The 56,093-nt window shown below is 62.4% G+C and carries 57 protein-coding genes and 1 pseudogene (1 of these 58 running past the window's edge); 25 read left to right on the top strand and 33 right to left on the bottom strand.

Annotated features, from left to right (window positions below; genetic code table 11):
* Positions 1-191 precede the first annotated feature (191 nt).
* The 5 genes and pseudogenes from B2V90_RS17095 to B2V90_RS17115 form a co-directional block, all read right to left on the bottom strand.
* Positions 192-458: pseudogene (locus B2V90_RS17095) on the bottom strand (integrase core domain-containing protein); the annotation flags it as partial.
* A gap of 24 nt (positions 459-482) precedes the next feature.
* Positions 483-1,727, bottom strand: a complete 1,245-nt coding sequence (locus B2V90_RS17100; protein WP_286867976.1) for an MFS transporter — start codon at positions 1,725-1,727, stop codon at positions 483-485.
* Positions 1,728-1,889: 162 nt separating this feature from the next.
* Positions 1,890-3,062 (bottom strand): acetyl-CoA C-acetyltransferase, encoded by a 1,173-nt coding sequence (locus B2V90_RS17105; RefSeq protein ID WP_286867974.1) that lies wholly within the window; start codon positions 3,060-3,062, stop codon positions 1,890-1,892.
* A gap of 180 nt (positions 3,063-3,242) precedes the next feature.
* The gene (locus tag B2V90_RS17110) at positions 3,243-4,433 is read right to left on the bottom strand and encodes a CaiB/BaiF CoA transferase family protein (RefSeq protein WP_286867972.1); all 1,191 of its coding nucleotides are present in this window, start codon (positions 4,431-4,433) and stop codon (positions 3,243-3,245) included.
* A gap of 156 nt (positions 4,434-4,589) precedes the next feature.
* Positions 4,590-5,357, bottom strand: coding sequence for an enoyl-CoA hydratase/isomerase family protein (locus B2V90_RS17115; protein ID WP_286867971.1), 768 nt, complete (start codon positions 5,355-5,357; stop codon positions 4,590-4,592).
* Positions 5,358-5,571: 214 nt separating this feature from the next.
* On the opposite strand from B2V90_RS17115, the gene B2V90_RS17120 reads away from it, so the two are divergent.
* From B2V90_RS17120 to B2V90_RS17130, 3 genes are read left to right on the top strand one after another with little or no spacing between them, the layout of a single operon-like run.
* Entirely contained in the window at positions 5,572-6,651 is a 1,080-nt protein-coding gene (locus B2V90_RS17120) for an acyl-CoA dehydrogenase family protein (RefSeq protein ID WP_286867970.1), read from the top strand.
* A complete protein-coding gene (locus B2V90_RS17125) occupies positions 6,644-7,792 on the top strand; it encodes an acyl-CoA dehydrogenase family protein (protein WP_286867968.1) in 1,149 nt (382 codons plus the stop codon). Before B2V90_RS17120 ends, B2V90_RS17125 begins: the two co-directional genes overlap by 8 nt.
* A 27-nt stretch (positions 7,793-7,819) precedes the next feature.
* The gene (locus B2V90_RS17130) at positions 7,820-8,623 is read left to right on the top strand and encodes a crotonase/enoyl-CoA hydratase family protein (protein ID WP_286867966.1); all 804 of its coding nucleotides are present in this window, start codon (positions 7,820-7,822) and stop codon (positions 8,621-8,623) included.
* Between the two features lie 9 nt (positions 8,624-8,632).
* Here the strand turns inward: B2V90_RS17130 and B2V90_RS17135 are convergent, their stop codons facing one another.
* A complete protein-coding gene (locus B2V90_RS17135; RefSeq protein ID WP_286867964.1) occupies positions 8,633-9,367 on the bottom strand; it encodes a FadR/GntR family transcriptional regulator in 735 nt (244 codons plus the stop codon).
* An 86-nt stretch (positions 9,368-9,453) separates the two neighbouring features.
* Between B2V90_RS17135 and B2V90_RS17140 the strand changes: the two genes are divergently transcribed.
* From B2V90_RS17140 to B2V90_RS17240, 21 genes are all read left to right on the top strand, one after another.
* Positions 9,454-10,098 carry a TetR family transcriptional regulator gene (locus B2V90_RS17140; RefSeq protein ID WP_293922451.1) on the top strand — a complete coding sequence of 215 codons (645 nt, stop codon included), beginning with the start codon at positions 9,454-9,456 and terminating at the stop codon, positions 10,096-10,098.
* An 83-nt stretch (positions 10,099-10,181) separates the two neighbouring features.
* A complete protein-coding gene (locus B2V90_RS17145; RefSeq protein WP_293922452.1) occupies positions 10,182-11,531 on the top strand; it encodes an MFS transporter in 1,350 nt (449 codons plus the stop codon).
* A 52-nt stretch (positions 11,532-11,583) separates the two neighbouring features.
* Positions 11,584-11,904, top strand: a complete 321-nt coding sequence (locus B2V90_RS17150) for a 2Fe-2S iron-sulfur cluster-binding protein (RefSeq protein ID WP_286867960.1) — start codon at positions 11,584-11,586, stop codon at positions 11,902-11,904.
* Positions 11,905-11,930: 26 nt separating this feature from the next.
* Positions 11,931-13,232, top strand: a complete 1,302-nt coding sequence (locus B2V90_RS17155; protein WP_293922454.1) for an aromatic ring-hydroxylating oxygenase subunit alpha — start codon at positions 11,931-11,933, stop codon at positions 13,230-13,232.
* Entirely contained in the window at positions 13,202-13,735 is a 534-nt protein-coding gene (locus B2V90_RS17160) for an aromatic-ring-hydroxylating dioxygenase subunit beta (protein WP_286867957.1), read from the top strand. The genes B2V90_RS17155 and B2V90_RS17160 overlap by 31 nt, the downstream gene beginning before the upstream one ends.
* A 35-nt stretch (positions 13,736-13,770) precedes the next feature.
* Entirely contained in the window at positions 13,771-14,685 is a 915-nt protein-coding gene (locus tag B2V90_RS17165) for a VOC family protein (protein WP_286867955.1), read from the top strand.
* A complete protein-coding gene (locus B2V90_RS17170) occupies positions 14,682-15,428 on the top strand; it encodes an SDR family NAD(P)-dependent oxidoreductase (RefSeq protein WP_286867953.1) in 747 nt (248 codons plus the stop codon). The genes B2V90_RS17165 and B2V90_RS17170 overlap by 4 nt, the downstream gene beginning before the upstream one ends.
* A gap of 9 nt (positions 15,429-15,437) precedes the next feature.
* Complete coding sequence (locus B2V90_RS17175; protein ID WP_293922456.1) at positions 15,438-16,292, top strand: alpha/beta fold hydrolase; 855 nt, start codon at positions 15,438-15,440, stop codon at positions 16,290-16,292.
* Positions 16,293-16,353: 61 nt separating this feature from the next.
* Positions 16,354-17,139, top strand: coding sequence for a 2-keto-4-pentenoate hydratase (locus B2V90_RS17180; protein ID WP_286867949.1), 786 nt, complete (start codon positions 16,354-16,356; stop codon positions 17,137-17,139).
* 5 nt (positions 17,140-17,144) lie between these two features.
* Positions 17,145-18,083 carry an acetaldehyde dehydrogenase (acetylating) gene (locus tag B2V90_RS17185; protein WP_414711619.1) on the top strand — a complete coding sequence of 313 codons (939 nt, stop codon included), beginning with the start codon at positions 17,145-17,147 and terminating at the stop codon, positions 18,081-18,083.
* Positions 18,080-18,232, top strand: coding sequence for a hypothetical protein (locus B2V90_RS17190; protein WP_286867947.1), 153 nt, complete (start codon positions 18,080-18,082; stop codon positions 18,230-18,232). Before B2V90_RS17185 ends, B2V90_RS17190 begins: the two co-directional genes overlap by 4 nt.
* Positions 18,229-19,254: a 4-hydroxy-2-oxovalerate aldolase gene (dmpG, locus tag B2V90_RS17195; protein WP_286867945.1), complete on the top strand. Its 1,026-nt coding sequence runs from the start codon at positions 18,229-18,231 to the stop codon at positions 19,252-19,254. The genes B2V90_RS17190 and dmpG overlap by 4 nt, the downstream gene beginning before the upstream one ends.
* A gap of 1 nt (position 19,255) precedes the next feature.
* Positions 19,256-20,239, top strand: a complete 984-nt coding sequence (locus B2V90_RS17200; protein ID WP_286867944.1) for an amidohydrolase family protein — start codon at positions 19,256-19,258, stop codon at positions 20,237-20,239.
* Between the two features lie 184 nt (positions 20,240-20,423).
* Positions 20,424-22,763 carry a TonB-dependent receptor gene (locus B2V90_RS17205; RefSeq protein ID WP_286867942.1) on the top strand — a complete coding sequence of 780 codons (2,340 nt, stop codon included), beginning with the start codon at positions 20,424-20,426 and terminating at the stop codon, positions 22,761-22,763.
* Positions 22,764-22,781: 18 nt separating this feature from the next.
* Positions 22,782-23,924 (top strand): NAD(P)-dependent alcohol dehydrogenase, encoded by a 1,143-nt coding sequence (locus B2V90_RS17210; RefSeq protein WP_286867940.1) that lies wholly within the window; start codon positions 22,782-22,784, stop codon positions 23,922-23,924.
* Complete coding sequence (locus tag B2V90_RS17215; RefSeq protein ID WP_286867938.1) at positions 23,921-25,336, top strand: aldehyde dehydrogenase family protein; 1,416 nt, start codon at positions 23,921-23,923, stop codon at positions 25,334-25,336. Before B2V90_RS17210 ends, B2V90_RS17215 begins: the two co-directional genes overlap by 4 nt.
* A 20-nt stretch (positions 25,337-25,356) precedes the next feature.
* Positions 25,357-26,661, top strand: coding sequence for a cytochrome P450 (locus tag B2V90_RS17220; RefSeq protein ID WP_286867936.1), 1,305 nt, complete (start codon positions 25,357-25,359; stop codon positions 26,659-26,661).
* 36 nt (positions 26,662-26,697) lie between these two features.
* Positions 26,698-27,969 (top strand): NAD(P)/FAD-dependent oxidoreductase, encoded by a 1,272-nt coding sequence (locus B2V90_RS17225; RefSeq protein WP_286867934.1) that lies wholly within the window; start codon positions 26,698-26,700, stop codon positions 27,967-27,969.
* Between the two features lie 60 nt (positions 27,970-28,029).
* Positions 28,030-28,743 carry an alpha/beta fold hydrolase gene (locus B2V90_RS17230; RefSeq protein WP_030541365.1) on the top strand — a complete coding sequence of 238 codons (714 nt, stop codon included), beginning with the start codon at positions 28,030-28,032 and terminating at the stop codon, positions 28,741-28,743.
* Positions 28,744-29,334: 591 nt separating this feature from the next.
* The gene (locus tag B2V90_RS17235) at positions 29,335-29,916 is read left to right on the top strand and encodes an RNA polymerase sigma factor (protein WP_030541366.1); all 582 of its coding nucleotides are present in this window, start codon (positions 29,335-29,337) and stop codon (positions 29,914-29,916) included.
* Between the two features lie 239 nt (positions 29,917-30,155).
* Positions 30,156-30,620 (top strand): helix-turn-helix domain-containing protein, encoded by a 465-nt coding sequence (locus B2V90_RS17240; protein WP_286867931.1) that lies wholly within the window; start codon positions 30,156-30,158, stop codon positions 30,618-30,620.
* A gap of 27 nt (positions 30,621-30,647) precedes the next feature.
* On the opposite strand, the gene B2V90_RS17245 is transcribed toward B2V90_RS17240, so the two are convergent.
* The 6 genes from B2V90_RS17245 to B2V90_RS17270 form a co-directional block, all read right to left on the bottom strand.
* Entirely contained in the window at positions 30,648-31,016 is a 369-nt protein-coding gene (locus B2V90_RS17245; RefSeq protein ID WP_237751525.1) for a hypothetical protein, read from the bottom strand.
* 87 nt (positions 31,017-31,103) lie between these two features.
* Positions 31,104-32,018 (bottom strand): HEPN domain-containing protein, encoded by a 915-nt coding sequence (locus tag B2V90_RS17250; RefSeq protein ID WP_286867929.1) that lies wholly within the window; start codon positions 32,016-32,018, stop codon positions 31,104-31,106.
* Positions 32,019-32,036: 18 nt separating this feature from the next.
* Positions 32,037-32,489: a type II toxin-antitoxin system VapC family toxin gene (locus tag B2V90_RS17255; RefSeq protein ID WP_030539345.1), complete on the bottom strand. Its 453-nt coding sequence runs from the start codon at positions 32,487-32,489 to the stop codon at positions 32,037-32,039.
* Positions 32,486-32,782, bottom strand: a complete 297-nt coding sequence (locus tag B2V90_RS17260) for a type II toxin-antitoxin system Phd/YefM family antitoxin (RefSeq protein WP_030539346.1) — start codon at positions 32,780-32,782, stop codon at positions 32,486-32,488. Before B2V90_RS17260 ends, B2V90_RS17255 begins: the two co-directional genes overlap by 4 nt.
* A gap of 95 nt (positions 32,783-32,877) precedes the next feature.
* The gene (locus B2V90_RS17265; RefSeq protein WP_293922474.1) at positions 32,878-33,423 is read right to left on the bottom strand and encodes an RES family NAD+ phosphorylase; all 546 of its coding nucleotides are present in this window, start codon (positions 33,421-33,423) and stop codon (positions 32,878-32,880) included.
* 21 nt (positions 33,424-33,444) lie between these two features.
* The gene (locus tag B2V90_RS17270) at positions 33,445-34,080 is read right to left on the bottom strand and encodes a hypothetical protein (RefSeq protein WP_030539348.1); all 636 of its coding nucleotides are present in this window, start codon (positions 34,078-34,080) and stop codon (positions 33,445-33,447) included.
* 116 nt (positions 34,081-34,196) lie between these two features.
* Between B2V90_RS17270 and B2V90_RS17275 the strand changes: the two genes are divergently transcribed.
* The gene (locus B2V90_RS17275) at positions 34,197-34,673 is read left to right on the top strand and encodes a hypothetical protein (RefSeq protein ID WP_286867925.1); all 477 of its coding nucleotides are present in this window, start codon (positions 34,197-34,199) and stop codon (positions 34,671-34,673) included.
* Here B2V90_RS17275 and B2V90_RS17280 read toward each other — a convergent pair.
* The 21 genes from B2V90_RS17280 to B2V90_RS17380 all read right to left on the bottom strand — a co-directional run.
* Complete coding sequence (locus tag B2V90_RS17280; RefSeq protein ID WP_286867923.1) at positions 34,670-38,437, bottom strand: conjugal transfer protein TraG N-terminal domain-containing protein; 3,768 nt, start codon at positions 38,435-38,437, stop codon at positions 34,670-34,672. The two genes, B2V90_RS17275 and B2V90_RS17280, sit on opposite strands and share 4 nt — an antisense overlap.
* Before the next feature lie 12 nt (positions 38,438-38,449).
* Positions 38,450-39,871, bottom strand: a complete 1,422-nt coding sequence (locus B2V90_RS17285) for a conjugal transfer protein TraH (RefSeq protein ID WP_286867991.1) — start codon at positions 39,869-39,871, stop codon at positions 38,450-38,452.
* 54 nt (positions 39,872-39,925) lie between these two features.
* Positions 39,926-40,501, bottom strand: coding sequence for a hypothetical protein (locus tag B2V90_RS17290; protein ID WP_286867989.1), 576 nt, complete (start codon positions 40,499-40,501; stop codon positions 39,926-39,928).
* Positions 40,501-41,337, bottom strand: coding sequence for a conjugal transfer protein TraF (locus B2V90_RS17295; RefSeq protein WP_286867987.1), 837 nt, complete (start codon positions 41,335-41,337; stop codon positions 40,501-40,503). The genes B2V90_RS17290 and B2V90_RS17295 overlap by 1 nt, the downstream gene beginning before the upstream one ends.
* 53 nt (positions 41,338-41,390) lie before the next feature.
* Positions 41,391-41,996: a S26 family signal peptidase gene (locus B2V90_RS17300; RefSeq protein ID WP_286867921.1), complete on the bottom strand. Its 606-nt coding sequence runs from the start codon at positions 41,994-41,996 to the stop codon at positions 41,391-41,393.
* Positions 41,968-42,825 carry a type-F conjugative transfer system pilin assembly protein TrbC gene (locus tag B2V90_RS17305; RefSeq protein WP_286867919.1) on the bottom strand — a complete coding sequence of 286 codons (858 nt, stop codon included), beginning with the start codon at positions 42,823-42,825 and terminating at the stop codon, positions 41,968-41,970. The genes B2V90_RS17300 and B2V90_RS17305 overlap by 29 nt, the downstream gene beginning before the upstream one ends.
* Complete coding sequence (gene traN / locus B2V90_RS17310) at positions 42,797-43,921, bottom strand: conjugal transfer protein TraN (RefSeq protein ID WP_286867917.1); 1,125 nt, start codon at positions 43,919-43,921, stop codon at positions 42,797-42,799. Before traN ends, B2V90_RS17305 begins: the two co-directional genes overlap by 29 nt.
* On the bottom strand, positions 43,918-45,774 hold the full coding sequence (locus B2V90_RS17315; protein WP_286867985.1) for a hypothetical protein: 1,857 nt from the start codon (positions 45,772-45,774) through the stop codon (positions 43,918-43,920). The genes traN and B2V90_RS17315 overlap by 4 nt, the downstream gene beginning before the upstream one ends.
* Positions 45,775-46,025: 251 nt before the next feature.
* Positions 46,026-46,991, bottom strand: a complete 966-nt coding sequence (locus B2V90_RS17320; protein WP_293922481.1) for a TraU family protein — start codon at positions 46,989-46,991, stop codon at positions 46,026-46,028.
* A 47-nt stretch (positions 46,992-47,038) separates the two neighbouring features.
* Positions 47,039-47,728: a conjugal transfer protein TraW gene (locus tag B2V90_RS17325; protein WP_286867915.1), complete on the bottom strand. Its 690-nt coding sequence runs from the start codon at positions 47,726-47,728 to the stop codon at positions 47,039-47,041.
* Positions 47,718-47,951 carry a hypothetical protein gene (locus B2V90_RS17330; protein WP_286867913.1) on the bottom strand — a complete coding sequence of 78 codons (234 nt, stop codon included), beginning with the start codon at positions 47,949-47,951 and terminating at the stop codon, positions 47,718-47,720. Before B2V90_RS17330 ends, B2V90_RS17325 begins: the two co-directional genes overlap by 11 nt.
* Positions 47,948-48,274: a hypothetical protein gene (locus B2V90_RS17335; protein ID WP_286867911.1), complete on the bottom strand. Its 327-nt coding sequence runs from the start codon at positions 48,272-48,274 to the stop codon at positions 47,948-47,950. Before B2V90_RS17335 ends, B2V90_RS17330 begins: the two co-directional genes overlap by 4 nt.
* Before the next feature lie 5 nt (positions 48,275-48,279).
* On the bottom strand, positions 48,280-50,778 hold the full coding sequence (locus B2V90_RS17340; RefSeq protein WP_286867909.1) for a TraC family protein: 2,499 nt from the start codon (positions 50,776-50,778) through the stop codon (positions 48,280-48,282).
* The gene (locus B2V90_RS17345; RefSeq protein ID WP_286867907.1) at positions 50,775-51,407 is read right to left on the bottom strand and encodes a TraV family lipoprotein; all 633 of its coding nucleotides are present in this window, start codon (positions 51,405-51,407) and stop codon (positions 50,775-50,777) included. Before B2V90_RS17345 ends, B2V90_RS17340 begins: the two co-directional genes overlap by 4 nt.
* Positions 51,408-51,442: 35 nt before the next feature.
* Complete coding sequence (locus B2V90_RS17350; RefSeq protein WP_286867906.1) at positions 51,443-52,747, bottom strand: TraB/VirB10 family protein; 1,305 nt, start codon at positions 52,745-52,747, stop codon at positions 51,443-51,445.
* Positions 52,744-53,532 (bottom strand): type-F conjugative transfer system secretin TraK, encoded by a 789-nt coding sequence (locus tag B2V90_RS17355; RefSeq protein ID WP_286867905.1) that lies wholly within the window; start codon positions 53,530-53,532, stop codon positions 52,744-52,746. The genes B2V90_RS17350 and B2V90_RS17355 overlap by 4 nt, the downstream gene beginning before the upstream one ends.
* Positions 53,522-54,121 carry a TraE/TraK family type IV conjugative transfer system protein gene (locus B2V90_RS17360; RefSeq protein WP_198162974.1) on the bottom strand — a complete coding sequence of 200 codons (600 nt, stop codon included), beginning with the start codon at positions 54,119-54,121 and terminating at the stop codon, positions 53,522-53,524. Before B2V90_RS17360 ends, B2V90_RS17355 begins: the two co-directional genes overlap by 11 nt.
* Before the next feature lie 41 nt (positions 54,122-54,162).
* Positions 54,163-54,429, bottom strand: a complete 267-nt coding sequence (locus B2V90_RS17365; RefSeq protein ID WP_066862426.1) for a type IV conjugative transfer system protein TraL — start codon at positions 54,427-54,429, stop codon at positions 54,163-54,165.
* Positions 54,430-54,536: 107 nt separating this feature from the next.
* Complete coding sequence (locus B2V90_RS17370; protein WP_286867900.1) at positions 54,537-54,854, bottom strand: hypothetical protein; 318 nt, start codon at positions 54,852-54,854, stop codon at positions 54,537-54,539.
* 187 nt (positions 54,855-55,041) lie between these two features.
* Complete coding sequence (locus B2V90_RS17375) at positions 55,042-55,806, bottom strand: DsbC family protein (RefSeq protein ID WP_286867898.1); 765 nt, start codon at positions 55,804-55,806, stop codon at positions 55,042-55,044.
* Positions 55,790-56,093, bottom strand: the 3' portion of a protein-coding gene (locus B2V90_RS17380; RefSeq protein WP_286867896.1) for a hypothetical protein. Its footprint extends 14 nt past the window's final position; only the last 304 of its 318 coding nucleotides appear in the window; its start codon lies beyond the right edge, outside the window — the gene reads right to left on this strand; it ends in the stop codon at positions 55,790-55,792. The genes B2V90_RS17375 and B2V90_RS17380 overlap by 17 nt, the downstream gene beginning before the upstream one ends.

Below are 56,093 nucleotides of genomic sequence, written 5' to 3' on the forward strand. Positions count from 1 at the left end.
CCAACATAACTGTCGTCACACACCTGGAACCACGCCGCCGCCGTGGGGTGACAACATCGCTTACGGTATAATAGCGCCTATCCTCGGTAGAGGAACGGACTGGATCAGGCTGCCACGACTGGAAGACTAATGGCGAGGTTTCGCTGACGGTGTGAACCGCGCCGGGTCTGCCGGAGGCTGTTTGGTTTAAGTTACGCAGCCATGGAGACGTCGTCCAGCATGGCGTAATATTGTGCTTCGGGTTCAGCAGGCGGGATGTTGCCGATGGGTTCGAGAAGGCGGCGATTGTTGAACCAGTCCACCCATTCGAGCGTCGCGTATTTAACGGCTTCAAAGGATCGCCACAGTCCTCGCCGGTGGATCACCTCGGCCTTGTAAAGGCCGTTGATAGTCTCGGCCAAGGCGTTGTTGTAGCTGTCGCCAACACTCCCGACCGATGGCTCGATCCCAGCCGTCGCGGTCAAAGAGCTTCGTGGATATGGTCAGGGAATGGAATGACAACATTCCGCGGGTCCGGGCTGCAGGCCGAGGCGCGCATCTGGTGGCAGGGGCTGTACGCGCGTGAGGCAGAGCGAAATCCCGAACGCCAGCAATACAAGCCCAGCCGCGAACGAGACGACGCCCGGCCAGCCCGCATAGGTCCAGGCATAGCCTCCGGCAGAACCGAGCAGGCTCGCACCGATATAGAGGCTCGTCAGATAAAGGGCGGCAGCCTGGGCGCGATGGGTGCGAGCGCGCCGTGCGACCCATATCGACGCGATGGAATGGCCCCCGAAGAAGCCTGCGGTTATGACAGCGATGCCAAGGACGAATGCAGCCAGGGGCTCCGTCACGAGCAGCGCAAGGCCAAGAATGAACCCGCAAATCGGGATCCACAAGGTTCTGCGCGGTCCAAAGCGCCCGGACGCGGTTCCGGCCCACGCTGAGCTGAAAGATCCCACGATGTAGAGGAGGAAGATCGCGCCTACGGTTGCCTGGTCAAGCGAATAGGGCGGGGCAAGGAGGTGAAAGCCTGCATAATTGTAGATCGTTATAAATGCGCCCATCAGCAAAAATGCCTCGAGGAAAAGCCATGGCAAGGCGAGGTCTGAAAAGATCGAATGAAGGCTTTTGATAAATGATCGAGGCGAATGGCTCCGCTTGCGAAAATGCCGCGCGACGGGCGCCAGCCGCCAGAAGGCGATAGCGAGCAGAAGCGCTATCAGGCCGGTCGCGGCGACCGCCGTTCGCCACCCGGCAAACTGCGTGATCACGCTGATGAAGAGACGGCCGCTCATGCCGCCTATGGCGGAACCCGCAATATACAGGCCAAGAGCGCGTCCGATCGCTCCGTCCTCCACTTCTTCACTGATATAGGCCATGGCCGACGCAGGGATGCCGGCGAGCGCCAGACCGCAGAAAAATCGGGCAGCCAGGAAGCCACCCCAGCCCGGAGCCAGCGGGGCGACGATCGTGAAGAGGCTTGAGCAGAGCAGCGCCATGACCATGACGGGCCGTCGGCCGATACGGTCGGATATCAAGCCTGCCGCGATCAACGTAAGCGCCATTGTCCCGGTCGCGACAGAGATAGCGAGGCTCGCCTTTTCCGCGCTGAGGCCGAAATCGAGGCAAAAGACCGGGAGCAGCGGTTGCATCCCATAGAGCAGCGCAAATGTCGAAAAGCCTGCAACGAGCATCGCTATACTGAGTTGCCGAAATGCGCTGGACCCTGACTTGATCTTCTCCATATCCACCAGAAACATCCTAGTCAGCTGTCGCTAGCGACAAGAGGGCGGTCCAAGGCTGCTGCTACGCATCGTGCCCCGACCACCGCGCCGGCGCATCTGCCTCTCTTGCCGGGGTAGCCGACGGTAACCAAGCGCCGGCCCGCCGAGGCGGCGCCGTTCTGCTCAGCGCTCGATACACATCGATACGCCCATGCCTCCCCCCACGCACAGGGTGACGAGGCCTTTTTTTGCTCCCCGCTTGCCCATCTCGTAGATAAGGGTGGTAAGGACACGGGCTCCCGATGCGCCGACCGGATGGCCGATCGCAATGGCGCCGCCGTTCACGTTCACCTTCGCCGGATCCCACCCAAGCTCATGACCTACGGCGATCGCTTGGGCCGCGAAAGCCTCGTTCGCTTCGATCAGGTCAAGGTCTCCGACTGACCAGCCCGCCCCTTGCAGCGCCTTCCGACTGGCTGGGACTGGCCCGATGCCCATGATCGACGGATCGACGCCGCAGGTTGCGAAACTCGCGATACGGGCAAGGACCGGGGCGTCGCGCCGAGCTGCCTCGGCTGAGCTCATCACGATCAGCGCGGCGGCGCCGTCATTGATACCGCTGGCGTTACCCGCCGTCACCGTCCCGTCCTTCCGGAAAGCGGGGTGCAAGTCGCGCATGGCTTCGATCGTCGCGCCCTCCCGGATATATTCATCCTGGTCGACGATATGCTCGCCCTTGGCGTTCTTGACGGTAACGGGCACGATCTCATCGCTGAACCGACCCGAAGCGCGGGCAGCTTCTGCCTTGTTCTGGCTAGCGACGGCGAAGGCGTCCTGTGCCTCGCGGCTGATCTGATATTTCTCAGCGAGGTTTTCGGCAGTCATACCCATGTGATAATTGTGGAATGCGTCAGTGAGGCCGTCGAAGATCATGGTGTCGATAAGGGAGACCGCTCCCATCTTCACGCCGCCACGCAGATATTGAGCATGAGGCGCCATAGACATGCTTTCCTGGCCGCCCGCTACAAGGATGTTCGCGTCACCTGTCTGGATGGCCTGGGCCGCAAGAGCGACGGCGCGGAGGCCCGAGCCGCAAAGCTGGTTGAGGCCGATGGCGGTCGTTTCAACGGGGATGCCGGCGCTTATTGCAGCCTGTCGAGCGGGGTTCTGTCCCTGTCCCGCCGTCAGGATCTGCCCCAATATGACTTCGTCAATTTCCTGCGGCGCGACCCCCGACTGAATGAGGGCCGCCTTGATCGCCTGCCGCCCCAACTCATGCGCACTCGTCGTCCGGAACGCGCCCATGAAACTTCCCACAGGGGTGCGCTTCGCAGCAGTGATCACGATATCGCGCATTGCAAATTCCTCTTTAGAGTTAACGCCCCGTGCCAGTCGCGCATGTTGCGACGTGCGTTGGCCTCCCCGCTCAGCGAGCGCCTTCGATCATGTCCGGCCGACCCATTGGCCCGCGCGCAGCTACGCGATGTTCCGCGTTATTCGCCCGCATGCGTGCCAAAGCGCGATGCTGGCCGATGCTCATGCAACAGGGACCGGCTGACTGTCGTGTTGACTTTCTGCAAACGCGCCCGATTTGATCTGGGTGTCGATCCAGTCCGCGTCGAAACCGGCGTCGGCGAGAATCTCGCGGGTGTGCTCGCCTATGTGCGGAGCAATCCCGGAGGGGCATTCCGGAGCGCCGGGAACCGTTGCAATGGGCATCCGGCCAAAGCCCTTCGTCTCCACCCAATGGTAAAATTCGCTTTCGGTCGCGTGCGGATCCTCAAGCCAGTCCCCGTAGGTCTTCACCCCCTCAACCATGACGTCGGCGTCGCGCAGCCTGGCAACGACATCTGTCGTAGCGAATCTCTTGAAGGCCTCCCGAAGTTTCTCGTTGATTTCCTTCGTATATTTCAGCCGATCATTTGGCGTTGGCCAGCGCGGATCCTGCGCCAGCGCTTCACAATCGACCGCCTTGCACACCGCAGCGAAGTGATTCGGCCGCATCCCGTTGATCACGACGTAATCGTCTGCCGTCTCGTACATGCCTGCCGGCACATAGAGAGGCGTCGTGCGACCACCGGTGTCGACAAATTCCATGATCTTCGCGGCCTGAAAGGCAGCCGCGGCCTGCGCTAGGCTGATGTCGAGATAAGCCCCGCCACCAAATCGTAGCCGCTTTATCAATGCAGTGCTGATAGCCTGATAGGCGTAGAGGCCGGTCAGGCCATCGATGACGATCATACCGTTACGATGCGGGCGACCATCGTCGGTATGGTTCATCTTCATCATGCCGGAATAGGCCTGAATGAGGGCATCGGTCGCAGGGGCGGCCGTGTTCGGACCCTTTTGGCCATAACCCGAAACCGACGCATAGATGATGTCGGGGTTGATGCGGCGCACCTCTTCATACCCAAGGCCGAGCCTTCCGATGACGCCGGGGCGGTAGCTTTCGATAAAGATGTCGGCCTGGGCGGCGAGCTTAAGTGCCGCTTCGCGGCCGCCTTTTGATTTGAGATCCAGTGCGATCGAGCGTTTCCCGGAGTTGAAAGCCAGATAATGGATCGTTTCCTCACCGACCTTGCGTCCCAGCACGCGGCCCCAATCGCCTTCGAGGGGTTCGATCTTCATGACATCCGCGCCATGCAGAGCCAGCAGGAACGTCGCATGCGGACCCGCAATGCCCTGACTTGCGTCGAATACCTTTATTCCCGAAAGTGCCTTTTCCAACGTCTTACTCCCACAGCCATTTTTGGCCGATTGTTGCTCAAGATCTGCTTTGTATGAAAGCAATTGCCGATGCGACTAGCCTCGGATTAACCGTCGGCAAGACGAGGGTTAGGCCGCGTAAACATGCTGTTGATCGCCTCTTGTAGCGCATCTGGCTCACGCCGCCTCAAACTGCGCCGACCGACGTTCGGTAAAGGCCGAAACCCCTTCCGCGAAATCCCGGGTCTGGGTCATGAGCGGGACCATCGCTGCCTCCAGCGTCAGGGCCTGCTCGAGTGTCTGGCCTGCCGCTGCGGCAAATTGCCTCTTGGCCATCGCGAGCGCCAGTCCTGGACCGCTGGCAAGGGCGCGCGCATGGCACAAGGCTGCGGCGATAGCCTCTCCAGGCTCAACTGCCTCAAGCGCCAGACCTTGTCTCGCCGCTTCGCTGCCCGATACCGGCGTAGCGGAGTAGATGATCGACTTCGCACGCATCAGCCCGACATGTCGCGCAAGCAGGAAAGATGCAGCGCCATCGGGCGCAAGACCGAGATTGCGGAAGCCGAAGATGAAGCGCGCATCATGGGCTGCAATCACAAAGTCACAGGAGAGCGCCATCGACCAGCCAACTCCCACGCATGCTCCTTCAACGGCAGCAATGACCGGCTTTTCTATTCCAGCCAGAGCGTGGATCATCCTATGCGCGCGGGTCACCGCGGCCATCGAGCCCGGCACGCCTCCCGCGCCGATCGCGTCGATGTCCGCGCCCGAGCAGAATGACTTTCCGCGTCCTGCAAGAACGACCGCGCGAACATCCCTGTCGTCATGGACGTGGTGGAAGGCGTTTTCCAGGTCGATCCGCATCTGAGGGGTGAGGGCATTATGCTTTTCCGGCCGGTCGATGAAGACCGTTGCAACGCCGCCTGCTGTATCGACAGTGATCATGAGGCGATCAGCCGCCCCTTCCGGTCGCCGCGGGCAGCAGCGACCGCGCGCTTGGCGCCATGTCCTGCCAAAAAGGATCGTTCTGAAGCACAAGCCACGACCGTCTCTCTTATTTTTTCGATGAGGGCTGAGCCCTTCCCATCCTTCCATACGATAATCTTGGTTGTGCAATACTAATTTGTCAACTATGAAAGGTAGGACCACGGAGAGATGAATGCACGACATTTGTGAGCAGATGGCTGAAACGCTTGACCGCATCCTGAGCGACCGGACCGCAAGTAAGGATTTCGTACCCGGCCAGATCGATTTGAAGGCGGCAGGCCTCCTCGCGGAGGCCGGCTTTGAAGAGGCGTTGTTGTCCTCTAAGGCTGGCGGCTATGATCTGCCGCCCAGGGATTTCCTCCCCACATTGCGCGTCATTGGAAAATTTCCCGCGCTGACGCCAACGGTCGATCGTATGTTCGGCCGGTGGCTCGCAGGCGAGGCTGGGCTGGCTTGCGATAGGGCGACGTTTGCTTCGGGCGAAGGCCTGAACCGGTTCAATCTAGACACTGGCGGCTGGCACCTTGCTGGCCACGCCAGGCGAATTCCTTGGGCGAGACAGGGCGACTCCATAGTGATCGTGCGCGACACGGAAGAGGGGAGCAAACTTGCGATCCTGACTCCGGCCGCCGCTAGAGTGATCCAGGGTTCAAATCTGGGCGGTGAACCACGCGATACGGTGACACTGGATGACGTCGTTGCCGCCGAGATGGTCGGAACATTGCCCGCTACGCTCAACGAGCGCGGAGTGCGCGCCAATGCCGCGGCGATCCGATGCCAGCAGCTTGCGGGCACAGCCGCGCATGTTCTTGCGCTAACCATTTCCTATGTGAACGAGCGGCAGCAATTTGGACGTCCGCTGGCGCGATTCCAGGCGATCCAACACCAGATCGCAACGATGGCAGGCGAGGTGGTTGCCGCAGGAGCTGCTGCTGACATCGCTGCTGAGGCTTTCGGGGTCGATCCCGATATCGAAATGATCGCCGTGGCCAAGATTCGGTGCGGCGAAGCGGCCGGAAAGGTCGCAGGCGCTGCCCACCAGCTTCATGGGGCCATCGGATATACCGAGGAACACAGATTGCATCGACATACAAAGCTGCTGTTTGCCTGGCGCGACGAATATGGAAGCGAGGCGAGCTGGGCGCGCATCCTGGGGGAGCAGGTGATCGCTCGTTCCGCCAATGGCCTCTGGTCTACGCTCGTTCCTGCCCAGACACCCGTTCTGATCAGGAAGGAGGCGGTCGATGCTTGATGTTCTCGATTTCGCGCCGCCGCCGCGCCTCGACGCGCAGGACCTCCGACTGGAAGTGCGCGACTTTCTGGCGCAGGAGATCGCCGACCGCTTGCCGCGTGAGCGGGCGGAGTCCTGGAACGGCAGCGATCCCGAGTTCAGTCGCAAGCTCGGTGCCCGGGGGTGGATCGGGATGACCTGGCCCAAGCGCTATGGCGGCCACGAGCGCAGCGCCCTCGATCGCTACGTCATCATGGAAGAACTTCTGGCGGCCGGAGCGCCGGTCGGCGCGCACTGGATCGCCGATCGTCAGAGCGGTCCGCTGCTGCTCAAGGCAGGCAGCGAGCAGCAGCGTCAGGACATCCTTCCTAGGATCGCGTCAGGCGAATGCTATTTTTGCATCGGCATGAGCGAGCCTGATTCCGGGTCCGATCTAGCTGCTGTGCGCACCCGCGCGGTACAGGAGAATGGCGGATTTCGCGTCAATGGCACGAAATTGTGGACCACGAACGCGCATCGCGCGCACTATATGATCCTCTTCTGCCGCACCGATGGCGGAAGTGAGGCGCGGCATGATGGCACGAGTCAGTTTCTGCTCGACCTGGCAACACCGGGCGTAACGGTACGCCCAATCATCGATATGACCGGCGCGCATCATTTCAACGAGGTCGTTCTCGAAGACGTCTTCCTGTCGGACGATAAGCTCATCGGCAAGCGCGGCGACGGCTGGGAGCAGGTGATGGGCGAGCTTGCTTTCGAGCGTAGCGGACCTGAGCGCTTTCTCTCGTCCTTCGAGCTGCTCGATCGGCTCGTTCGCATCGTCGCGCGCCATCCCTCCGATCGGGCATCGGTCGCGATCGGTCGGATCATTTCTCATATCACGACGCTGCGCAGGCTCTCCCAGTCGGTGGCGGGCATGCTCGAACGCGGGGAAAATCCTTCGCTGCAGGCTTCCATCGTCAAGGATCTTGGCGCAACCATCGAGCAGGAAATACCCGAAATCGCGCGCCTCCTTGTCGATGTCGAGCCCGAGCAGGACGCAGCGGAAGAATTTGCGGCCGTCATGGCGGTGACATTGCTGTCGGCGCCTGCTTTCTCGCTGCGCGGCGGCACGCGCGAAATCCTGCGCGGTATAATCGCCAGGGGTCTCGGCCTGCGCTGAGGCAACGCAAATCGTTAAGGACATCCCATGACCGAACCGCTCATTCTTGCCGAGACGCAGGATCATGTCACCACGATCACGCTCAATGCGCCGGATCTGCGCAATCCCATTTCCGACCTCGCAACCGTAAACGCTCTCATCGACGCGCTCATGGCGGCCGACGTCGACCAGGAGGTGAGGGCTGTCATTCTGACCGGAGCCGGCTCGGCCTTTTCGAGCGGAGGCAATATCAAGACGATGCGGCCCGGCAAGGGCTTGCGCGGCCATAGCCCGCAGGAAACCATAGCCAATTACCGCGCTGGTATTCAGCGAATTCCCCTCGCTTTCGCCTCGCTTGAGGTGCCGGTCATCGCTGCGGTAAACGGTCCGGCGATCGGTGCCGGTCTCGACCTTGCTTGCATGTGCGATGTCCGCCTTGCAGCCGCGAGTGCGCGATTCGCCGAAAGCTTCGTGAAGCTTGGGATTGTCCCGGGCGATGGGGGGGCATGGCTCTTGCGGCGGATCGTGGGCGAATCGAAGGCCATGGAAATGTCGCTGACCGGCGATATGATCGACGCGGCCGAGGCTCTGCGGATCGGCCTCGTCTCGCGCGTGGTGGACGATGGTGAACTCATGGCAGAGGCGCGTGCGCTGGCCGGTCGGATCGCGGCCAATCCGCCCGGCGCCGTCCGGATGACCAAAAAGCTGATCAGGATTGCCCGAACCGATGACATCGCCGCGCTGCTCGACGCATCGGCAGCGATGCAGGCGGCCGCCCACGAGACCAGCGATCATGCCGAGGCGGTCAGCGCCTTCCTCGACAAGCGTCGACCCCTCTTCACCGGACGGTAGAAGTGGGCGTTACGCGACTTCGCTGCGGGGGTGCGTTGCTACAAACCGCTCGAGCGCCCCGATGTGGCGGCGCAGTTTCGCCTCAGCCTCATCCTCGTCGTGCTGCCGGATAGCCTCGACGATGGCTCTGCGACCGACCTCGAATTCGGGTTCGAGAACCACGTCGGTTTGTTCGAGCAGCGCGCGTACGGTCGAGGTCAGGGACGAGATGATGACGACGAGGACGTCGTTGTGCGCCGCCTTGCCGAGAAGCTCATAGAAGGCGCCGATATGGGCAATGGCCTCGTCGATTCGGCCTCGCTCGTAAGCGCTGCGCGTGTCGGAGATGTTGGTCTCCAGATCGACAAGATCGCTCAGCGTCGCCCGGCCGCAGGCCGTGCGGACGGCCAATGTCAGGAGGGCGCTACGGACTTCGGTCAGTTGCTCGAGCGGCACCTTGGAAAGGAAGAGAAGATCGTGCATCGAACGGGAAAGGCCATCGGCGCTTGCATGGCGAACATAGGCGCCGCCGCCGACGCCCTTTTCGAGCGACAGGATGCCCGACATTTCGAGAGAGCGCAGGGCCTCGCGAATGGCTGACCGGCTGACGCCCAGTTGGCTGGCCAATTCCCTTTCGGCGGGTAAACGATCCCCGGGGCTGATTCGTCCGGCGGCCAATTCCTCGCGAATCCTGTCGCAGACTTGCTCAAAGACCCGCGGTGCCTTCCGCTTGGCAGTGGCTGTTTGCTGTGCTGTGGTCGTCAAACTCTATTTACCCGCAATGTTTGGTTGAACTGTCATACGCGCTATCTGGCTGTTTGGCTCGCAAACATGAAGAGGAACATGCGACCATGGCAAACCTTTCCCCCGGACCCCTCAACCTTCCCCCCAAACGCCCCGACGTCCGGGATGCGCTGCTTCAGGCGGCGAGCGAACTGATCATCGAGCGCGATACGCTCGAGGTCGCGTTGACCGACGTCGCGCAGCGCGCATCCGTGAATTCCGCCCTGATACAATATTATTTCGGAAACAAGGACGGGTTTTTGCTCGCCCTTCTGGAGCGCGATATCGGCGATGCGGTACGTCGGATGCGCATCCTGCTGGCGAGCGACGGGAGCGCGCTCGACAAGCTGACGACGCATCTATCCGGTCTTGCGCGTGCCTATCATCGTGTCCCGTATCTCAACCGCCTCCTGCGGTTGATCTCCAATGCCGCGGAAGAAGAGGTCTTCGGAGAACTGGTCCGTAGACTGGTCGACCCGATGTGCAGCTTCTACCGCGAAGTCATAGCGCAGGGTGTCGCCGCCGGCGAATTTCGCCAGGTGGATCCGGTCTTTCTCTATTTCACGGTCGTGGGCGCCTGCGACCAGCTTTTCTCGAACCGCCGACTTTTCAACCAGCTCGCGGCTGGGGGCCGCACCACTGACGCCGCCCTGCGCGAGTTTACCGACTATCTCGTCAAGCTGGTGTTCGATGGAATTAAAATGCGGGCCTGACGCACCGCCTCTCCGTTGTGGCTAGACCTATTGCATTATCATAGATAAGAAAGGTCGGACCACAAGAATCCCGGGGAGAGGGCATGGATAGAGTTGATCGTTCGCCCGAGACGGGTGCGGCTCCTTCGCGGCAGCCACGAGCCTGGTATATCGTGGGGCTGCTCACGGCTCTTGCGGTCCTGTCGTTTCTGGACCGTTATATCCTGGCTCTCCTGGCCGCGCCGTTGGCCAAGGATCTGCGGCTTTCCGATTCGCAAGTTGCACTCGTCATCGGGCTGGCTTTCGCCGTGGTTTATGCGGTTGGCGGCATTCCTATCGCGCAACTGATCGACCGGTATCGCCGCAAGCCGATCCTCGTGGTCGGAGTGCTTCTCTGGAGCGGCCTCACAATTGCTGCGGCTTTTGCCCAGAGCTTCACGACGCTTCTCATTTGCCGTGCCGGTGTGGCTCTGGGGGAGGCCGTCCTGGCTCCAGCGGCCATTTCCCTCATCGCCGACCTTTTTCCACATGGACAGCGGGCAACGCCGACATCGGTTTTCGCCTCCGTCACCAGCATCATGAGCAAGGGAGCGTTCCTGCTCGGTGCTGGCGCCCTGGCAATCGCTTCGATGCTGGATCCCTATGTGCGCCTTGCCAACTGGCGGATGGCGTTGATCATAGTCGGGGTTCCGGGACTTTTCCTGGCGATTTTGGTGGCTTTCACGATGCGCGAGCCTGCGCGGATAGCAGCGCCGAATGAAACCAGGGACGCCGGCGACTTCGCTCCTTTCGTTCGCTATCTTTCGGACAATTGGCGGCTTTATCTGCCCTTCTATGTCGGCGTTATGGCGTTTGGCGTATTCGCCATTGCGGCCGTATCATGGGTTCCGAGCTTGCTCGTTCGCGGCTTCGCGCTGGAGCCCGCCACCGCAGGTCTTTGGATCGGCGTGATCGGAAGTATCTCCGGATTTCTCGGAACGTTTTTCTGGCCATGGCTGGCTGGCCGCTTCGTGCGCGCGGGAAAGCATGGCGCAATTTTCATCGCGATGGCGCTGGCCGGGGCGGTCCTCATTTTTGGGGCGGGACTTGGCTATGCCAATGCATCGCTCGCGGTCGTTCTTGCGGGTCTAGCTGTGGCCCAGTTCGCTACTTCGGCCGGCGCCGCTATGCCACCACTCGCGATTCAAGCTTTCGGACCGCCCCGGATGCGAGCCAAGCTGACCTCGCTCAATCAGATCGCGATACACCTTATCGGATCGTCCCTGGGCCCACTTGCCGTCGCATGGCTTGCCCTGGGTTGGCCCGGCGCGCCGCGAGCGCTCGGCTACGGCTTGGCCGCGCTCGGTGTTGTGACCGGCATGGTTGGTTCTCTGAGCCTGGTTTGGGCTTCGCGCGCCGCGCGCACGCTTTCGCAGCCTGGCGTCGCCATGACGCCCGCTCCACAATCCATTTGACATTGTTATTTGATGGAATAATAATGGTAGGACCACGAAACAGAGACAAATTATGCCGAGAGTTCACTTCATTTCCGCCGACGGCGAGACCCAGGATATTGACGGCGATGATGGCATTTCAGTGATGGAGACTGCCGTTCAGGCCGGGATCGATGGGATCGACGCGGACTGCGGAGGGGCATGCTCCTGCGCGACATGCCATATTTACATCGATGACGCCTGGATGAGCCGTGTTCCACCGGCTGAAGCGGTCGAGGAAGAAATGCTCGACTTCGTACGGGACCGCCAGCCCGAATCGCGCCTGTCGTGCCAGGTCGTGCTGGGACCCGATCTGGATGGCCTGACCGTCCGAATTCCCGCTACCCAGCGATGATCAACTCCAGAAGGGATCAATTCATTATGGCTGATGCTGATCCGAAGATTTCGGGCGCCGCCAAGACCGACGCTATAGTGGTGGAAGACGAGGCGGCGGCGCTGTTTCGTGTCAATCGCCGAGCCTTTACCGACCCGGATATCCTGGCGCGTGAACGCGAGCACATCTTCTCGACGTGTTGGCTCTACGTCGGGCACGCCTCCGAGTTGAAGAAGCCCAACGACTTCCTGACGCGCGATGTCGGGGGGCGGTCGCTGATCTTCAATCGCGATCGCAAGGGTACGTTCCGGGCTTTCTTCAACGTCTGCCCCCATCGTGGTGCCGCCGTCGTGCGGGACAAGGCGGGAAGCGCGATTTCGTTTCGATGCTTCTACCATGGCTGGGCGTTCAACAATAACGGGCAGTTTGGTTCGCGGTTCGAAGCTGATACCTATCCGCCCGACTTCAACTCCGATGGCTGCGCGAACCTCCGCGCAGTGCCCAGGCTCGAGTCTTACGGGGACTTCTGGTTCGTCAACTATTCCTCCTCTGGCGAAAGCCTGGGGGAATATCTGGGCGGAGCCAAGGAGGTACTGGATCTTATCGCGGACCATTCCGAGGTCGGGATGGAGATCGTCGGTGGCACCCAGGAATATAGCATCCGCGCCAACTGGAAGCTGCTCGTCGAGAATAGTTTCGACGGCTATCACGCGTCCGAGACGCACTCGACCTATGTCGACTATCTCGCGGACGCGACCGGATACGGCGCTCAGATGCTGATGACCAATCGTCCTTCGCTCTCGCGGGGCGTCGAGCTCGGCAATGGGCACGCCATGATCGAATATATCGCGGCCTGGGGGCGGCCGGTGGCCCAGTGGATCCCGACATGGGGCGACAAGGGCAAGGCCGTAGTCGACGCCAAGCGCAAGCGCCTCGAAGAACTGCACGGACCGGAGCGGGCGCGCAGGATCGCTCGTGCCAATCGGAATATCGTGATTTTTCCCAACCTCGTCATCAACGACATCATGTCGCTGACCGTGCGGACATTCTATCCCGAAGAACCCGGTCGCATGAACGTGCAGGGCTGGGCCCTCGCACCGGTTGACGAGGAACCAGATTTTCGGCGGACGCGTCTGGAAAACTTCCTCGAATTTCTGGGGCCGGGCGGCTTTGCTACGCCGGACGATGTCGAGGCGCTGGAATCCGCCCAACGCAGCTATCGGACCATCGACGCGCCTTTCAACGATATTTCCCGCGGCATGCGCCGAGCGGAAAAATATCATGACGATGAGGAGCAGATGCGTGTGTTCTGGCGTGAATGGCGCCGCAGGGTGGAAGGTGTGGCATGAGTGCGACAGCAATGACAGCAACCGTTTGGGGTCACCGCGAGGTCGAGGATTTTCTCATCGCTGAAGCCGCGCTTCTCGATTCTTGGGAACTGGATGCGTGGTTTGAACTCTTTGCAGAGGGCGCCACATATGAGGTGCCGCAGGCGGCCGCGCCGGAAGATGCTTCGCCCGAAACCAGTCTGTTCTACATCGCGGACGACTATTTCCGACTTGGTCAGCGCGTTCGGCGACTCAAGAATCCGGAAGCCCATTCGGAGTTTCCTCGATCCGTCTGTGTTCGCGTCGTCAGCAATGTGCGGATCGTGAAGACCGAAGGCAATCGGGCGCATGTCGAGGCTGTTTTCGTGACTTATCGCTCGAAGAACGAGATCACCGACATTTTCCCCGGCCATCACCGCTACATATTGGAAACGCGCGACGATGGGCTGCGCATCGTCTCGAAGCGGTCGACGCTGGCCCTCAACAACCTGCGTCCACAAGGCCGGGTCAGCATCATCCTTTGAATAGCGGCCTCCGCGGCCGCACGGGAGACCCTATCATGGCACTCGCCGACATTCGCTATTCAAGACTGGGCTATGTCGCCCTCAACGTGTCCGACCTGGAGCGCTCCAGCGCCTTCTATCGCACCATAGTGGGGCTCGAGCAGGTGCCTTCGCCGGCAGATTGTGCGCTGTTCCGCTGCAGCGAGCGGCACCATGATCTCGCGCTTTATGAGGGCGAGCCCGGCGTCAAGCGCATCGGCTGGCAGATGGAGAACGACGCGGCGCGCGAAGCGGTCCGGGAAGAATTGAGCGGGCTTGGCATCCCGGTGTCCGATGTCGCTCCGCAGGAACTCGAAGGGCTGGGTATCGAGGGTGCGATCCGCGCCGTCGAGCCCACCACCGGCACGGTGTTCGAGTTCTACACCTCGATGCCGCAGGCCGACAGCCCTTACGAGCCAAACCACACCAAGATCGCTCGGCTGGGGCATCTGGTTCTGACCAGCCCTGATCGGCCGGCGACCGAGCAGTTTCTACTCGATCACCTGAATTTCCGCGTGTCCGATCGCATCGAAGGCGTCGTCACTTTCATGCGCTGCTTTCCAAATCCGCTGCACCATAGTTTCGGTGTTGGAAAGGCGCATGGTGAGAAGCCTGGGTTCCAGCATATCAACTTCATGGTGACCGACATCGACGATATTGGCCGCGCAGTGAACAGGCTGAACGCTCAGGAAGTGCCCATCGTATTTGGGCCTGGACGTCACCCGACCTCGGATTCGATCTTCATCTATTTTCTCGATCCAGATGGCCTGACCGTCGAATACAGCTTTGGAATGGAGGAATTTCCGGAAGTCGGCGATCGCGCGCCACGCGAGTTCCCCTTGAAGCATGAATCCGTCGATACCTGGGGGGGGCGTGCGAAGCGCGAGTTCGGCAAGATAGGCTCGATCGAGACGGCCGGGGGCGACACATGACGTCGCTCGGCGGAAACGTCGCGATCGTAACCGGAGCGGCCAGCGCCATTGGTCTTGCGACCGCAAAGGGCTTGCTGGACGAAGGGGCGAGCCTTGTCCTCGGCGATCTTGATGGCGAGGCGCTCGAGGAAGCCGCCTCGAAGCTTGACGGCGATGTCGCCCTGCTCGCCGGCGACCTGAGCGAAGAGGAGGGGGCGGCGGCGCTTGCCGCGCTCGCGATTTCGCGCTTCGGCCGCCTGGATATCCTTGTCAACAATGCGGGAGGGGGCGTGATCCGGCCCTTCCTCAAGCATACGGCCAAGACGCTCAAGGCGACGATCGATCGCAATCTTTGGACCTGTCTGTGGATGACGAGGGCCGCGCTCCCGCACATGGTGGAGCAAAAATATGGCCGGATCATCAATGTCGGTGCGGATTCGGTGCGTAACGGGCTGCTCGCCCACGCCGCCTATAATGCGGCCAAGGGCGGCGTGCATGCGCTCACGACCGGCATCGCCCGTGAGTTCGCCGAGCTCGACATCACCGCGAACACTGTTGCCCCCGCAATGATCCGCACTCCGATGGTCGATCGCGAGACGGCGGCCGGCAACCCGTTCATCCAGGAATTTATCGACGTCATTCCCAAGGGGCGGGCAGGGGAGCCCGAGGAAGTCGCCTCTCTTATTGTTCATCTGGCAGGTCGCGGCGCTGGCTTCATCACCGGGCAGGTGATCAGCGTCAACGGCGGCAGCACCATGCTCTGAAAGGTTCTCATGATGACCACGAACGAACGACCGCCGCTGCTTTCCGTTGACGTCCTGGGCGGCAAGGTCGCCTATCATGATGTGGGCGAGGGCGGCGTCACCATTCTGCTCCATGGCGGAGGGCCAGGGGCGAGCGGTTTCAGCAATTTCAGCCGCAATATCGGCCCGCTCTCCGCTGGACGCCGGGTGATCACGATCGATCTGCCGGGCTATGGCGGCTCGGACAATCGCGACATCGAAGGCAGTATGTTCGATGTGCTCTCGGCAGTCCTTGTCGGCTTTATGGATGCACTTGATATCCAGAAAGCCAGCCTTGTCGGCAACTCGCTGGGCGGGGGCACATCGCTTCGCACGGCTCTGGACCATCCCGACCGTGTCGAGAAGCTCGTGCTGATGGGCGCCGGCGGCAGCCTTCCCATTCATTCGGTGTTTCCGACACCGGGCCTGATGAAGATGTTCACCTACTATCTGGGTGACGGGCCGTCGGAAAAGAAGCTGCAAGCGATCATCAATGAGCTGGTCTACGATCCGAAGCTGATCTTGCCTGAGCTTTTCCAGCAAAGGCTCGAGGCCAGCATGCGTCCGGACGTGATCGCCAATCCGCCGCTGCGCCAGCGCAAGGGGGCCTCGGCAATCCGCGATGACCTCTGGCGCGAACCGCTGCATAAGGTGAAGCATCCCGTGCTGCTGATCTGGGGGCGCGAAGACAAGGTCATCCCGCTCGACAGCGCCTTTCTCTACCAGAAGACGCTTCCGAACGCGGAGCTGCATGTCTTTCCCCGTTGCGGCCATTGGGCCCAGTGGGAAAAGGCCGATCAGTTCAATGCCCTGGTAGCCCAGTTTCTCGATCGCCCCGCATCCTAAGGTATCGGCTTGCTGTCGTGCGCGCGGCAGCTCGTTCGATCCATTGCCAAGGTAGAGCAGAATGACACAGGAAAAATTTGAAGAACTGGCAACGCGCCTGCGCTCTGCCTATACCGACGGCGGCGTCGATCCCCTGCGCGATGGTCTCACGCCGACCGACGCGCAGGGCGCCTACACCGTCCAACGGCTCAACACCGACTTCTGGGTCGCCGGCGGCCGCCGGATCGTCGGGCGCAAGGTTGGCCTTACCGCCAAGGCCGTGCAAGCACAGCTAGGCGTCGATCAGCCTGATTTCGGTGTCCTGTTCGATGATATGAATATCGCCAATGGCGGCGAGCTGCTCGCCTCGCGCGTCCTGCAACCCAAGGCCGAAGCCGAAGTGGCGCTGATCCTGGGCGCCGATCTTGCCGGTGACGATATCACGCGGGCGGAAGTTGAGGCGGCCGTCTCCGGCGCTATGGCTGCGATCGAAATCGTCGACAGCCGCATTTCCGACTGGAAGATCACCTTTGCCGACACCGTGGCGGACAATGGCTCGTCGGCCTTCTATGTGCTGGGCGACGATGTGCATCCGCTCGACGGCCTTGATCTTTGGACCTGCGGCATGGCGCTCGAGGTCAATGGCGCGGTGGCATCGCTTGGAGCGGGCGCGGCATGCCTCGGGCACCCGCTCAACGCTGCAACCTGGCTGGCGCAGACACTAGCCGCTCAGGGCAGTCCGCTGCGCAAAGGCGACGTCGTTCTGACCGGCGCCCTTGGCCCAATGGTCGCGCTTTCGCCGGGCGACGTCGTGCAGGCGACGATCGGCGGCCTGGGAAGCTGCGGCTTCAGCTATCGGAAGGATTGATCGTTATGAAAACCAAGGTGGCCATTATTGGCTCGGGCAATATCGGCACGGACCTGATGATCAAGGTGATGCGGCTATCGGATGTGCTCGAGATGGGCGCGTTCGTCGGTATCGATCCGGAGTCGGACGGCCTCAAGCGGGCCGAGCGGTTGGGCGTGCCGATCACTGCGGGCGGGATTGACGGGCTGGTGGCGCTGCCGGGCTTTCAGGATATCGAGATCGTATTTGATGCAACCTCGGCAGGCGCCCACAAGAAGCACAACGAGATACTTCAAAGCCACGGCAAACGGGTGATTGACCTCACTCCGGCGGCGATCGGTCCGTACACGATCCCGGCGGTGAACGGTGACGCCAACCTTGATGCGCTGAACGTCAACATGGTGACCTGCGGTGGCCAGGCGACGATCCCGATCGTAGCGGCAGTGAACCGGGTGACGCCCGTACATTATGGCGAGATCATCGCCTCGATCGCGTCGAAGTCGGCGGGGCCGGGGACGCGCGCCAACATTGACGAGTTCACCGAAACGACCAGCCAGGCGATCAAGGATGTTGGCGGGGCATCCCGCGGCAAGGCGATCATTGTCCTAAACCCGGCCGAGCCGCCGCTGATCATGCGCGACACCGTCTATTGTCTCACTGATGATGCGGACCAGGCCGCGATCACCGCGTCCGTCGAGCAAATGGTGGAGGACGTGCGCAAATATGTGCCGGGTTACCGCCTGAAGCAGGCGGTGCAGTTCGAACGCATCGGCCACAACAAGCCGCTGCGCATCCCTGAGATGGACGCCGAGTTCACCGGCCTCAAGGTCAGCGTCTATCTCGAGGTGGAAGGGGCGGCGCATTATCTGCCCGCCTACGCCGGTAACCTCGACATCATGACCTCGGCCGCGCTCAAGACCGCCGAGAAGATCGCGCTTCGCTCTCGCGAACAGGTCGGAGCATGACGATCACCCGTTTTGGCGCGCCCGGCCAGGATCGGCCGGTTCTGATCGACGATGCGGGTCAGGTCCGGGATCTCTCGGCGCATATCAAGACCATTGATGTCGCGCTCGCCACGCCGCAATCCGCCATTCGTGAAGGAGTGATCGCATGAGCTTCGATCCCAAGACCACCAAGCTCTACATCCAGGACGTTACGCTGCGCGACGGCATGCACGCGGTCCGTCACCAGTACGGCCTCGACCATGTGAAGGCGATCGCTAAGGCCCTCGATAGGGCCAAGGTCGACGCAATCGAGGTGGCGCATGGTGACGGCCTGTCTGGGTCGTCGTTCAACTATGGCTTTGGCGCACACACCGACTGGGACTGGATCGGTGCGGTCGCCGAGGTGCTTGAACATAGCGTGCTGACGACGCTGCTGCTGCCGGGCATCGGGACGATCCACGACCTGAAGCACGCCTATGAGATGGGCGTCCGCTCGGTGCGCGTGGCAACGCACTGCACCGAGGCCGACGTCGCCAAGCAGCATATCGAATATGCACGCGGTCTTGGCATGGATGTGTCGGGCTTCCTGATGATGAGCCACATGTCCGAACCCGAGGCGCTGGCTCAACAGGCGAAGCTGATGGAAAGCTACGGCGCGCATTGCGTCTATGTGACAGATAGCGGCGGCGCGATGACGATGGACGATGTCGCCAAGCGCTTCCAGGCCTATGATCGGGTGCTCAAGCCAGAAACCGAGCGCGGCATTCACGCTCATCATAATCTCTCGTTGGGTGTCGCCAATTCGATCGTGGCGGTTCAGAACGGCGCAGTGCGGGTCGATGCAAGCTTGGCGGGCATGGGCGCGGGCGCTGGTAACGCGCCGTTGGAGGTTTTCATCGCTGCGGCCGATGTCGAGCGATGGAATCACGGAACCGACCTTTTCAGCCTCATGGATGCGGCTGAGGATCTCGTGCGCCCGCTGCAGGATCGACCCGTCCGGGTCGATCGTGAAACGCTGAGCTTGGGCTATGCAGGTGTTTACTCGTCCTTCTTGCGTCATGCGGAGAAAGCGGCTTCCGAGCATGGCCTCGACACCAGGGCCATCCTGATCGAACTTGGCCGGCGGAAAATGGTCGGTGGTCAGGAAGACATGATCGTCGACGTCGCGCTCGATATGGTCAAAAGCCGCTGATATGTTCAGGTCGGGCCCTGTAGACGTCCACACGCATGTCAGTCCTGCGGGCTTTCCAGGCGAACCAGAGGGCCAAGGAGCGTGGCCATGCATGTGTCACCGACCAGACGGGCGCATGATCCTCGAGTTTGGGGGTAAGCCCTTCCGCCGCCTCGAAGCGAATTCGTGGGATGCGGCGCAACGCCTCGCTGACATGGATCGGGACGGGATCGCAGTCCAGATCGTTTCCCCGATGCCTGAGCTTTTCTCCTATGGCTTCGACGCTTCGAAGAGCGCGGCGCTTTGTGAACATGTCAACGGGAGCGTGGCGGAACTCGTTTCGCAGGCGCCGGACCGCTTCGCTGGCATCGGTATCGTGACGATGCAGGATCCCGAGCTGGCTGTGAGGCAGGTCTTGGAGCTTCGTTCGCGCTACGGGCTTATCGGCATCGAGATCGGAAGCAATATCGGGGGCCTTTACGCGGGAAATCCCGTTTATCATCCGGTCTATGAGGTGGCAGCCGCCCAGGACCTGCTCGTCTTTGTCCATGCCTTCCATCCGCTGTCGGCCGGCGCGGGGGGACTGGCGGCGAAATGGACGCCATTTGCGGGCTTCATGAATGACATTGGCGTTTCCGCCCTGTCATTCATCGAGCAGGATGTGACCGGAAAATATCCAGGCCTCAAACTCCTTTTCAGCCATGGTGGAGGAACGCTGGCCAGCCTGTTGGGCCGGCTCGAAAAGGGCTTTGCAGCGACCCAGGGCTATGGCGGGATGACGCGCTCGCCCCGCGCGATCGTGAAGGATTTCCTGTATGACAGTAACGTCTATGATCCGACCCTCCTGTCTTACCTGGCCACGCATTTCGCGCCTGGACGACTCATGCTCGGAACCGACTATCCCTATGATATCAGGCAGGACGAACCCCTCTCCTTCCTGAAAGAAACAGGGCCCGCCGCAGCAGGTATCGACGCGGCCGGCGCGGCGCTTCTGAAGATTTTTTAGGCACAGCTCAGGGCAGGGAGTTCGCACAATCTGGCGTGGTCCTACCAAATGTGTTTTGATAAATATCAATGGTCGTATAAAGCTTGGCGCAGAGTGATTCGCGCGCCAGTCTGGCGGCGAAGAGGCAACAGAACCTCAAGACCAATGGGAGGGATAAATGGGTAAATCTGCAGTTCGAAATATCATGCTCCTGGGCACCGCGATCGGTGCCCAAGTCGTTTTGCCGCATAGCGCTCGAGCGCAAACTGTGAGTGAACAGCCCCCCGCAACCCCTGATACGAGTGCATCGGACGGCCAGCCCGAGGCTGCGGACATCGTCGTGACAGCCAACAAGCGTTCTCAGACCCTGAGGGACGTTCCAATGTCGATCACCGCTGTGGGAGGCTCGGAACTTGCCAGCAAGGGCATCAACAACGTGGCGGATCTGGTAAAGATCACGCCCGGGTTGAGCTATGTCGAAAGTGGCAACTCGGTGCCCGTATTCTCGCTGCGTGGCGTGGGTTTCTTCGATACCGCGCTTGGCGCGCGCCCCACCGTCAGCGTCTATGTCGATGAAGCGCCGCTGCCGTTCTCGATCATGACCGCGGGCGCGGCTTTCGACCTCGAGCGCGTAGAGGTCCTCAAAGGGCCGCAGGGAACGCTTTTTGGACAGAATGCGACCGGCGGCGCGATCAACTATATTGCGGCTAAGCCCAAGAGCGAACCGGAAGCCGGCGTGACGGCGAGCTATGCGCGCTTTGGCACTTTCGATGCAACGGGCTATGCGACTGGCGCTCTCACCTCGACACTCAACGCCCGGATCGCCGTGCGAACGGTCCAGGGCGGCGCCTGGCAGCGCAGCTACACGCGTGATGACAAGCTGGGAGACCAGAATTTCACGCAAGGACGCTTTCTGCTTGACTGGCAGGCAAGCGAGAAAGTGCGCTTCGCGCTCAATCTCAACGGCTTTGTCGACAAGGGTGAGACGCAGGCCGGTCAGTTGATCGGTATCGCGGCGACCAGACCGCAGTCGCTTGGCGTGGTGCCTCTCCTCACCAGCTATCCCGTTTCGCCATCGAATGATCGGGCGGCAGACTGGAATGCCGACCAGGGCTTACGGCGCGACAACCGGTTCTATCAGGCCTCGCTCCGCAGCGAGATTGAGATGTCGGATGATTTCACGCTGACCTCTCTCACCTCCTATTCGGACATGCGCATCAGGCAGGTTGTCGACCTTGATGGCACCGCGCTCAGCAACGCGCTTGGCCGCATCAAGGGCAATGTTTCGTCCTTCTTCCAGGAGGTGCGGATCACCGGCAAGACTGGCCCCTTGGAAAGTATCTTTGGCGTCAACTATGCCCACGATCGCTCGAACGAGGATGATATCTTCGAATATCCGTATTCGACTGCGTCACAAGCGCTGCTGCCGACAGCTCTGTTCACCGCGACGAGACCAACGGGTACGCAAGTCTTCGACACGATGGCGGTGTTTGGTAATGCGGACCTGGCCGTCACTGACCAGATCACCTTGCATGGCGGTGTCCGTTACACCTTGGCCGATCTCGACTACAAGGTCTGCACGCGTGCGGCCAATCAGGCCGCGGCCGATGGTCAGACGGCCCTTTACAACCGGCTTCGCGCCGCGCGCGGATTGGCGCCGATTCCGGCGATTGCGGTCGGTCAATGCACCTCGCTCGATGCAACGATCACTCCCGCCCAGAAGGTGGGGTCGTTCGATCAGGACAATATATCCTGGCGCGCGGGCGTTGACTTCAAGCCCAGTGCACGCACGTTGATCTACGCCAATGTCAGCCGCGGCTACAAGACGGGCAGCGTCCCGGTCACCGCCGCAACGAGTCTCGCGCAGCTCGGACCTGTCAGTCAGGAAACGGTGCTGGCCTATGAAGCGGGATTCAAGGCCTCGCTGTTCGACCGGTTGGCCGAGGTGAACGGCGCGGTCTTCTACTATAAATATAGCGACAAGCAGGTGAAGGGCCGTATTCTCACCAATCCCAATATTCTCGGGCCCATCGAGGCGCTCGTCAATATTCCAAGGTCGAAGATCACCGGCGCCGAGGCTCAACTGACCCTGCGACCGGCCCGCGGACTTATGCTGACTGCAGCGGGAACCTATATCGACTCCAAGGTCACGAGCGACTTCCCCAACTATACGATCCTTGGGACGCTTCAGAATTTCCGGGACGATGCGTTCCCCTATACGCCAAAATGGCAAGTGGTGCTGGACGGAGAATACCGTATCCCCGCAAGCTCCTCGGTCGATGTCGTTCTTGGCGCCAACTACAATTATCGCACCAAGACGCGCGCCGGGTTCGGTGACGAAGACGCGCTCAAGATCGACTCCTATGGATTGCTAGACCTGCGCGCCGGCATCGAAGCCCCCGACGGCAAATGGCGGGTGCAGGCTTTCGGGCGCAATGTCACCAACACTTACTACTGGACCAATGTCGCCAAATATTTCGACGTGGTGCGCCGTCTCGCCGGGCAGCCGGCGACCTACGGTGTTCAGGTTGGGTATAAATTTTAACAAGACGGAAAGACGGGAATGCTGCAGCAGGATCATGATCATCTCGTAACCCGGGCCGCCGTCGTACGCGAACGCGGCGGCCCCTTCCGGGTCGAGGATCTTCGCATCAGCCTGCCGGTTGGCGACGAGGTGCTCGTGCGCATCCTTGGCGTGGGGATCTGCCACAGCGATGTTGCGGCTTGCGAGCAGCAGCTTCCCGTACCGATGCCGATCGTGCTTGGGCATGAAGGATCGGGTATCGTCGAAGCGGTAGGACCCGAAGTCACCCATGTGAAGGCCGGCGACCGGGTCGTGTTGAGCTTCATGTCCTGTGGCCATTGCCCGTCGTGCGATGACGATCAGCCCGCCTACTGCAATTCCTTTGGCACTCTAAACCGATCAGGCGTCAGACCCGACGGGAGCATGCCTTTCAGCTCCGGTGAAGGCGAGGTCTATGGCTTCTTCTTTGGCCAGTCGAGTTTCGGGACTCATGCTTTGGCGCATGCCCGCAATGTCGTCCCAATTCACCGGGACGATGTCCCGCTTGCCCTGCTTGGACCACTGGGTTGCGGGATACAAACCGGAGCGGGCGCCGTCATGCATGTGTTTAATGCGGGCGAGGGCGCCAGCCTGCTGGTTTCGGGTGGGGGATCAGTCGGCTTGGCAGGAGTTCTCGCTGCTGTCGCGCGCGGAGTTGCGATCATCATCCTGAGCGAACCCAATGCGGCGCGGCGCGCGCTCGCCCTTGAGCTTGGGGCGACGCATGTCATCGATCCTGTCAGCGAGGATCTGACGGCGCGGGTGCAGGCGATCTGCCCCGGCGGCGTTCAGTTCGCGCTGGACACGACGGCCCGGGGCGATGTCATCGAGCAAAGCTTTGCTGCCCTTGCCCGCCGAGGAACTTTGGGACTGGTAGGCGTCCCAAAGGATCCGGCAACGACCCTTGGCGTCAATATCCTGTCGCTGCTCGGCCGAGGCATCACCGTTCGGGGGATATGCGAAGGTGACAGTGATCCCCAGACATTCATCCCGGAGATGATCGATCTCTACAAGGATGGCCTTTTCCCCTTCGATCGCCTGATCACGACCTATGATTTCGAAGATATCGAGCAGGCTATCGCGGATCAGAAGAGCGGGAAAAGCATCAAGCCCGTCCTGCTCAACAAAGGTCAAAGCGCGTGAACGACTATGCAATGCTCATTGACGGGGCGTTGCGCGCCGCGTCGGACGGCGGCGTGATCAGCGTCGTCAATCCTGCCAGCGAAGCCGAGCTTGCCAAGGCGCCTGACGCTACCGAGCAGGATCTGGGCGATGCAATCGGTACGGCACGCGAAGCGTTTCCCGCCTGGCGGGATACACCTTTGGCGAAGCGGCAAGCGCTCGTCGTAACGATGGCCGATAAAATTGCCGAACATGTCGATACCCTGGCGGCGATCTTCACCGCCGAACAGGGGAGGCCCATTGCCCTGGCGCGCGGGGAGATCCTGAACGCGACAGCGTTCATGCGGGCGATCGCGGCGCTGTCACCCCCTGTCACCATTTTGACGGATGACGCGGAACGACGCGTTGAGGTCCATCATGTGCCGTTGGGCGTCGTCGCAGCGCTCGCGCCCTGGAACTTTCCCGTGATTCTGGCGCTCTGGAAAGTCGCGCCGGCGCTCGTCGCTGGTAATTGCGTGGTCCTCAAACCTTCTCCGTTCACGCCGCTCGTGATGCTCAAGATCGGTGAGCTGGTGCGCGACATTCTCCCGCACGGTGTATTCAACGTGATCAGCGGCGGAGACCGCCTGGGCCCTTGGCTCACCGCTCACCCAGGGATCGACAAGATCAGCTTCACCGGTTCGACCGCGACCGGTCGCAAGGTCATGGAAAGCGCTTCCAAAACGCTCAAGCGGGTTACCCTGGAGCTTGGTGGAAACGACCCCGCCATCGTGCTGGCGGACGTCGATGTGGACGAGGTCGTCCCCAAACTTTTCTGGGGCGCCTTCCGCAATAGCGGTCAGATTTGCATTGCGGCCAAGCGGATCTACGTCGAGGATCCTATCTACGATCGCTTTCGCGACGCCATGGCTGATTTTGCCGCCTCGGTGCGCCTCGGTGATGGCAGCGTAGCCGATACAGAGCTTGGCCCTGTCCAGAATGCCGCGCAGTTCGCAAGCGTCAAGGCGCTCATCGCGGATAGCCGAGACCAGGGATATACGGTGATCGCTCCCGAATTCACGGCGCGAACGGGCTATTTCATTCCTCCCACGCTCGTCGATAATCCTCCTGATGATAGCCGGATCGTGCGGGAGGAGCCGTTCGGGCCGGTCGTTCCCCTCCTGCGATTCCAGTCGGTCGAGGAGGCTGTGGCCCGCGCGAATAACAGTGAATATGGGCTGGCGGCTTCGGTCTGGACCAGCGATCTCGATCGAGCATCGGAAATCGCAGCGCAGCTTGAATGCGGGACGGTCTGGATCAACGAGATCCAGTATCTGCGCCCGGAACAGCCTTTCGGGGGGCATAAGCAGTCCGGCCTGGGGGTCGAAGGCGGTCTCGACGGCCTTCTGGAATACACAAATGCCAAGACGATCGTGACGCGGCGTACAGCCTGAAGAGACGCGGAGAAAGAAACATGGAAACGCAGAGTGTATTGAACAGGGCGGCTCCGCGCATCCCTTCCGAAATCGCGGAGAATGTCGCGAGTTCGAAGGCCTATAGCGAGTGGACGCAAATCCATGAGGATCTTGCCTGGCTTCGGCGTGAGATGCCGCTCGGTCAGGCCCACCCCGAAGGGTTTGATCCTTTCTGGGTGGTCACCCGGCATGCCGATATCCAGGAAATCGGCCGGCAGCCGCAGCTCTTCCTCAACACCCGGCATCGCAAGGTGCTCATCAACAAGAAGACCGAGCAAGCGCTGAGGGCTCCTGCGGCTCCCGGTGCGCCTGCTCCGGTCAATTCGCTTGTGTCGATGGATGCGCCGGAACACGGGATTTTCCGGCGCCTTACGTTCGGTGATTTCGCGCCAAAAGGGATCAAGGGTCTCGACGAGCAGATCAGGCGGATCGCCCGCGAGTCCGTCGGGGAAATGCTCAGCCACGGATCGCAGTGCAATTTTCTTGACGATGTGGCGCTGCGCTATCCGCTTCGGGTCATCCTCGAGCTTCTCGGGCTGCCGCGCACGGATGAAGACCGGATGCTGCGCATGACGCAGGAATTCTTCAATCCGCAAGATCCCGATTATAGCGATGCGAAGACCGCCGCGACGCGGGCAGGAAGCGCAATGTCCTACGAAGCGGTTGCCCGCCTTGGCGATTTCTTCAATGCCCTGACGGACGACCGGCGTGCCAATCCGCGCGAAGATGTGGCGACTATCATCGCTAACAGCAAGATAAATGGCGAGCCTATCTCTCACTGGGACGCGGCAAGCTACTATATCACGATCACAACTGCGGGCCATGATACAACCTCGTCTTCCACGGCCGGCGCTGTGTGGGCGCTCGCCGAGCGGCCGGACGTCTTTGCGGCGGTGAAGGCGGATCGTGACCTCATCCCGGGACTTGTCGATGAAGCGATCCGCTGGACCAGCCCCATCCTGCATTTCATGCGGACCGCGACCCAGGATTATGATTTGAGTGGCCAGCAGATTCGGGCAGGCGACTGGCTCATGCTTTCCTTCCCTTCCGCCAATCGGGACGAAGCGGTCTTCGACGATCCGTTCGTATTCAGACCGGACCGTAAACCCAACCCGCATCTGGCTTTCGGGTATGGCGCCCATGTCTGCCTCGGTCAGCATCTGGCCCGGATGGAGATGCGGATATTCTTCGAAGAGTTCTTCGATAGGATCGAGGCTCTCGAACTCTCAGGTACGCCGCGCCGGACGATTTCGACATTCGTCGGCGGGGTCAAATCGCTGCCGATCCGCTTCGCGGCGGCGTGAACGATCCTGGAAGATGCAGTGGGCGACAGGTGCGGGATGACTGAAACGGTAAACGCGAGCTATGACGTGGTCATCGTGGGTGGCGGGCATGCCGGCGCACAAGCCGCCATTGCACTACGGCAAAGGAAGTTCACGGGCACGATCGCGATTATCGGCGACGAAATCTATCCGCCCTATGAACGTCCGCCCTTGTCCAAGGATTATCTGGCGGGCGCCAAGAGTTTCGAGCGGATCCTGATCCGTCCGGAGAGCTTCTGGAGCGAACGCGTGGTTTCGCTGCTGCTTGGAAAAACAGTGGTCGGCGTGCAACCGGACGCTAGGCACGTCGAACTCGCAGACGGTCAACGGATTGGTTATAAGCATCTGATATGGGCCGCTGGCGGTGCCCCCCGGCGGTTGAACTGTCAGGGCGCAGATTTGGGCGGCATCCATAGTGTTCGCTCGCGGGCCGATGTCGACCGAATGATTGCCGAGTTGCCCGGAGTGGAGCAGGTCGTCGTGATCGGGGGCGGCTATATTGGACTGGAAGCCGCTGCCGTCCTTTCCAAGTTCGAAAAGGCCGTAACGGTTCTTGAAGCCCAGGATCGTGTCCTCGCCCGCGTCGCGGGCGAACCGCTTTCGCGTTTCTACGAGGCAGAGCATCGCGCGCACGGCGTCGATATCCGATTGGGGGTCGCCGTTGATCGTATCGAAGAGCGGGACGGGATGGCGAGCGGCGTGCGGCTTGCTGATGGAACTCTGCTCGCATGCGACATGGTGATTGTGGGGATCGGCATCTTGCCAACCGTGCGTCCGCTGATCGATGCCGGGGCTGAGGGAGATGTGGGCGTTCGGGTCAATGAATATTGCGAGACCAGCCTGGATGACGTCTATGCGATCGGTGATTGCGCCACACATCGCAACTCCTATGCGGATGGCGCCCTCATCCGCCTCGAGTCCGTGCAGAACGCCAATGATCAGGCTCTCACCGTTGCAAAGCTGCTGACCGGGACACGCGATACCTACGACGCAGTTCCCTGGTTTTGGTCGAACCAGTATGATCTTCGCCTGCAGACCGTTGGGCTCTCCACTGGTTATGATGAGGTGGTGACGCGTGGGCGCAGCGCAGACCGCGCTTTCTCGCTCATCTATCTGCGCGAAGGTCGCGTCATCGCACTCGACTGCGTCAATAGCACCCGCGATTATGTGCAGGGCAGAGCGCTCGTGGTCGAGAGAGCGGCCATCGCTCATGGTATTTTGTCTGACCCCGCTTTGCAGTTGAAAGACTTGGCTGTGGACAGGCGCGCGGCCGGCTTGCCATTAGGATAATGACGCCTGCACGAACTGTTTAGAATTCGTTGAATCCTGCGCGTAGTTTTGGAGATTTGCTTGACGACCTACATTCTGGTGTCGGGTGCGTGGCACGCGGGTTGGTGCTGGGAACGCGTGGTTCCGCAACTCGAAGCTGGCGGGCATCGCGCCATCGCCCCGGACCTGATCGGCATGGGGCAAGACCATACTCCTCTGTCGACCGTGACTCTAGCGAAATGGGCCGACCAGATCGCGGCTATCATTCGAGAACAGGATGAGCCGGTCGTTCTCGCAGGGCACAGCCGGGGCGGCATCATAATCAGTGAAGTAGCGGAGCGGGTGCCTCAGCACATCGCTACCTTAGCCTATTTGGCTGCGTTCCTTGTTGAATCTGGCGAAACCCTCATGTCGACCGCTACCAAGTTGCCGCGCGAACGCCCGGTGGAGATATCGATAGCGCAGGAAGGCGGAACGACGCTTGTCCGGCCCGAGGCACTCGATGCGACCTTCTATAATATGACAGAAAGCGCATGGGTCGATCGCGCCCGATCTCTTGTAAGCGCCGAACCCATGGCTGCCTTTACAACGCCGCTAAGTCTCACAGATGAAAAGTATGGCTCGGTCAAAAGAGCCTATATCGAATGTATTAACGACTATGCGATACCTCTGGCGCTGCAACGCATCATGCAGGACGCTCTTCCTTGCTCGCCGGTCTTTACCTTGGAGACCGACCACTCTCCCTTCTATTCCGCCCCTGATGAGCTATCCGCCTGTTTGCAGAAAATCGGTTGAGTGGCCGATCATTCTTATATCGAACGGTTCTCGATTCCAATACCAAAACTAGGCGAACACCGTTGTTTGCGACAATGTTTGGAAAGGGATGTTGGTCCTATGGCGAGCACAAACCTATCAATGGGTGACGAGGAGGCGGGAAGCGCTGCTCGAACCATCCCGTGGATTTTTCTCTCAACATGTGAGGAAACAAGAAAAATAGCGGCAGGTTTTCGCGCCGCGTTTAGAGACGCTGCGTGACATTTATTCTGCAAGCAATTTTTGGCCGATGTGCGGCTGAGACGCGGCCGCGCATTTTTCATAAACTTGAATGGCATGAAGGCGGCGTACTATCTCAATCGGCATGATCGCTGTTGTCAATTCGAGTTCAGGCAGGCGGATAACAACCACTGTCTGAGTGTAGCACGAGGCGCGGCAGTTCAGCACTCCGCAGAGCGTGTGGCACATCCGAACCTTGCTCCAATCTGGAGTTCGTTCACTCCTTCACTCTGGCGGTCGTCGGTCGCAACTCACGGCAGGCACCTCTTCGCGCCTTTCGGGGTATTGGAAATTCGGCTCCCGAAGCGGGGCTCGCTAGCGCCCGGAAGGCAAATGATTGACGACTCGGAACCACTCAAGCCTCCACCGGCAAACGAATTCGACGCTTCGCTCCACGAGTCTGGCCAAAGCCCGGTTCAACAACTTCTTGCACTTCTCGAGATTGAATATGCGACGCTGCTGGCGCGCCTCTCGGCGCATTTCCGGTCCCCCGAGGCCGCAGCCGAGGCGCTCCACGACGTCTATGTGAAGTTGCGGGCGGATCCGTCCATCGGTGATCTCCATAGCCCGCGCTCCTACCTCTATCGGATGGCTGTCAATCTCGCAAAGAACAGGAGTCGGAGCGACTGGCGCACGGTGCATAAGGACGATGCTGAGCTATCCGAATTTCCGGATGGCGCGCCGGACCAAGAAGCCGTCGTCTTGGCCACGGATGAAATGAGCCGAGCTTTGCAGGCGCTTCATGCCCTCCCGATCCGGCGGCAGGCGATATTCCTGGCCAAGTGGCGCGACGAGAAAACGCAAGGCGAGATTGCCGCCGAGTTCGGCTTGCACAAGCGCTCAGTTCAAAAGGAGCTCGCTCGCGCGGAGAAATATCTCAGGAAGGTCCTGCGTCGTCCCAGGCAGCCCCTCTGACGGGGCCACGCTCCTCGAGCGATTGATCGGCGATCCATGTGAAGCGGCCCTACACCGAACCCAGACAAAAAGTGGGCCGCCTTTTGGTTCGCCAATGTGTCTCCCCATGGGAATAGTAGGGCTTCCTCCTTCGAGCGCGCTCCGGCTTACGCCGATGTGTCTCATGGTGGTGGCCGAAGAGGTAGGGCGCTGAGGTTCCCGGCGCAAACCATCTGCCTCGCAACCCATTGGGGGTCGCCATGGCGGCTTTTGAATACGCGGACGCGAGCGCGATGCCGTACGCTCGGCTGGCGCAGACTAATAAACAATCGGTGCCGGTCGGACGGCAGAGGCATTTCGAGGCGCATCGAGCAGCGACAAGCAGCCGACCGATGCTCGCCCCCTGGCAAGTCAGCCTGGCCATGCGCACGATGCGATGCAACCTCGGCAGCGCAATCTCGATTTCGGAAATCGCGTCCTTGTGCCGGTTGTCGCTTTGCTATTTCGTGCGAGCTTTCAGGAACACGGTAGGGATCGCACCCTATGCCTGGTTCGTGCAGCAGCGCATCGTGCGCGCAAAACGCCTCCTGGCCGATACCGCGCTGCCCCTGGTGCAAGTCGCTCTCGAATGCGGATTCTCCGACCAGGCTCACTTCACCAAGGCGTTTGCCAAAGCCTCCGGCATCACCCCTGCAAAATGGCGCCGTCAGACCTGCAGGTGCTGAACTTCAATAGCGCGCGCGGCATGTCCCTCAGTCCTTGTTTTCGCCTTTCGCTTCTCGAGCAGCCGCACGACGATTAGCGAAGGCGAGCAGGGCAGGGTCATGCTCGGGCCGATTCCAGCGCGCGGAATCCCGCAGAACCACCACATCTTCAAGGTGCGTGAGGAACGTGTAGACCTTGTTGACGATGTCGATCATCAACGCCTTCATCTCCGCATCGGAGATTCGAGAGGTTTGCACCCAGGGAATCTCGCCATAGGGCGTGACCACCTTCACATCGCTGAAATCGCCGCTGAGGCTGTCCGGCACGGTGCCGGCGTGGATGTCCTCCAGCCGGGTATTGCGGACACAATGCTCGACGAGCGCCAGAGCGACCCTGCGCATTGCTTCGTCAGGCACTCTCTCTTCGGGCATAAATTCCTCCGGCCTGCCGAATAGGGAGCGTCGGTCCTCTCAGCCAATCCGAGAGGGTATCCCGATGCTGGTCTAAAGCGGCGCGCGCAGCTCTGACAGCCTCTCCTGGCAGAGTTCGTTGACGATCGTGCCAAGCACCTCAACGCGCTCGGAGAGGTATGCGAACTCCTCCTCCGTCATCTTGAAATGCTCGGAATGCCTGGCTTTCACATAGGCGTCTTTGAGCTTGTTGAAATACGCTTCCTGCTTGCGGGTCTCCCTCGGCCAGGCCTCGACGAGGCGCGCAGAAATCTTCTCCGCGCGCGTCCGGAGAAATTTGAGGTTGTGGCTATAGGGAGTGTAGAAGGTGTAGACGAGCAGAACGCAGTAATAGAGGCGCTCGCACGCCTGCTGGAGGTTATAGGCTGCGTCGGGAAATTGCTTGTTGTCGTAGAAGAACTGAAAGCCCATCCGCGAGGATACGGCCAGCTCAAACCACTGATCGAAATAAGCTTTCGCCATGTCATAGGCTTGCTGCGGCGTCTTGGGCCTGGGCTCGTGCAGTTCGCTGTTGTCGACCTGATACAGGGCGATGCCGTCGCGCGCGATGTCCATGAAGAAATATCGGCCATGGGCCAGACCGTCGTTCACCTCCTGCAGAGTGTGGACGATGAAATTCACGGGCGCCGTCAGTCGATGCAGGATTGACCACTCGCGATCCAACCGGTCGGCGGCTTTCTCCCAATATTCGATCCTGTCCGTCAGCTCCTTCTGATTGACGATGATGAGCAGATCGTAATCCGATTGATAGCCTCTCTTGGTGTAAGGCTCATCGACCCATCCGCCGGTCGCATAGGAGCCGAAGAGGATGACCTTGAGGATGCGGCCAAGCTTGCGCGGCCCGGTCGGTTCGCCAAGCGCATCTTCGAACTCCTCGAACAGGATTCGAACGATCCGATCGAGATCGCGCCGCTTGTTTGCTGGAAGGTGATCGAGTTCGGTTTTCATCGTCTCTTGTCATTCGGGTCAGGTGAGCGGGAAGCGCGATGGCTCGTCTTCCCAGGGATTGAAGATCACGGCGCCGCTGTGCCGCGTATCCTTGATGTTGCGCGTCACGAAAAAGAGGTCGTGCTCGATCGCGGTCGCGGCGAGCAGCGTGTCGATCACCGGCGGGGCCTGTCCCGTCCGTCGCTTCACCTCACCCGAGATGGCGCCCCAGCGGTAAACGATGGCGTCATCGACGGAGAGCAGCCGGTCGCTGAAGCGCTCCGCGAGGGCGCCGCGCGCTGCGATATAGCGCGAACGATCCGGATGGTCTGGCTCGAGATTGTGAATGCCCTTGTCATACTCCGCGAGTGCCAGAACGCTTAGGAACATCCGGTGTTCGGGTTGCGCCGTTGCCCATGCCTTGACGCTCGGCGCACCGTTCGGGTTCGCCAACGCGGATACGATATGAGTGTCCAGCAACCAGCCTATCACAAGGTGGCGTCCCGCCCGCGGTCGATCTCCCGCTCAAGGTTGAGGCCGTCGAGCCCGAGGCTCTCGAGGAACGGAACGAACGCCGGTTTGCCCGCATCCTTGGGCAGCAGCCGGTCCAGTTCATCGACGCTCATCACCACCACGGCCTCCCGACCGCGAACAGTGACGCGCTGCGGTCCCTCGCTCTGGGCGCGCCTGACGACCTCGCTGAACCGGGCCTTTGCATCTTCGAGTTTCCATGTGCCGCCCGAACCGGACTTGCCACGTTGTCCCTTGCGAATGGCCGTGCCCATCTTGCATTCTCCTGACTAGCTAGTCAGACATAGCTTGCCAGCCCTGGGTCTGCAAGCGGGTCGAGAGGTTTTGGATGGATTGCCAGCGGTCCGCGTCAGGGCTCGACATAAGTTTTTCCGAAATGGCCAGCGAGCGAAGCTGCCTCGGCAGGGCCAATGACCAAATCGTGCCTTGACCCGAGCTTGATCGCTTCGGCCGCCCGGTCGAAGATCGCCACGCAACGCTGATTGTCGAAACGGGACGTGTAAAGGATGCCGTCCGCCGACGTGGTCTCATGAATGACCCGGCTTACCTCCCGGGTTTTCACGTATACATCGCCGTGAAGCTCCGTGAATGAGAGCCCATGGGCTGAGACACCTGAGTCCAGGAGCGGGTAAAGTCTCAGCGCCCGTGTGGGCACCAACTCGCTGTGCAGGCGACTTTGGACTGCGGTTGAGGTGATATGGGGAATCGCCGGCAAGCGGACCAGAGTTTCGCCGAACGCCGTTTCGAGCGATCGTGCGGCATACAGAACCTTGTAGCTGCCATCGGGCGCGTCGAAGCGCGCGACCGGCGCGTCATCGAGCGGACCGAAAAAGATCGCATTGTGACCCCTGCGATGGATTCTATGAAGACGTGCGCCGGCGTTGATCCGGCGCAATAGCGCAGCCGCCATGTTGGGTCAGGACGTCCACGCTGTCGCGAGGGCGACCAACTGGCGAACCGTCTCCTGATCGGGCCTGCGCCGCAAGATTTCGAGCGCGGTTTCCGGCTCGCCGCCAAATCCTTCGAGCGGGGTGGTAAGCAGCATCAGCTGTTCCCAAGGGTTGGTGTCGTCAAACGCCTCGAGCACCCGTTTGAGATGCGGGACCGTCTCACCATTGATAAACTGCGCGGCGGGAAACCGATTTTCGGAACCATAGGGCACGCCAAGGATCTGACGCCGTTGCCTCTGCTTTTCGATCGCCGCAACGGAGACGCCGAGCATTTCCGCGACATGGGGGCGATCGAACATCCCGCCAGCACGCGTTGCCATGTCCTCGCGAAATTGGCCAGTCCGCTCGCGCGCCGCTTTGAGCGCCTCCAGATCGGCCGGCGCTTCCGGCGCGATGTCTCGCGGTGCGACGACCAGGGCATGGCGCAAATCATGAGAGCCCACGATGTCTGCCAACGTATCATCGCTTGCGGACTCCACCGCTTTGGCGATGGCAAGCGTGAGCTTCTCCAAGGCCTTTCGGCGGAGCGTGTCGGTTCCGGAAACGATCCGACGAGTGGTCGGTCGCCGATCCGATTTGACGATGGAGGCGTTGCTGGCCATGTCTGTCCTTCCTGTCCCAACAATAGGGAGTTTGACAGGGAAGACAAGGCTTCTCCGTCATTTTCTGATGACGGTTGATCTCGAAGATGCTAAGGGCAAACCGAAAGGATTTCCCGGTGGACGCTCCCATCGACGAACATCAGGTGGAAAGCGCCGCTGACCTGCCGAAGCTGTCAAGGTGGCTCTGGCGGCCATGGTATGCGAAATTTTGGTGGTCCGCCATTCCGGTCTGGTGGCTGGGAATGGCTGCCGTGACCCGCAGCCCTATGCTTGCCGCGTTTTACGGCGGTGCTCTGGCCGGCTATCTGAATGTCCTGTTCTTCCCGATGACGGCGCTCATGGTGCTGGGCGTCGGCTATGTGCGAGAGCGCCTGGATGAGTTCGTTGGATCGGGCGATGGAAAACCTCTGACCGATGAAGAGGAGGAAGCATTCCACGCAAGACGCAGGCAGGAAGAGGATCATCGCTTTCTGGATAACATCGGGAAGGGAACCGACATGTTCGACCCTCGCTCGGGACCCCTCTGGATTGGAAACCCTTTGAATCCGCTCAATGCAGGGTACATCAATCCGCATACAGGCAAGCACCTCTAACGCTTTTTGAAGCTGCTATCGCCGTCGCCAGGACTGCCGGCGATATCCGTAGAGAAGCTGCCCTTCGCGAGAACCGAGTTCTGTTCCAAGGACGTCAGCGGTCCGGTGATGTCGAACGTGGCGCGCCCATTGTCCGCGTCCTGGAGGTAGCGATTGCGCATGCCTTCGCTACCCAGGATGCGGTTCGACAATTCGCGAGAGAAAGTCGCTTCGGGATTGTTGGAGCGGGCAGCGGCCCGCTCGGCAGCCGCAATGGAATCGCGCACGTCATAGTTGACGATATCGAGCGAAGACTGAGCGGTCTCGCTGGTGCTGCCCGTATCGCGGCTTTCAAAGCCGACTTTGGCTCCGAAATGCCCTCCCGTGGTACGGTCCTTCCTCTCAATGGGTCCTTGCGGAGCCTGCCGCCCGCGACCCACAATGTTAGCGCGCCCGCCAGACGTTTCGGTATCGGTGACCCCGACGGAGCGGCCCACATCGATGCCTACATTGGTTCCCATTGCGACTTGGTCCTGCGCCGATCGTGACAGGCTCCTCTGCCAGCCGGTCTGGGCCATGATCGCCTGAACATCGCGCTGGAGGGTGTCGGCTACCTGCGGCTTCAGGCGCCATTCGCCCTTGCGGTCCATCTCGAACCCGCCGCGCAGCCAATTGGCAAGCATAGCCTGGCCTTCCGCGCCGCCGCCCATGAAATTCTCGATCGTATCCGGGCCCGCCTGCTTCCCAGCCTCGAACCGGGTGCTGGTATCGCTGCGCGCCGACCGGCTGAAATCCGTTCCGCTGGAGACGAGAAGGTCGTTGTGCGCAAAGCTGAAGCGGGCATGCCCGCCATTCGCGATCGCACCGAGCTGGCTCTCATTGATGAGGCCGGCCTTCCACATTGCACCCGCCGTCTCAGGAGTAAGGTTGAGGCTGAGGTCGCCATTCTGATCCATCGCGATCTGCCGCCTCGACAGCTTGATGCCGTTTTCGGCCAGCAGGTCTTGCATCCGGGTCAGCCGTTCCCGGTCGACGATCGAGGTCAGGCGCTCGTTCCGGGCGCGGTCGGCGATACCCCCGGCGCCACCTTCGGCCATGTCGACCTGATTGCCCGCGGTGCGACTCAACGCCTGGATGAAGCTGTCGAGCCGGGCTGCCTCGCGCGTCGAGACACCGGCGGCGGCAGCGCCCTCGGCATAACCGAAATTCTCCGACTGCCGCCGCTGCTCGCCGATCCGCGCTGCGCCTCGCGTGCCATCGGTCCCAACCTCACGCTGCGCATCGAGCTTGCCGGAACGTTCGGCAAAATCGTAGCCGGCCGCCTCGCTGGTCCGGCCATAGATGCTCGTGCCTTCGCGGGCAGCCTCGGCGCTGGCACCATCGGCGGTCCCGACCTGCACAGCGGCATTGTAGCGCTCGAGCGCCCCCACGACCTGCGCCTCATTCCTACCCGTGGCGCGCGAGAGCTGGGTGATGGCGGTGCTGCGGGCTTCGCCCGAAAGCGCGTTAATGAAGCCGACGCGGCGGGACGTTTCGTCGATCGAAAGACCGAGCATCGAGGCCGCCTCGCGCTGGCCCTGGTTGGCGCCGCTACGCCATGCCTGTTCGGTTGCGACGTTCGCGCGCTCGACGCCCGCGACGTTGTCGCCAGCATAGTCGCGCCGCCCTTCCATCGCGCCGACCTGGACCTGCGCCGACGTGAGGTCGTTCCTCAGCATCTGCTCCTGTTCCCAGCTATTGGCGATGAGCTTGGCGAAGGTCGGATCGGCTTGGGCCTCGCCGATCACGCCCGACGCCTTGAGCTGCGCATCGCTTGTCGAGTAGCCAGCCCGCTCGTAATGCCGCGTCGCCGCCTGCATCATCATGCCGTAAGCCCTCTGATCGCCAAAGGCGCGCCATTGCACGAGGTTCTGCGAGAAGGCGGCGAACGCCTTCTCACCGGCTTCACCTTCCCCAAAATAGCCCGTACCAAGGCTTCGCAGGGCATCCTTCTCGGCGAACTGATGGATCGCTGTGGTGGCGGCATTGGCTTGCACGGCGCGCGCAACTGCTGGATCTGTCACGTCCCGGCCACCCAGAGCTGGGGCAAGGCTTCCCATCTGGCGGGAACCCTCGATGCCGCCGAGCGCCATTGCCGTCCCACCTGAGGTGCCAGGGCGCTCGCCAAGGATATGGCCTGCCTCGCCGAAGACGCGATTGGCACCGAAGGTCGATCGTTCCCCGAAATCCCCGAAGCTCGATGTCGCCGCGACGCGAGAGCGGGTGCCCAATGCCGAGGCCTGCGCCTCCAGCGCCGCCGCTTGTCCCTCGGCCGTACCCATTGGCGCGGCGGCGGCCGTGCCCTGACTGGCCACGCCGAGGGAGCCCGACGTGAAGGACGTGAACACATTGCCGCTGAAGCGGAACACGGTAAAGACGAACGCGCCGGCAAGTCCGGCGGCGGCCGTGCGGAAGCTGCCGAAGATCGCCAGCGCCTTCATCGCTGCCGAAGGGGCGAGTAGCCAGGCATTGGCCGCGAGCGCGTTTGAGCGCAGCTCCGCGAGGGTCGCCATCGCGCGGCCGAGCGTGAGCTGATAGATACCGGCGTCGATAACGCCCCAGAGCGCCACGAAGACGAACATGCCGAGCGCGAAGCTCGCGACCCGCAGATTGATCGGCGTCAGGATGAACAGGATGGCGATCGGGATCATGAACAGCATGATGCCGAACACGGTGGCGCGGATCGTCGGCATCCATTCGTTCGCCACCGACATGGTCGCAAGGCCGTTGGAGATGACGGCCCGATTGGCCATGACTCTGGCCGCACTCGCCGGCGAATCCTCGAACAGCACGTCGCCCACCGTGTTGCCGAGGAGGATGTGCGTCAGGAACGCCTGAGCGCTCAGCGGCCGCCCCAGCATCATCTGGCCCATTTCGCCTAGCTGCTCCCGGCACCGAACCATCTGCTGCGCATTCTCCGTGTCGTAGCCGGTCCGGGCGCAGATCTGCTTGGTGTAGCCATCAAACAGGACCGGATCCGAGAGGCGGTCCGAGATATGCGTCCACGCCTCGCTGCAACTGACCGTCGTGCCTCCCTTGTCGGCTTCGGTATAGACCGTCGAGAAGGTGGCGGGCCCGGCCATCGCCGCAAACGAGGCGGGCAGATCGGTCGAGGTTCGAAAGAGCTGGTCATCGTCCACGCCATAAGCGGCCGACACCCGCGCCACGGGATAGCATTGGCGCACATAGTCCTTGATCGTCGCATCCAGGAAGACGTCGGTCATCGGCCCACGGGGCGAAACGGCGTTCAGGAACAGGTCAAAACTGTGCCCGCCGGCCCCGAACTCGATCTTGGCATTGGGATCGAGCGTGTTGTCGTCGATCGTCTCCACCATCGCCCGCTCGATCATGTTGGTCGCGCCTGCGACGAGCACGAGGAGGTTGGGAACCCCGCCGACCGGCTGATAAGCGTTGCGCACCCGGTCGTAGACATGGACCGTGCCGGTTGTGGCGATAAGCCCGACAAACAGGCCGACACCTATGAGAATCTGAAACCCGAAGGCGACCAGCCCCATGCCGGACCCGCGCACGCTTGCGATGATCGCGCCGAGTCCGATCCCGACCGTTGCGACGATCATCACCAGCGTCTCGTAGCGCGGATCTCCGAAGATCATCGAGACCAGGCGGAAGGCGTCCACTGTCTCGGCAAAACCGTCATAGGTGTGGAAGCTCGTTTCGACCGCCAGCGCGGGCGAGGCGAGGAAAAGGGCGGGGAGGGCGGCCAGAGGCCTAGCAAACCGACGCATCGCGGTCCGATCCTATTGATTACGGGCCGCAGCGCCGGCGGCGTCGCGGGCATCGCGGTCGCGTTCGCGCAGGAGCCCCGCGTAATTGGCTGAGAGGTTGGCCTGGTTGAGCGCGGCCATGTAGCTTTGGCGCATCTGCGCGCGCTGGCGCAGCACTTCATCCCTGAGATCGCGCAACTGCTCGATGCCCTTGGACAATATTCGCGTCTGGCAGACGTTTTTGTTGTTACCGTCGGTTGACCCCGCCACCGTCGCCCCGCGCTCGGCGTTCGTCACCGTGAAGTCGATACTGCGGGTGAGGTCGTTGAGCATCTGATAGGCGAGCGTGAGCGCAACCAGTTCGTCCGTGTCGCCGATCACCGAGTCGACGACGCCCTGGCGCACGCCCCATTCGAGCATCCGATAGACCGGCAGCGTCCGGACATTGGCCACGAACTGCCGCTCCTCGGCCGACAAGGCGGCACGCGTGCGGATCTTCGTGGCGATCGACTGCATGCGCTCCCGCGCCAGAACGAGCGCTCCCCGCCCGCTGCCGTCCTGCCCGCAGTCGGCGCCGGTCGGCGGGAAATTGAGCGTGCGGCGCTGGACGCGACCTGTCAGGAAATCTTGCGCGCTTTCAGTATCCTGCGCCGGGCACTGTGGAATGGCCGTGAAGAGTGGAACACGGTCGCCGTCATCCCAGCGCATATAGACGTCACCGACCCGCGCACGCATCACGCTCGCCCAGTCGCTGGCACCGACCCGCTGCGCGGCATGGGCGAGAAGCGAGCCGGTGCGGAAGATCTCCGTCACCTCCGCCGGGCAGTTCGCGAGCGCGTCCTTCAGATCCTCGGTGGGATTGTTGTTGTTGGCTTCGATTCTCTCGCGGCTCTGCTGATAGCTCTTGGCGAACCCTTGCTTGACGGAGCGATAGCCGGTCATCTCCTCAATGATGCCCGACATATTGTCGTCGCCCTTCGCAATCTGGACCATGCGGTTGGCGAGCCGGCAATCGTTGACCTGGATCGAGTTCAGGAAATTCGTCGCCGCTTCCATCTTCGAGATGATGTTGCCCATTTTTTCATCGAGCGTTTCCAACAAGTATTGAAACGCGACCGCCGGCGCCGCCTGTAGAATGCTCTCGAGCTTCTGGACCAGATAGTCCGGATCGAGGAACGACATGCCACCAAGGAACATGTCGATGCCGCCGCAGCCGGCGCGGACCTTGGGCAGGCTGACCGACATGAGATAGTCGTTGTGGACGTCGACGCGGCCCGACATGCCACCGGCCGTGATGTAGCCGCGCGTCTGGTCCTCGAAGCTGCCCGGGGAGGTATAGGTCACATTGTCGAACCAGCTCTCCGCCCAGCTCTGCGCGTGAGCGGGAGCCGCGGCAACGATCGTCGCGAGAAGGGCGATCAGCGAACGGACGATAGTGCGATGGCAAACGAGCATGGCGGACTCCGCACGATTTGGGATGACAAAGAAAAGGACCGAGTCCGCCATTGCTCAGCGCCTTCCTGAACGGGTCGCCGGCAGCCCCACGATGCCGGTGAACTTGGACATGGCCCGGACGCCGACGTCGGGCCTCACCCCCGTCAGCATCTTCGAGGCCAGATAGAGATTGCGGGCCAGATTGGCCGAATGGTCGGTGCCGATCGCCACCGGCACAACGCGCGTGTCGTCGCCGACCGGCCTCACCCAGGCGACCGGATGTCCGACCCAGGGCAGTCCGAGACGTCCCGATCGGATCATTGCTTCCTGGCCGCTGATCGTGTGTACCCGCCAGCCATAGCGCGTTCCCAGAGCCGTCAGCTTGGTCCAGAGGTCGCCACAGGGCACGCAGCCGGGGGTTGTCGTCATCTCGATCATGAACGCGGCGCCGTGTCCGCGCAGAGTCGCATTGAAGTCATCGGGAAAGTCCCGCGTTATCGGAACCCGCGAGAGCCACGCCTGCAAGGTCTTCGCGTCGCCAACCGGGTGGATCGCGGCCCGCATGGCGTCGTCGCGCGTCACGATCTGCGCCGCCGCAGGGCCCATGCCGATCACGAGGCCGGGGATTCCGAGGAGAATGAGACCGCGCATCATCGCCTCGGCTCGCTGGAGGCTTCCACGAGATCGCCGCCCAGAGCCCTCGGGTCGCTCGCCGAGACAGGGCCGTTGCCCAGCGCGTCGAAGAAACCCGCGTCCTCGCCCGGGCCGGTCATGAACTGCTCCGGGCGGATTTCGCCGCGCAGGAGACGCACCGCCTGATAGGCCATCTGCGCGAGGTTGGGATAAGCCTCGACGCCCGAGGCAATGATCATGCGCTGCTGGCTACCTCGCCGGATGACCATCGTCGTCGGTGTGATTTCTACTCCAAACCGCTCCCTGAGATCGGGCCGCTTGTCGATATCCATGAGCGTGACCTGCCAGCCCACCTCTTCCTGAAAACGCTGGATGATCGGCCACTGGACACGGCAATAGCCGCAGGTCGAACGCGAGAACATGACGAGCGCGAACTCGCCGGCATGGGCGCGCAGATAGGACCGACGAATGGCATCCTTCTCGGCGGTCAGCTCGGAACGGGCGTCACCGACCATCGGGTTCGCGGACTTCGAGTTGAGTTCGGGATATCGCAGCATTGCGATCTGGGTGACGCCCGCGAACGCTCGGGCCTTTCGCCGCGCGAAATCCTGGAGCCGCCAGAAATCCGCGACGGCATCGACCGTCAGCACGGTCGCTGCATAGTCACGCTGCTCCTCGATGAGCTTGCGGATCTTTGGCGGCGTCCAGGTCGCAAGCTCAGCCATGGGCGGGATGACCGGCTTCGCGAGCGCCTCCGGCTCCTGCCTCTCATCAGCCTTGGGCTTAGGGGCCTCGTACCACCAATAGCCTTGGTGCGGCCCCGACGTTTGGCCGGCCGTCTGCGCGCCTGCCATCGCCGGGAGCAGAAGCGCGCAGGCGACGCCGGCCGCGGCGAGTCTCCCCCCGCTCACAGGATGCGCTCCATCCGGGTCAGTCGCGCGATCGGCAGGAGTCCGAAATAGCGACTGTCGAAGCCGCGGGGATGCGTCGAGCCGACATAGACCATCCCGGCGGGAATGATCCCGCTCCACCTCATATGGTCGAGCTTCATCCCATTATGGGCTTGCGGAAGGCTGACGCCCAGCAGCTCCCCGTTGCAAAAATAGTGACCGTCCCTGCTATGCGGGACCAGAGGTGACGGCGTCTCGAACATCGTCAGGCGGTCGCCCGCCATGCAGAGCGCGTGCTTGGTGACGGACACCGGGTTCGGCCCGGCGATCGGATGATGAAGCGTGAACATGACATAGTCGCCGCGGGCAATCGGCCCCGGGCTCTTGCGCACCGCGAGGGCCTCGATCGACGGCGTCATGACCAGATTGACCTGCGGCACGACGAGCGCCGCGATCAGAGCAACCGGCAGGACGACGATCATGGCGCGCAAGAGCCGCTCGGGCCGTGCCGGCTGCTCAGGCCCCGGCGCCCCAAGCGCAATCGCCGCCTTGCGAGGCAATCGGCGCAGACGCGGCCACAAGCCGGCGATCGCCCTAGCGAGCGCCCAGAAGAGCCTGAGCATGGCTTACCTCCTCCTTCCCGCCGAGGCGGGCATATTCTTCGAACATTCCGGAAAGCGCGCTGTCGCCGAAGACGACATGGGTCGCGCGCGGGCTTTCATCGTCGCGCTCGCAATAGGCCTGGGTCGGATCGCCGGGGATCATGGCGAGCGCCGGGACCTGGGCGATCCCATGCTGGCGAAAGACGATCGGGTCGATGATGAGCTGGACGTCGCGCATTACGCAGTTCGGCCCCTCGCAGCCGGGATTGAATCGCAGGATCTGAGCGGTCAGCTTCGCCATCGGACCCATTTTCCTGAGACCGCCCGGCACGCCGCGGAATGCCATCACACCGCGGACCTTCTCGAGCTGGACTGCGTAATTGCGTAGCGTCGAGATCGGCATCGATGAGGACACGAACAGGACCGGGACCCAGCCCTTGGCAGCGGCTGCCGGGTTCGCCTTGGCGAGCGCCTGCTCTTCGGCAGGCTCAAGGCCCAGCGCCTGGCGGAGCGCTTTGGCCTGTCGCTCGCGTTCGGCCGCGAGGCTTGTCTCGCCGCGGGCCTGCGCGGCGCGAGCGCGTGCTTCCATGTCGGGCGCCGGGAGTCTCTTGTGCAGACCGTCGAACGCGCGCCTCTGGTCGGTGGGGTTGTCCGTGCGTGGAAGCCTGGGATCGGGCAGATGTGCCGCATCGTCCTTGCCGCGCGCGATCGCGCCTTCGAGCCGGTCCATGCTGGCCTGCCCCTGATCGGTGGCAGATTGCCGCGCGCTGTCCTGCGCGAGCGCGGCGGTGGCCGCGCCCAGCAGCACAAGAAGGGCGGCGCTATGGATTGACCGCTTTGAGATACGCATCAATGCGCTCCCCCATGTCGATTTGAATGTCGGATTGGGCGCGGGCTTCGATGTCCGCATAATATTCGGAGAGATCCATCTTGCTGAAATCGAGCGCCTGAAACTCTTCGGGCGTGAACCCTCGGCACATCGGCTTCTTGGCCGTGCCCCACAGATTGCCGTTGAAGGCTTTCAGCTGGGGGCGGCCCTGCTCCTGGATGATGCGGCCGAGCTTGGTGTTGAAGCAGCAATGGCCGCGGGCCTTCTGCAGGCACACCCCAAGGAAGCTCGAAGTGCAGTAGCTGCCGATCTCGTGGCACATGCCCGACGAGCGCAGCATCGCCGTCTCCATGTCCTGCTGGTCGCAGCCGGAGAACAGGAAATCGATCATGAAGTTGATCGCGAGACTGACGGCGAGCGAGGTCGGGTCGAGGCCGACAATCAGCGCATTGGCCCCCGAACTTGCCGCCTGGCTCGCGGTCGCGCCCGCCTTGAACGCCGTGTAGGCGGCCTTCATTCCGGTGAACACGCCCTTGGCCACCGCGATCTTGGTGCCAATCGACGAGATGGACGAACCCATCCCGTCCTTGACGATCTTTCCCTTGTCCTTGCAGCAGTTCGCGAAGGTGGTCGAAAGCCCGGCGGGCCGGCACCGGACCCCACGCCCCGAGAATATCTCGATCTTTCCCAGGCAATTGCCGTCGCCATCGATGCCGCCATCCGGCTCGGTGCCTGGATCGTCCATCGGCGGCTCTTCCACGATGGGGTTGGTCGCGAGATCCGCGCATTGATTGGGCGAGCACGCCGGGGGGCCGCCAGCAGCTTTCACAAGGCACGCATATTGCGGTCCGACCGGACAGCTATACTGGCCCATGGCGTCAGCGACGCAGTCGACCTCCTGGATCGGGCAGAGCCACGCGCCGCTGGTGGTGGAACGGCAGCTCGCCTGTTCGCCTTCATCGGCCGCATCGCCGTTGTTGTTAAGATCGGCCGCACAGATCTGTTGCGCCCGGGCGGCACTCGGGCAGGCGAGAGCGACACCCGCCCCGACCATCAGCGCGAGGGCCGCACCGCGCGGGTCCAGATACCAGTATCTCGTTGTCGGGAGGCCCATCATTGCACGCTCCCCGTGCAGACCATGTCGGCGCCGGCGAGACGCACCGTCTGCATCATCACCACCGCTTCGGGAAAATCGTCGAGGCATCCGCAGGCGGAGACAACCTCTTCGCCAGGACCTGCCGGGCATTGATTGTCAGCAGTGCAGGCGTGAAAGAAGGTGTCGTAGCCGGTCGGCACATTCTGTTTCGCGCCCACGACGCCATCGGGCGCTGCCTCGCTGTTGGCCTTGGGTGCGCGGGTCTTGCACACGGGCTCGCAGGCCGGCACCGAGCCGCGATCGGGAAGGGTGAAGGCCCGCGTCGATGTCGCGTAGCTTCCGTCGCTCTGGAGCGTCCGGTCGGCCAGCATCGTCTCGGTCGAATGGTCGATGATATAGGCGCCGCGGCTCATGTCGGGCTGCGAGATGTCATCGACCGCGCACCGGTAGGTGCGGTCCTTCAGGAAGAAATCGCGCGTGAGTTGTGTCGGGCAGCTCGGCCCGCCCAAAATGCGAGTCTGGGGGAGGGGGCGCAGCCCGGTCGCGACGCCGTTGATCCAGGTCTGCACACCATCGATCAGCTCGCTGTCGAGCTTGCATTGCGGATCGGAGGCGATCGCTCCGCAACCGTCGACGACCTGCTCCAGCGTCTTGCAGCTATTGTCGACGTCGACATGGACTTGCGCGAAGCCTTCGCCACCCGATGCGACTGCGACGCGCAGCCAGATCTCATGATCACCGGCGGTCAGATAGGGCCGTAGATCGAGGTTCGGGTAGGAATAGAAGGTTTTCTTGAGCTCGCATTTGCTCGGCGGAAGTCCGAGCGTGGTCCAGGCGGACGGACCCGAGCCGATCAGCTGCCCATCGATCCGCACCTGCGCCCAATCGTCGGCAAAGAACTCGGCAAGCCGTGCGTCGACGATGCGGTCGGGGTCGCTCACATGCAACGTCATGCGGAAGTCGATGAGCGTGCAGCTTCCGCCGGAGAGGCTGTTATCCGCCGGTGAGCCCATCAGGAAATCGAAGGACGAGCCGTTCTGTATCGTGGAATAGCCGCCCGAGGTTCGGCTGATGATATCCTGCGCGCCGGGCTTCAACACGGTCACCCGCCGCTCGATCGAGCAATGGCGATATTGGAGCGCGGTGCCCGTACCGGTCGCCGACCCCTTGAGCGCCTGGAACACGGAATTGCCTGTGGACGCGGCATAGGCATCCGACGCGATCGTTGCGGGATTGGCGCGATAGGCGGTCTGGGGAAGGTCGGGATTCGTGGAGCAGGCGGTGGATTGCGCTCCGACATAGCGGATCGACGGACCGTCGATCACGGCTTCGGCGACACCATAGCGCGGGTCGGCCGTCGTAAGCGCACCGATCATCCCTCCCCCAAGATCGCGCAGCACCGACGCCATGTTGCCCCATGCGAGGTTGGTGCCGCAGCTGTTGTTTAGGCAGTAGCAGCCCGCGAGCCTGGGCATGTCGACAGAGGTCAGCTTGAGCGCCGTTGCAGCGTCGACATCCCAGCGGAAGAAGCTGCAATTGTTCCAGGTGCCTGGCTCGCAGGAGACGACGCCATTCGCGCAGATCCCTGATACCGGCACGGGAAGGTTCGCCGTGCTGTCGACAGTCCCGTCGAGATCTGTGTCGCGCGCGATGGTGACCTTGCCGAGATCGCCGCTCGACGCCGGCTGCACCAGCACCTCCAGCATCGTCGCGGTTTTCTGGCACGCGATGTTCGGTGCGAACGTGCGACTGTTGTCGACGGTCGAAATCTGCTGACCGGCCAGTCCCGGCGTCACATAGTTCTGCTGAAGCGCGTCGCTATCGCTGGTCTTTGCGCGCGATGCTTCGGCGGCCGCGCGGGCGCGATCTTCCATCGTCTGCGCCCCGGCGGGCGACGTGTGCGAGATGGCCAGCGCGGTCGCCATGACGGAACAGGCGAAGAGGAAGCGCCGATCCCGTCGGGGGAGCGTTGCGGCCGCGCTGGCCGGGGGTGGAGCGACGCCGCCAGGGGGGCATAGCGGCGCCGCTCCGGTCCCGCGCGGAAGCCATCGGCCGTAGGGGCCTTGGCGAACAGACCTCCGGAATGGACGGCTGTCTCGCGCGGAACAGGGGGAAAGCGACCCGCTCATGGCACCGGTATCCCGGCGCAGCAGATCACCTTTTCGAAGAGCATGAACTGGGCGTTGTCCTTGCCCGGCGCATGCTTGGCCGAGGACCACAGCGCGCCCGGGCGGCCGATGTTGACGCACTTGCCGCCCTTCACCGGCTCCATGATCTGGAGCTTGTAGCGGGACTTGGTCCAGACGGGCTGCGGCACGAAAGAGCAGCCGTCCTCAGAGCTGATCGTGAGCGCGCCGAGGCGTCCCATCATGAAGACACCGCGTGCCGCGAGCCCCGCCCAGGCCTCGACGCTGTCGTCGAAATGGATGTCGCCGGCGATCGGATAGGTCGCACCCCACGAACCCATGCACCAGAACAGAGGGTCGACGACCTTCCCCGCAGCTGCCGCGGCGCTATCGCCCATGCAGGCGAGACCGGCGGCGGGATTCCCGAAAAGAATGCCTTCGGGCTGGATGATCGCGCCGAGCGTCCCCGACTGCCAGGTCGGCAGCACCTCGGTGATCATGGCGACGTCGAAGCCGTCATTCTCGAGGCACGGCAGGTCGGTAAACATGTCGAGCATCGCCCAGACCGGCGAGATGTAATAGTGCATCTGCGCGAACATCTTGCGGGTGTTGGTGCCGTCCGAAATGGATGACTGGCTCCCTTGCAGCTTGCCGCCGGTCGGTAGCAGGTCGGCGCCGAGCGCCATCATGCAGCCGGGTTCGGTCACGACATCGACCATCCGGTTCGGCGACCAGTAGGAGACCTTGACCCCGAACCAGAACTGGAGACCCTTGCGGCAGGCGCACAGAGGCTTGGACGAGGATTGTGCGTCGAGCGCCTTGTCGAGCTTGTCGAAACTTCCCACCCGGATGCCGCCGACCGTGATCGGAAAGATGCACGTCCAGCGCACCTTGGTGATCGGGTTGAAGACGGTGCCCGCCTCGCATTTGGAGGCATGGGCCTGACTCGGCCAGACGAGCGTCATCAGCAGGCCGATGACGAGTCCGGTGGCGAAGAAGGGAAGACGCCCGATCATCGCGTCGCCCCGTTCGCGGCAGTCGCGACAGTCCGGCTCTTCGGTCCATATTCGGTGAGGACGAGACGCGTGCCTGACTGCTCGACGACGACCGGAGCCACGGTGAGCCCCAGACGCTGCTTGACCCGCTCCTCCAGGATGTAGATCGCCCGGCCGGTCTTTTCGCTCAGATCGATCGCGTCGCCGTTCTGCTGTCCAAGCGCGGAGAGCAGGATGAAGTCGCTCGGGCGGGCATTGCGGAGCGCCCAGCCAAGGTCGCGCGGATGCACGACGACAAGGCGTTGGGGCAGCTTCACATAGGTCAGCGGATTGAAGGTGAAGCCCTTCGGGTAGAGCGTCTTGCCGCCCGGGAGCGTGATGCCGAAGTCGAGCGTGTAGAACGGGACGACGCTGCGCACACGATCGGCGCCGGCGACACCGAGCGGGGCCGCCTTGAGCGCGCTCCATTTGTCGCGCGGGCCGAACGCCTTGCTCATGTCGCTGGGCAGAGTCGCGACCTTGGCCTCGATCTCGGCAAGGGCATCGGGCTCCGCGATCGGCCAGGTCCGTCCAATCGTGCTGCGCGATTGGGCGCCGCCCAACGGGGCGGTCGCGGCGAATGCCGCAGCGACGGCCAGCGCATTGCCCGTCAGCAGCACAAGGGGGATCGGCCCGCGACGGACCCGTCGCAACAGATCAGCGGCCATGGCGTTGCCTCCAATGCTCTTCGGGAGGCTCGGGAACGCCGATGAGAGCGGCGACGAATGCGCAAAGCGCGAGTGGGGTCAGCAGCCAGATCAGCGTGCCGGCATCGCCGGTAAGCGACGGCGTCATCAGCAAGAGCGCGCTCTGGACCAGCATGAGCAGGAAGCCGCTGACGGTGAGCCGGATTGCCGATTGCGAGGGCGTGGAAGAGATAAGGCCGTTCATCGCCGTCTCCACCGGTGCAGACGGCTCATCAGCTTCGCGGTGCCCGCTGAGAGGCTCAGCAGCAGAAGGCCGGTCGCGAGGCAGGATGCGGCGACGATGAGCGAAGCGCGCAGTACCATCATGGTCGGCTGCTTGAGGAACAACCCGGCGACGAGCACCAGCAGTCCCATCATTGCCGTCTCGATCATCACGAGCCGGAAGCGCCACTGGAACGACTCCGCTTCGAACCGCTCCGCAAGTCGTTGCTCTACAATGATTTCGATGGCCTCGTTGTCGGACCAGTTGAGCGGAAGCTGATCGGGGTGCGGCCGATAGCGTGTCATGGCGGTCACGCTCCCACGAGGCCGGACGCGGCGGGCGCGCCCAGGATCTGCGAGGGCTCGACGCCGGCGAGGCGGCAGATCGCTTCGAGCGGCGAAAGCCCCTGGCGTAACAGTGCCTCGAAAGCGGCCACCTCGTCTGGCGCGGACGTGTTGATCCAGTAGGAGAAAGGATCGACCACGAGCCGCGCGATGCCGAGGCCCAGCGGCGAGTCGATGAACACCTCGCTATAATTGGGCTTCGAGTTGCGGACCGACTTCAGGAGATCGAGGACGAAGCCCGAATAGTCGAGGATCTTGTTGTCGACCGCGCGGTCATAGGTGGAGCCCTGCAGCAGGAACCGCGTCGCGGCGTTTTCAAGGATCACCTGGCCAGTGCCACCGAACAGCGTGAGGTCGTTCATCGACTGCAGCACGATGCCGAACGAACCGCGATACTTGCGCGCGCGTCGGTAGCCCTGCCCGAAGGCCTCGGCGAGGCGCGACAGGTCCTGCCCATCTGTCCGGGTCATGAACTGCGCGGCTTCGTCGCAGAGCACAAAGCGGGGACGGTCGCGCGCGGAGAGATAGAGTTCCTGCGTGACCGCGTTCACCACCACCATGACGATGACGTTGAAGAGGTCCGGCATCGCCTTGAGGCGCTCGAGTTCGAGCACAACGAATTCGTCGTTGCGGATGTCGAGGGTGGACGGCCCGTTGAAATAATGCCCGTAAGCGCCGCCCGAGCCGAAATCCCGCAGATTGAAAGCGAGCTCCCGTGAGGTCGGCACTAGGTGTTCAACGCGGTCGAGATCGGTCTCGACGAGCGAGGGATAGGTGCCGAGCCATTCGCGCACGGCGTCGATGCCATGATCGGCCCTCCCCGTATCGATCGTCCATTGGACGGCGGACTTGAGGAGGTTCCATTCCGATGTGGTCACGCCCTTGCGGGTCGAAGCGTTCGCCATCTCGGCGACGATCGCGACCGCCATGGTGATCGCCGACTGCTTGTCATCGCCGTCGAGCGCGAGCCCCATATCGAAGGGATTTAGAACCAGATGCTCTTCGCCGATGTCGATATAGCGGCCCGAGCAGAGCGTGCAGAGTTTCCGGTAGCTCCCGCCGATATCGATGATCCGGATCAGCGCACCATTGGCGTAATATTGCTGGCAGAGATTGTTGAGCAGGAAGCTCTTGCCAGCACCACTCTCGGCCGAAACGACGAAGTTGTAGTTGTTGATCCTGGGGTCGAAGAGATCGAGCGTAACGAGCTGGCCCTTGCGGCCCGTATAGAGAAGCGCCGGGCGCCCGCCGCCGCGGAAGTCGGTCTGGATCGGCGCCATCAACACTGCCGCCTTCACCGGCATGCGGAAGTCCCGTTCGAGCAGGCGGAGCGTCGTTCGGTCGGGGTAGAGCCCGAACGGCAGGCTCATCACCAGCAGCGTCGGGTTGAGATAGCTCTCCTCCTGCATCGAGAAGGGCAGGGGTTCGCCCTCCCAAAGGCGCTTGGCGCGTGCTGCAAGGTCGCGGGCATGCGCGCGGTCGCGGCCGAACACCCAGATCGTCGGGATCACGCGGACGAACTTGCTATTGCCCGCCTCGTCCAGGATCCAGCCGATCTCCTCGATCTGCTTGCCGACCTCGACGGCGAACGAGCCCGCGGCCTTCTGCGCCGAGAGTATCTGCGCGCGCTTGTGGATCTCGAACTGCGAATGATCGAACAAGATGTTGAGCGTGTAGAGGAAAGGGCCGCCGATCTGGTCGCTGTCTTCCGAGGCGCCACGCATGCCGCCCATGAGGCGGTTGGCGCGCTCGGCTGTGATGCGCCGGGCCGGTGCCTTGGGCGTCAGACAACGAGCGACCTGGTTGCCCAGGAACACCTCCGCGCCTTCGAACACGAGATCCGGACCCGCATCGATGATCTGCTTGGCGATCGGCGGCGCGCCTGTGGTCGTGCCGTCTGCAAAGACGCCCGGTGCCGGATCGGCGACGCCGTTGAAGACGCGCCGGTAGAAGGCGACCATCTCCTCGGGCGGTAACCGGCGGATGCCGAGCTTCGACAATTGCTCCTCGACCTGGCGGCGCAGATCCTCGCCCAGCGGTCGGCGCGTCTTGATTGAAAGCAGCGTGCGGAAATTGCGAACCGGGATACCGTGCAAGGCCTTGAGCCCATGCCGCCCTTCGCTGAGATAAGCGTGGGTGTGACGTGCGGAGGCCTGAATGAGCGGATCGTCGCGGGTCTTCAAATCGAGAAAAGCGTCGAGCGCGTCGTCGATCAGCGGGTCCGCGAAGGTGTGGAGCTGCAGGACCGTCCCGTCGGGGAAGTGGATATTGAGCAGCCCCTGCAAAGCGCCCTGCACATGGGCGAACATATAGGCGGTGGGCACGAGCTCCCAGGCATGGCCCCAGGTGTCGTCGATGCAGAGGAACGCCTCGGTCTCCTCCTCCCACGCAACGAGCGGAAGATAGTCCGAAAAGCTGTCGCGCCGCACGGCGTTGCGAAGACGCGCATAGCTGAGGCCGCTCATGGCTGATGCTCCGGCACCGGCGGCACGATGGCTGGTGCAGGCGAGGAAGCCGGCGCGGGCTCAGCATCGGGCGCAGCGGCATCGCGAACCTGCCCGAGGATTGGGGCCTGAGACGCGCGATCGGGCGCGGCGACAAGTGCGCCGCCCACGACCCAAACGGGCTTGTCGACCACCGAATAGACGTAGCGTGGCATGTAGAGCCGGTCCGGGCGCTGCCGATCGGCATAAGGCAGGATCAGCGTGCGGACGGTCTGCGCGGGCTTGAGCATCGGCGTGACCGGAGCTTCGATCAGACCTTTCAACTCGCGATAGACGCTGTCGCGATAGCTGCCATAGGCGTTGCCCGCGCTTCCGCCCCGCGATCGGGAACCAACTCGGTCGGCGTCCTGCCGGCGCAGCATGGCGCGGTCATTGGTGACCTTGGGGTCAGACTTCGAGACGACCCCGGCGACTGCGTCTTCATACGCCCGATCGGGATGGATGCATTGGCCGTGGTCGCTATTCTTGCAGTCGAACTTCTCCGAATAGGGCGACATCATCGAACCGACGGTCGCGCATCCACCCAAACCCACGAGCAGGCCGAGCGAGAGCAGAGACCGAAGCAGAGACTGGTGTGCCAGCGCGGGCATGGCGGAACCTCCTGTAAGATGGCGGGCGCGTCGCATCAGAATTTGCCTCCGACAGACGGCTTGATCTCGAGGGCGAGGCCTTCCTGAATGACGACCACGACATCCTTGGCCGCGCCCACTTCGACCACCGGGCCGGCTTGGCGGGCGAGATCGAGATAGAAATCGGTGAGCTTGTCCGACGACTTGGAGAGCCCGCCGGCAACTCCCGACTTGACGGCGTCGCCCGCGTCGAGACTGCGCACGCTGCCAAGCGCCGAGGTAGAGAGGCTACCGAACGTGCCCTCGACCGACTGCGAAATGCCGGCGATCGTGCCCGCGATGAACGAACGCGCGAGCGTCGCACCGGCGCGCGTCACCACCTTCCCGGAGAGGCCCTTCTTTCCATCGGCGTCGACGAAGAAGCCCTTGATCGCTTGGTCGACCACCGCGTGACTCTCGAAATCGACGCACGAGATCGAGACGAGCTGGATCTCGACCCGCTCCTTGGCGAGGCTTCCGGTCGCGTTACCGATCACGAAGCAGCCGGCGAGATTGGCCTTCACTTCGTTGGGGAGCACAGCGGGCGCCTGGACCCGGGCGATGATCGGCTCGGGATTACTGGTCGCGTCCCGGCTTGCCAGCGCGTCGATACCGGTCAGCAGCCGCGCCTTCATGAAACCAGGTGGCAAATAAATCGTCCGCTTCCCTTTTTTTGACGCGGCCCCGCCGCCCGCGCCTCCCTCCGCCGTTTGCGTTGCGGTCGCCGCGCCGATCGCGCCGACCTGCCGTTCCGTGGGCGGCGCAGGCGGGGCCGCTGGGGCAGCCGGAGCACTAGGCGGCGCCGGGATTTCGTCGGCCGCACCCCTGGCCTCGGGAGGAGCCGGCGGGTAGGCGGGGGCTTCGCCGGGAAGGGCAGGCGGAAGGTCGCCGTCGCCGCCCGCGCTTTGGGCGTGGCCCGTGCCGGCGGCACCCGGGACCACCTTGCCTTCCTCGATCGCGGTCACCCGATCTCCCAGCAGGGTCTGTCCGTCGAGGATCTTCTGGAGATCACCGCGCAGCTTCACCTCGAGGCTATCGCCGCGTAGGCCCGCGCCCATGTCGAGATTGGAAGCCTGGGGCGCCTTGGGCGCCTCCTTCTGGCCGCTGGTGCTCGCCGTATAGAGACCGAGGCCAAGCAGTGCGATCGTCGATACGACACCCAGCTGCTTGGCGCGCAACTTCTGGTCGGAACTTAGCTTCGACCACTGCGCCGGCAGATCGAGCAGGGCCGGACGCTGAGTATTCGTCGTCTCGTTGACGTCGCCACCCTGTCGGGCCGACGGTCCTGCCTCTCCCTGAGGGTTCTCTTCCGGCGCGGTCATGGCTGGACACTCCGGCGGACGACGATCAGCCTGGCGGTCTCGTTGGGACCCAGCGTCAGCCGGTCGATCGTGATGGCAAAGATGTCGTCCCCAAGCGCCGTATCGAGGAAATCGCGTTCATCGAGCGTGATCGCGACGCTCGAACGGACCAGATATTCACTGACCGAAAGCCCCGCGCCCTCGACCTCGAGACGCCGCCGCTCGCTCAGCGACGCTGTGGGAAGGTCGACAAGGGCGAGCCTGTCGCGCGAAGGCGCGACCTCGGAAAATGACGCGGGCACCCGGTCCTGCAGGATCGCAAGCGCAATCCCGACTGCCCGCTCTTCCTCCACCAGCGGTCCCAGAAGCGCCTCATTGGCACGCGCACGCTGCGCGCCGCCTGGGACCAGTGTCACGGTCTGGGCCGGAATGTCGGCGGGCTCGGCGTAGAGCGGATAGATAGCGCCGTTACACGAGACGAAGAATTCGGACGGAGTCGTCACATAGGTACGCGTCTTCGTGCTACCTGGCGCCGCACTCGGATCTTCGGTTTCGAGGACGAGGAACTTGATCCAGGCGTCCGATCCACCGCGCTCTACCGCGAGGCCCTTCTCGGCCGAGAATTTGACGTCGTCGATATCGCCGCCGACGCACACGACATGATTGACGTCGCGATTGGAGAGCCGGACGCGGCTCGTCTGGTCGGGAAGCGCCGCGATCGACTGGGCGAAGGCGGGGACGGAAGCGGGCAGGGACGCGACGAACGCCCCCGCGAGGCAAGCGAGCCTCAAGCGGTTACCGGACATCGGCACTGAAGTTCTCCTCCTGGAGGGCGGTCAGCCAGAAGCGGCCGTTCTCGAGCGCGTAGCGAATGCGCAGATTTCCGCGGAATTTGCGGATCACGCCGCCGATCACGCGGACCTTTTCGACAGGGACGAGGATTTCGCTGCCCGTCCAGGTGACGGGCTGGTCGCCGCGGATATAGGTCGCGATCGAGAGCGTCGGATTGTTGCCGAGCTCGTCGAGCAGTCGGTTCAGGCTGTCGCGCAGGCCGTTGTACGCGCTGGGATGCGCGATCCGCAGCAGCTCCTGGAACTGCCGGTCCGCCGAATAAGCGGAATAGGTGCCGGCGAGACCGACGATGTTGAAGGTAATCGAGCGGAGATAACTCTCCGACGGCTTGTTCCCCGTCACATAGAGGTCGCCGTCCGCGCCGAAGGGCACGACCACGGTGCGCGTGTTCTGGTTCGAGGTATAGATGAGAGTGCCGAGCACCGCAGTGATACCGAACAAGCCGGCGATCGCCACCTTGAGCAGCCGATTCTCTTCGAACAGGTTGGCCGATCCCTGCAAATAGCGATGCAGGTGCCAGCTCGGGCGAGTGTCGCCGATCATGTCGGCCGCTGCCTTGCGTCGGAACGGATGTGCCATCTCGCCTACTCGAAGAAGCGGGTCTGGGTGGGACCCGGATAGTTGCGGAAGCGGGCAAGGCCCCAGCGCCAGGCCAGGTGCGGGATGAACCCGCGCGGCTTGGTCCGCTTCCAGGGAATGAAGAGGAGAAGAGCGCCGAGGAGCGACCAGCCGATGATCCCGCCGACGATGACCGCGACGAAGATCACGCTCATCACGACGATGAACTCCTGACTGTCGAACCAGAGGATCTGGACCGGCCGGTGCAGGAACTGCGGAAGTCGTTCGTCCACGCCCTTCTCCCTTGCTTCACCACGCTGCTGAGCGTGGTCATCGGAAGGCGACCATCACCTTCCGTTCCGGCGGACGGGCGCCGGCGGACCGGCCACCCGTCCTGTCTTCAGATCAGCATGCCGAAGGTCTGGAGGATCGAATCCGCCTTGATGAGGCAGACCGCCGCCACGATCGTCGGGATGCCGATCATGATGTTCGAGAAGAGCCGCGAGACGCCGAACAGGAAGGCGGCGACGCCGCCCACGAAGCCGAGCGGTCCTTTCACGCCCTGGTTCACGACGATGTCGTAGATGTCGTAACCAAGGTCGCCAGCAGCCGGCGCCTGGAAGGCGTAGGCGACGCTCGTGCCAGCGATCGCGGCCAGAAGGAAAAGGACGGCCGCGTCGATCGTGCGGAACGTCCTTCCCCGAAGCAAAGTGAACATATTCAGTCTCCTTATGGTCACCAGAGCCGTCCAGATCATGCTTGCCGGTACCGATTGGTGGTCGTGTCCGGCCGGCGGCTTCGCTGGACGGCCCCTGGAGGCGCGCTGCCGCCGGCATCCCGGTCCTCGCCGGCACGGCGACCGCCGCGCTCGTGCGAGATCCGCCAAAGTCGTAGGGGCCGACCCTTCAGGGGCTGGGCTTGGGTTTCCGGCTTTCGGTCTCGAGAAACGCTTCGAGTTCGGCTTGCTGGAAGCCCGAAACGAGTTTGCCGTCGACGAAGAGCGTCGGCGTGCCCGAGATGCCCATCTTGCGGACGGTCTCGGCGTCGCGAGCGACCTTCTCGGCGCCGGGACGGCATTTGTGCAGCGCGGCAGGCTGAGCACCGGAGTAGACGGATTTGAAGGCCGCCTGCTGATCCGGGGAGCAGAGGATATGCTCGGCCTTTGCCGCCGCCTGTGGGTGAATACCGCTCACGAAGTAGACGAGACGCTGGACCGGTCTCCCCTCGGCTTCCTTGGTCAGCCAGAAGCGTTCGAGCGCCTGGCAATAGGGACAGTCGGGATCGGTGAACTCGATGACCTTGGGCGCGCCCGCAGGCCCTATCACAAGGGCCTCTGCGGGATTGATCGCGCCCAGTCGCTTCCTTGCGCCCGCATCCTGCGCCAGAGCCGTCAGGTTGACACCGTTTTTGTCGTAGATCGCCGCGAAGAGGAGATGCTGGCTCTCCGGCGCGAAATAGATGACTCGTCCACCCGCAATAGCCTGATATATTGGACCGCTGACGGGCGCCGGACCGAAGTCCTCGAAGGTCAGATTGGTGAAGGTCTGGCGCAATTGACGCTGAGCCTCCGCGGCCGCCGCCGTGAGCGGCTCGGCGCTGGTTTCTTGCGCATGGGCGGGGGCCGATGCGCAAAGTAGCGCAGCCAGGATCAGTTTACCGCTGCGCGACATCGGATGACTCCGGACGAACGAGGGAGGTGCGCGCGAAAATTCGCCAGTCGAGAGTGAGCGAGTTTCCGAGTTTGATCGCCGCCGAGAGGGGCAACGGTGCCGCTGCAGGCGGAGGCGGGACAGAGTTGGTCTTCTCGCGGATCGAGAAGCCCGCCTCGTTCTGGACGATCGCGAGCCCAGCGGTACGGGCGCAAGGGTAGCCTTCCGCGTCGGGACGATAGGTTTGGGCGCTGGCGGGGTTGGCGCCGATGACCAGCAGAAGGGCTCCTGCAAGCATGGGCGGGGAG

The sequence above is a fragment of the Sphingobium sp. UBA5915 genome (assembly GCF_002431195.1).
Taxonomy (GTDB): Bacteria; Pseudomonadota; Alphaproteobacteria; order Sphingomonadales; family Sphingomonadaceae; genus Sphingobium; species Sphingobium soli.

Coding starts and splice junctions, on each gene's coding strand:
- B2V90_RS17100 (WP_286867976.1), bottom strand. CDS start 1,727: ATGGAGAAGATCAAGTCAGGGTCCAGCGCATTTCGGCAACTCAGTATA.
- B2V90_RS17105 (WP_286867974.1), bottom strand. CDS start 3,062: ATGCGCGATATCGTGATCACTGCTGCGAAGCGCACCCCTGTGGGAAGT.
- B2V90_RS17115 (WP_286867971.1), bottom strand. CDS start 5,357: ATGATCACTGTCGATACAGCAGGCGGCGTTGCAACGGTCTTCATCGAC.
- B2V90_RS17120 (WP_286867970.1), top strand. CDS start 5,572: ATGCACGACATTTGTGAGCAGATGGCTGAAACGCTTGACCGCATCCTG.
- B2V90_RS17125 (WP_286867968.1), top strand. CDS start 6,644: ATGCTTGATGTTCTCGATTTCGCGCCGCCGCCGCGCCTCGACGCGCAG.
- B2V90_RS17130 (WP_286867966.1), top strand. CDS start 7,820: ATGACCGAACCGCTCATTCTTGCCGAGACGCAGGATCATGTCACCACG.
- B2V90_RS17140 (WP_293922451.1), top strand. CDS start 9,454: ATGGCAAACCTTTCCCCCGGACCCCTCAACCTTCCCCCCAAACGCCCC.
- B2V90_RS17145 (WP_293922452.1), top strand. CDS start 10,182: ATGGATAGAGTTGATCGTTCGCCCGAGACGGGTGCGGCTCCTTCGCGG.
- B2V90_RS17150 (WP_286867960.1), top strand. CDS start 11,584: ATGCCGAGAGTTCACTTCATTTCCGCCGACGGCGAGACCCAGGATATT.
- B2V90_RS17155 (WP_293922454.1), top strand. CDS start 11,931: ATGGCTGATGCTGATCCGAAGATTTCGGGCGCCGCCAAGACCGACGCT.
- B2V90_RS17160 (WP_286867957.1), top strand. CDS start 13,202: ATGGCGCCGCAGGGTGGAAGGTGTGGCATGAGTGCGACAGCAATGACA.
- B2V90_RS17165 (WP_286867955.1), top strand. CDS start 13,771: ATGGCACTCGCCGACATTCGCTATTCAAGACTGGGCTATGTCGCCCTC.
- B2V90_RS17170 (WP_286867953.1), top strand. CDS start 14,682: ATGACGTCGCTCGGCGGAAACGTCGCGATCGTAACCGGAGCGGCCAGC.
- B2V90_RS17175 (WP_293922456.1), top strand. CDS start 15,438: ATGATGACCACGAACGAACGACCGCCGCTGCTTTCCGTTGACGTCCTG.
- B2V90_RS17180 (WP_286867949.1), top strand. CDS start 16,354: ATGACACAGGAAAAATTTGAAGAACTGGCAACGCGCCTGCGCTCTGCC.
- B2V90_RS17185 (WP_414711619.1), top strand. CDS start 17,145: ATGAAAACCAAGGTGGCCATTATTGGCTCGGGCAATATCGGCACGGAC.
- B2V90_RS17190 (WP_286867947.1), top strand. CDS start 18,080: ATGACGATCACCCGTTTTGGCGCGCCCGGCCAGGATCGGCCGGTTCTG.
- dmpG (WP_286867945.1), top strand. CDS start 18,229: ATGAGCTTCGATCCCAAGACCACCAAGCTCTACATCCAGGACGTTACG.
- B2V90_RS17200 (WP_286867944.1), top strand. CDS start 19,256: ATGTTCAGGTCGGGCCCTGTAGACGTCCACACGCATGTCAGTCCTGCG.
- B2V90_RS17205 (WP_286867942.1), top strand. CDS start 20,424: ATGCTCCTGGGCACCGCGATCGGTGCCCAAGTCGTTTTGCCGCATAGC.
- B2V90_RS17210 (WP_286867940.1), top strand. CDS start 22,782: ATGCTGCAGCAGGATCATGATCATCTCGTAACCCGGGCCGCCGTCGTA.
- B2V90_RS17220 (WP_286867936.1), top strand. CDS start 25,357: ATGGAAACGCAGAGTGTATTGAACAGGGCGGCTCCGCGCATCCCTTCC.
- B2V90_RS17225 (WP_286867934.1), top strand. CDS start 26,698: ATGACTGAAACGGTAAACGCGAGCTATGACGTGGTCATCGTGGGTGGC.
- B2V90_RS17235 (WP_030541366.1), top strand. CDS start 29,335: ATGATTGACGACTCGGAACCACTCAAGCCTCCACCGGCAAACGAATTC.
- B2V90_RS17240 (WP_286867931.1), top strand. CDS start 30,156: ATGGCGGCTTTTGAATACGCGGACGCGAGCGCGATGCCGTACGCTCGG.
- B2V90_RS17250 (WP_286867929.1), bottom strand. CDS start 32,018: ATGAAAACCGAACTCGATCACCTTCCAGCAAACAAGCGGCGCGATCTC.
- B2V90_RS17260 (WP_030539346.1), bottom strand. CDS start 32,782: ATGGGCACGGCCATTCGCAAGGGACAACGTGGCAAGTCCGGTTCGGGC.
- B2V90_RS17270 (WP_030539348.1), bottom strand. CDS start 34,080: ATGGCCAGCAACGCCTCCATCGTCAAATCGGATCGGCGACCGACCACT.
- B2V90_RS17280 (WP_286867923.1), bottom strand. CDS start 38,437: ATGCGTCGGTTTGCTAGGCCTCTGGCCGCCCTCCCCGCCCTTTTCCTC.
- B2V90_RS17285 (WP_286867991.1), bottom strand. CDS start 39,871: ATGCTCGTTTGCCATCGCACTATCGTCCGTTCGCTGATCGCCCTTCTC.
- B2V90_RS17290 (WP_286867989.1), bottom strand. CDS start 40,501: ATGCGCGGTCTCATTCTCCTCGGAATCCCCGGCCTCGTGATCGGCATG.
- B2V90_RS17295 (WP_286867987.1), bottom strand. CDS start 41,337: ATGGCAGGCGCGCAGACGGCCGGCCAAACGTCGGGGCCGCACCAAGGC.
- B2V90_RS17300 (WP_286867921.1), bottom strand. CDS start 41,996: ATGCTCAGGCTCTTCTGGGCGCTCGCTAGGGCGATCGCCGGCTTGTGG.
- B2V90_RS17305 (WP_286867919.1), bottom strand. CDS start 42,825: ATGCGTATCTCAAAGCGGTCAATCCATAGCGCCGCCCTTCTTGTGCTG.
- traN (WP_286867917.1), bottom strand. CDS start 43,921: ATGATGGGCCTCCCGACAACGAGATACTGGTATCTGGACCCGCGCGGT.
- B2V90_RS17315 (WP_286867985.1), bottom strand. CDS start 45,774: ATGGAAGATCGCGCCCGCGCGGCCGCCGAAGCATCGCGCGCAAAGACC.
- B2V90_RS17320 (WP_293922481.1), bottom strand. CDS start 46,991: ATGACGCTCGTCTGGCCGAGTCAGGCCCATGCCTCCAAATGCGAGGCG.
- B2V90_RS17325 (WP_286867915.1), bottom strand. CDS start 47,728: ATGGCCGCTGATCTGTTGCGACGGGTCCGTCGCGGGCCGATCCCCCTT.
- B2V90_RS17330 (WP_286867913.1), bottom strand. CDS start 47,951: ATGAACGGCCTTATCTCTTCCACGCCCTCGCAATCGGCAATCCGGCTC.
- B2V90_RS17335 (WP_286867911.1), bottom strand. CDS start 48,274: ATGACACGCTATCGGCCGCACCCCGATCAGCTTCCGCTCAACTGGTCC.
- B2V90_RS17340 (WP_286867909.1), bottom strand. CDS start 50,778: ATGAGCGGCCTCAGCTATGCGCGTCTTCGCAACGCCGTGCGGCGCGAC.
- B2V90_RS17345 (WP_286867907.1), bottom strand. CDS start 51,407: ATGCCCGCGCTGGCACACCAGTCTCTGCTTCGGTCTCTGCTCTCGCTC.
- B2V90_RS17350 (WP_286867906.1), bottom strand. CDS start 52,747: ATGACCGCGCCGGAAGAGAACCCTCAGGGAGAGGCAGGACCGTCGGCC.
- B2V90_RS17355 (WP_286867905.1), bottom strand. CDS start 53,532: ATGTCCGGTAACCGCTTGAGGCTCGCTTGCCTCGCGGGGGCGTTCGTC.
- B2V90_RS17360 (WP_198162974.1), bottom strand. CDS start 54,121: ATGATCGGCGACACTCGCCCGAGCTGGCACCTGCATCGCTATTTGCAG.
- B2V90_RS17370 (WP_286867900.1), bottom strand. CDS start 54,854: ATGTTCACTTTGCTTCGGGGAAGGACGTTCCGCACGATCGACGCGGCC.
- B2V90_RS17375 (WP_286867898.1), bottom strand. CDS start 55,806: ATGTCGCGCAGCGGTAAACTGATCCTGGCTGCGCTACTTTGCGCATCG.